49 protein-coding genes (2 of these 49 cut by a window edge) are annotated in these 57,671 nt (G+C 43.8%); 22 read left to right on the forward strand and 27 right to left on the reverse strand.

Annotated elements, in window-relative coordinates:
* From EGV92_RS08620 to EGV92_RS08630, 3 genes are all read left to right on the forward strand, one after another.
* Positions 1–34, forward strand: the final stretch of a protein-coding gene (locus EGV92_RS08620; RefSeq protein WP_242678684.1) for a phosphatase PAP2 family protein. It extends 536 nt beyond the left edge of the window; 34 of the gene's 570 nt are visible here — the last part of the coding sequence; the start codon falls outside the window, past its left edge; it ends in the stop codon at positions 32–34.
* 145 nt (positions 35–179) lie between these two features.
* Positions 180–3,098 carry a bifunctional [glutamate--ammonia ligase]-adenylyl-L-tyrosine phosphorylase/[glutamate--ammonia-ligase] adenylyltransferase gene (gene glnE, locus EGV92_RS08625; RefSeq protein ID WP_131668858.1) on the forward strand — a complete coding sequence of 973 codons (2,919 nt, stop codon included), beginning with the start codon at positions 180–182 and terminating at the stop codon, positions 3,096–3,098.
* 417 nt (positions 3,099–3,515) lie between these two features.
* Positions 3,516–4,448: a branched-chain amino acid transaminase gene (locus tag EGV92_RS08630; RefSeq protein WP_131668859.1), complete on the forward strand. Its 933-nt coding sequence runs from the start codon at positions 3,516–3,518 to the stop codon at positions 4,446–4,448.
* A gap of 334 nt (positions 4,449–4,782) precedes the next feature.
* Here the strand turns inward: EGV92_RS08630 and EGV92_RS08635 are convergent, their stop codons facing one another.
* The 4 genes from EGV92_RS08635 to EGV92_RS08650 form a co-directional block, all read right to left on the reverse strand.
* Positions 4,783–5,661, reverse strand: a complete 879-nt coding sequence (locus EGV92_RS08635; RefSeq protein ID WP_131668860.1) for a ChbG/HpnK family deacetylase — start codon at positions 5,659–5,661, stop codon at positions 4,783–4,785.
* An 88-nt stretch (positions 5,662–5,749) separates the two neighbouring features.
* A complete protein-coding gene (locus EGV92_RS08640) occupies positions 5,750–6,148 on the reverse strand; it encodes a GtrA family protein (protein WP_131668861.1) in 399 nt (132 codons plus the stop codon).
* Positions 6,149–6,237: 89 nt separating this feature from the next.
* The gene (locus tag EGV92_RS08645; RefSeq protein ID WP_131668862.1) at positions 6,238–7,317 is read right to left on the reverse strand and encodes a glycosyltransferase family 2 protein; all 1,080 of its coding nucleotides are present in this window, start codon (positions 7,315–7,317) and stop codon (positions 6,238–6,240) included.
* A 94-nt stretch (positions 7,318–7,411) separates the two neighbouring features.
* Positions 7,412–8,974, reverse strand: a complete 1,563-nt coding sequence (locus EGV92_RS08650) for a glycosyltransferase family 39 protein (protein WP_165525595.1) — start codon at positions 8,972–8,974, stop codon at positions 7,412–7,414.
* 136 nt (positions 8,975–9,110) lie between these two features.
* Between EGV92_RS08650 and EGV92_RS08655 the strand changes: the two genes are divergently transcribed.
* The gene (locus EGV92_RS08655) at positions 9,111–9,929 is read left to right on the forward strand and encodes a glycosyltransferase family 25 protein (protein WP_131668864.1); all 819 of its coding nucleotides are present in this window, start codon (positions 9,111–9,113) and stop codon (positions 9,927–9,929) included.
* A 29-nt stretch (positions 9,930–9,958) separates the two neighbouring features.
* On the opposite strand, the gene EGV92_RS08660 is transcribed toward EGV92_RS08655, so the two are convergent.
* The 7 genes from EGV92_RS08660 to aspS all read right to left on the reverse strand — a co-directional run bounded on the left by EGV92_RS08660 (position 9,959) and on the right by aspS (position 17,531).
* Positions 9,959–10,999 carry a glycosyltransferase family 8 protein gene (locus EGV92_RS08660; RefSeq protein ID WP_131668865.1) on the reverse strand — a complete coding sequence of 347 codons (1,041 nt, stop codon included), beginning with the start codon at positions 10,997–10,999 and terminating at the stop codon, positions 9,959–9,961.
* A gap of 36 nt (positions 11,000–11,035) precedes the next feature.
* Positions 11,036–11,752 (reverse strand): putative nucleotide-diphospho-sugar transferase, encoded by a 717-nt coding sequence (locus EGV92_RS08665; protein ID WP_131668866.1) that lies wholly within the window; start codon positions 11,750–11,752, stop codon positions 11,036–11,038.
* 65 nt (positions 11,753–11,817) lie between these two features.
* Positions 11,818–12,597 (reverse strand): hypothetical protein, encoded by a 780-nt coding sequence (locus EGV92_RS08670; RefSeq protein ID WP_131668867.1) that lies wholly within the window; start codon positions 12,595–12,597, stop codon positions 11,818–11,820.
* 268 nt (positions 12,598–12,865) lie between these two features.
* Positions 12,866–13,744, reverse strand: coding sequence for a hypothetical protein (locus EGV92_RS08675; RefSeq protein WP_131668868.1), 879 nt, complete (start codon positions 13,742–13,744; stop codon positions 12,866–12,868).
* Between the two features lie 60 nt (positions 13,745–13,804).
* Complete coding sequence (locus EGV92_RS08680; protein WP_131669076.1) at positions 13,805–14,524, reverse strand: glycosyltransferase; 720 nt, start codon at positions 14,522–14,524, stop codon at positions 13,805–13,807.
* A 196-nt stretch (positions 14,525–14,720) separates the two neighbouring features.
* Complete coding sequence (locus EGV92_RS08685; RefSeq protein WP_278248255.1) at positions 14,721–15,701, reverse strand: lysophospholipid acyltransferase family protein; 981 nt, start codon at positions 15,699–15,701, stop codon at positions 14,721–14,723.
* Positions 15,702–15,719: 18 nt separating this feature from the next.
* Positions 15,720–17,531 (reverse strand): aspartate--tRNA ligase, encoded by a 1,812-nt coding sequence (gene aspS / locus EGV92_RS08690; protein WP_207401771.1) that lies wholly within the window; start codon positions 17,529–17,531, stop codon positions 15,720–15,722.
* A gap of 221 nt (positions 17,532–17,752) precedes the next feature.
* Between aspS and sohB the strand changes: the two genes are divergently transcribed.
* The 3 genes from sohB to EGV92_RS13920 all read left to right on the forward strand — a co-directional run bounded on the left by sohB (position 17,753) and on the right by EGV92_RS13920 (position 19,212).
* Entirely contained in the window at positions 17,753–18,745 is a 993-nt protein-coding gene (gene sohB, locus EGV92_RS08695) for a protease SohB (RefSeq protein ID WP_131668870.1), read from the forward strand.
* Positions 18,723–18,953 (forward strand): IS630 transposase-related protein, encoded by a 231-nt coding sequence (locus EGV92_RS08700; protein WP_131668871.1) that lies wholly within the window; start codon positions 18,723–18,725, stop codon positions 18,951–18,953. Before sohB ends, EGV92_RS08700 begins: the two co-directional genes overlap by 23 nt.
* Before the next feature lie 85 nt (positions 18,954–19,038).
* Positions 19,039–19,212 (forward strand): hypothetical protein, encoded by a 174-nt coding sequence (locus tag EGV92_RS13920; protein WP_165525596.1) that lies wholly within the window; start codon positions 19,039–19,041, stop codon positions 19,210–19,212.
* A gap of 236 nt (positions 19,213–19,448) precedes the next feature.
* Here the strand turns inward: EGV92_RS13920 and EGV92_RS08705 are convergent, their stop codons facing one another.
* The 4 genes from EGV92_RS08705 to EGV92_RS13925 form a co-directional block, all read right to left on the reverse strand.
* Positions 19,449–20,375, reverse strand: coding sequence for a hypothetical protein (locus EGV92_RS08705; protein WP_131668872.1), 927 nt, complete (start codon positions 20,373–20,375; stop codon positions 19,449–19,451).
* A 950-nt stretch (positions 20,376–21,325) separates the two neighbouring features.
* On the reverse strand, positions 21,326–23,014 hold the full coding sequence (locus EGV92_RS08710) for an AMP-binding protein (protein ID WP_131668873.1): 1,689 nt from the start codon (positions 23,012–23,014) through the stop codon (positions 21,326–21,328).
* Between the two features lie 343 nt (positions 23,015–23,357).
* Complete coding sequence (locus EGV92_RS08715; protein WP_131668874.1) at positions 23,358–23,996, reverse strand: hotdog domain-containing protein; 639 nt, start codon at positions 23,994–23,996, stop codon at positions 23,358–23,360.
* A 132-nt stretch (positions 23,997–24,128) separates the two neighbouring features.
* Positions 24,129–24,284, reverse strand: coding sequence for a hypothetical protein (locus EGV92_RS13925; RefSeq protein WP_165525597.1), 156 nt, complete (start codon positions 24,282–24,284; stop codon positions 24,129–24,131).
* A 152-nt stretch (positions 24,285–24,436) separates the two neighbouring features.
* Between EGV92_RS13925 and xthA the strand changes: the two genes are divergently transcribed.
* The 3 genes from xthA to EGV92_RS08730 all read left to right on the forward strand — a co-directional run bounded on the left by xthA (position 24,437) and on the right by EGV92_RS08730 (position 27,413).
* Positions 24,437–25,258, forward strand: coding sequence for an exodeoxyribonuclease III (gene xthA / locus EGV92_RS08720; RefSeq protein ID WP_131668875.1), 822 nt, complete (start codon positions 24,437–24,439; stop codon positions 25,256–25,258).
* Between the two features lie 178 nt (positions 25,259–25,436).
* A complete protein-coding gene (gene argJ, locus EGV92_RS08725; RefSeq protein ID WP_131668876.1) occupies positions 25,437–26,663 on the forward strand; it encodes a bifunctional glutamate N-acetyltransferase/amino-acid acetyltransferase ArgJ in 1,227 nt (408 codons plus the stop codon).
* 336 nt (positions 26,664–26,999) lie between these two features.
* Positions 27,000–27,413, forward strand: coding sequence for a DUF4377 domain-containing protein (locus EGV92_RS08730; protein WP_131668877.1), 414 nt, complete (start codon positions 27,000–27,002; stop codon positions 27,411–27,413).
* A 309-nt stretch (positions 27,414–27,722) separates the two neighbouring features.
* Here the strand turns inward: EGV92_RS08730 and EGV92_RS08735 are convergent, their stop codons facing one another.
* A complete protein-coding gene (locus EGV92_RS08735; RefSeq protein ID WP_278248256.1) occupies positions 27,723–29,192 on the reverse strand; it encodes an L-serine ammonia-lyase in 1,470 nt (489 codons plus the stop codon).
* Positions 29,193–29,485: 293 nt separating this feature from the next.
* Positions 29,486–30,520 carry an alpha/beta fold hydrolase gene (locus EGV92_RS08740; protein ID WP_131668879.1) on the reverse strand — a complete coding sequence of 345 codons (1,035 nt, stop codon included), beginning with the start codon at positions 30,518–30,520 and terminating at the stop codon, positions 29,486–29,488.
* Positions 30,521–31,124: 604 nt separating this feature from the next.
* Here EGV92_RS08740 and EGV92_RS08745 point away from each other — a divergent pair.
* Positions 31,125–32,516, forward strand: coding sequence for a solute carrier family 23 protein (locus tag EGV92_RS08745; protein WP_131668880.1), 1,392 nt, complete (start codon positions 31,125–31,127; stop codon positions 32,514–32,516).
* Between the two features lie 157 nt (positions 32,517–32,673).
* Here EGV92_RS08745 and EGV92_RS08750 read toward each other — a convergent pair whose 3' ends face one another.
* The gene (locus EGV92_RS08750) at positions 32,674–33,612 is read right to left on the reverse strand and encodes a DMT family transporter (RefSeq protein ID WP_131668881.1); all 939 of its coding nucleotides are present in this window, start codon (positions 33,610–33,612) and stop codon (positions 32,674–32,676) included.
* A 441-nt stretch (positions 33,613–34,053) separates the two neighbouring features.
* Here EGV92_RS08750 and EGV92_RS08755 point away from each other — a divergent pair, with 441 nt between their 5' ends.
* Positions 34,054–35,082 carry a WG repeat-containing protein gene (locus EGV92_RS08755; protein WP_131668882.1) on the forward strand — a complete coding sequence of 343 codons (1,029 nt, stop codon included), beginning with the start codon at positions 34,054–34,056 and terminating at the stop codon, positions 35,080–35,082.
* 57 nt (positions 35,083–35,139) lie between these two features.
* Here EGV92_RS08755 and EGV92_RS08760 read toward each other — a convergent pair whose 3' ends face one another.
* Both EGV92_RS08760 and EGV92_RS08765 read right to left on the reverse strand, forming a co-directional pair.
* Positions 35,140–36,057 (reverse strand): alpha/beta fold hydrolase, encoded by a 918-nt coding sequence (locus EGV92_RS08760; protein ID WP_242678685.1) that lies wholly within the window; start codon positions 36,055–36,057, stop codon positions 35,140–35,142.
* Between the two features lie 149 nt (positions 36,058–36,206).
* Positions 36,207–36,371: a rubredoxin gene (locus tag EGV92_RS08765; RefSeq protein ID WP_131668884.1), complete on the reverse strand. Its 165-nt coding sequence runs from the start codon at positions 36,369–36,371 to the stop codon at positions 36,207–36,209.
* Positions 36,372–37,062: 691 nt separating this feature from the next.
* Between EGV92_RS08765 and EGV92_RS08770 the strand changes: the two genes are divergently transcribed.
* Positions 37,063–37,650 (forward strand): adenine phosphoribosyltransferase, encoded by a 588-nt coding sequence (locus EGV92_RS08770; RefSeq protein ID WP_131668885.1) that lies wholly within the window; start codon positions 37,063–37,065, stop codon positions 37,648–37,650.
* A gap of 156 nt (positions 37,651–37,806) precedes the next feature.
* On the opposite strand, the gene EGV92_RS08775 is transcribed toward EGV92_RS08770, so the two are convergent.
* Positions 37,807–38,742, reverse strand: coding sequence for a transaldolase (locus EGV92_RS08775; protein WP_131668886.1), 936 nt, complete (start codon positions 38,740–38,742; stop codon positions 37,807–37,809).
* Between the two features lie 719 nt (positions 38,743–39,461).
* Between EGV92_RS08775 and pheA the strand changes: the two genes are divergently transcribed.
* The 6 genes from pheA (at position 39,462) to EGV92_RS08805 (ending at position 47,018) form a co-directional block, all read left to right on the forward strand.
* The gene (gene pheA, locus EGV92_RS08780; protein WP_207401772.1) at positions 39,462–40,646 is read left to right on the forward strand and encodes a prephenate dehydratase; all 1,185 of its coding nucleotides are present in this window, start codon (positions 39,462–39,464) and stop codon (positions 40,644–40,646) included.
* 99 nt (positions 40,647–40,745) lie between these two features.
* Positions 40,746–41,843 (forward strand): histidinol-phosphate transaminase, encoded by a 1,098-nt coding sequence (gene hisC / locus EGV92_RS08785; protein ID WP_131669079.1) that lies wholly within the window; start codon positions 40,746–40,748, stop codon positions 41,841–41,843.
* A gap of 200 nt (positions 41,844–42,043) precedes the next feature.
* Positions 42,044–44,320 carry a bifunctional prephenate dehydrogenase/3-phosphoshikimate 1-carboxyvinyltransferase gene (locus EGV92_RS08790; RefSeq protein WP_207401779.1) on the forward strand — a complete coding sequence of 759 codons (2,277 nt, stop codon included), beginning with the start codon at positions 42,044–42,046 and terminating at the stop codon, positions 44,318–44,320.
* A gap of 196 nt (positions 44,321–44,516) precedes the next feature.
* Entirely contained in the window at positions 44,517–45,440 is a 924-nt protein-coding gene (gene rarD / locus EGV92_RS08795) for an EamA family transporter RarD (RefSeq protein ID WP_131668887.1), read from the forward strand.
* A 364-nt stretch (positions 45,441–45,804) separates the two neighbouring features.
* Complete coding sequence (folB, locus tag EGV92_RS08800) at positions 45,805–46,173, forward strand: dihydroneopterin aldolase (RefSeq protein WP_131668888.1); 369 nt, start codon at positions 45,805–45,807, stop codon at positions 46,171–46,173.
* A 233-nt stretch (positions 46,174–46,406) separates the two neighbouring features.
* Positions 46,407–47,018 carry a 2-amino-4-hydroxy-6-hydroxymethyldihydropteridine diphosphokinase gene (locus EGV92_RS08805; RefSeq protein ID WP_131668889.1) on the forward strand — a complete coding sequence of 204 codons (612 nt, stop codon included), beginning with the start codon at positions 46,407–46,409 and terminating at the stop codon, positions 47,016–47,018.
* Between the two features lie 146 nt (positions 47,019–47,164).
* On the opposite strand, the gene cysE is transcribed toward EGV92_RS08805, so the two are convergent.
* From cysE to EGV92_RS08830, 5 genes are all read right to left on the reverse strand, one after another.
* Entirely contained in the window at positions 47,165–48,109 is a 945-nt protein-coding gene (gene cysE, locus EGV92_RS08810; protein WP_131668890.1) for a serine O-acetyltransferase, read from the reverse strand.
* A 37-nt stretch (positions 48,110–48,146) separates the two neighbouring features.
* Entirely contained in the window at positions 48,147–49,040 is an 894-nt protein-coding gene (locus EGV92_RS08815) for an RNA methyltransferase (RefSeq protein WP_131669081.1), read from the reverse strand.
* Positions 49,041–49,254: 214 nt separating this feature from the next.
* On the reverse strand, positions 49,255–49,626 hold the full coding sequence (locus EGV92_RS08820; protein ID WP_131668891.1) for an Hpt domain-containing protein: 372 nt from the start codon (positions 49,624–49,626) through the stop codon (positions 49,255–49,257).
* Positions 49,627–49,814: 188 nt separating this feature from the next.
* A complete protein-coding gene (gene dnaE, locus EGV92_RS08825) occupies positions 49,815–53,480 on the reverse strand; it encodes a DNA polymerase III subunit alpha (RefSeq protein WP_131668892.1) in 3,666 nt (1,221 codons plus the stop codon).
* 289 nt (positions 53,481–53,769) lie between these two features.
* Positions 53,770–54,519 carry a M90 family metallopeptidase gene (locus EGV92_RS08830; protein ID WP_131668893.1) on the reverse strand — a complete coding sequence of 250 codons (750 nt, stop codon included), beginning with the start codon at positions 54,517–54,519 and terminating at the stop codon, positions 53,770–53,772.
* Between the two features lie 157 nt (positions 54,520–54,676).
* Between EGV92_RS08830 and EGV92_RS08835 the strand changes: the two genes are divergently transcribed.
* Positions 54,677–55,108 (forward strand): DUF1810 domain-containing protein, encoded by a 432-nt coding sequence (locus EGV92_RS08835; RefSeq protein ID WP_131668894.1) that lies wholly within the window; start codon positions 54,677–54,679, stop codon positions 55,106–55,108.
* 227 nt (positions 55,109–55,335) lie between these two features.
* Here EGV92_RS08835 and EGV92_RS08840 read toward each other — a convergent pair whose 3' ends face one another.
* Entirely contained in the window at positions 55,336–56,058 is a 723-nt protein-coding gene (locus tag EGV92_RS08840; protein ID WP_131668895.1) for a FadR/GntR family transcriptional regulator, read from the reverse strand.
* Positions 56,059–56,214: 156 nt separating this feature from the next.
* Between EGV92_RS08840 and EGV92_RS08845 the strand changes: the two genes are divergently transcribed.
* The gene (locus EGV92_RS08845; protein WP_131668896.1) at positions 56,215–56,967 is read left to right on the forward strand and encodes an SDR family oxidoreductase; all 753 of its coding nucleotides are present in this window, start codon (positions 56,215–56,217) and stop codon (positions 56,965–56,967) included.
* A gap of 103 nt (positions 56,968–57,070) precedes the next feature.
* Positions 57,071–57,671, forward strand: the 5' portion of a protein-coding gene (locus EGV92_RS08850) for a fumarylacetoacetate hydrolase family protein (RefSeq protein ID WP_131668897.1). Its footprint extends 242 nt past the window's final position; only the first 601 of its 843 coding nucleotides appear in the window; it begins with the start codon at positions 57,071–57,073; its stop codon lies beyond the right edge, outside the window.

Raw genomic sequence — 57,671 nt, forward strand, 5'->3', positions numbered from 1 at the left:
TCACCGTTTGTTGACGACGATATTGGTGGGATAGCGAATAAACCATTAGTTAACCAGCTGTCATCATGCTGCAGTTATTTTTAGTCAAGTTGGTCATATATATTGCGATGATCACTCCTATAAACGACGTAAAGTATGATAGTCTGTTAGGCTACTGCAGCTAGGAGCCTTTCGCTATTATGTCATCTGCTATCCATTCTGACCCATCTTCTAATAGACCTCACGTTCAACCTTCATTTTCTGGGGCTTCATCTTCCCATTCACCGACTCCTGAACAAATTAACAGTCTTGAGACTGCCAGCGAGTTCGCTTTTCAGATTTGGGAAAATAAGACCACTTCATGTCAGACTTTCTTGCGCAGTTATCCCCTTCAGACGACTCTCACGCATCAACAGATTGATGATCTGATTCAAGACTATACCCTAAACGATGATTATGAAGTCGCTGATGAAGCAGGCGTCATGAGCGGTCTGCGTCGCCTTAGAATGCTATTAATGATGCGCTGGATTTGGCAAGATGCGCTTGGCTTTACGACACTTGAGCAGCTGACTGATGAGCTGTCAGAGTTTGCAGATGGTTGTGTGACCTTTGCTAAAGACTATACTTATAAGCGCCTGGTCGCTCGATATGGACAACCGACTTTTATAGATGCCAAGGGCAATAAACAAGTGGATGACATGGCTATCATGGCCATGGGTAAGCTTGGTGCTAAAGAGCTTAATCTATCGAGTGACATAGATCTTATCTTTGTTCATCAAGCTAATGGTGAGACTGATGGTGATAGGGCCAAAGGCACAAAGTGTATTGATAATAAGCGCTTCATGACTCGTCTTGGTCAAGGGATTATCAAGTTGTTAGACGCCAGTACAGCTGATGGCTTTGTATTTCGTGTGGACATGCGCCTGCGCCCTTGGGGTGATGGTAGTGATCTGGCTATTCATCTCGCTGGACTCGAAAAATACTTTGCCAAGCATGGTCGAGCTTGGGAGAGGTTCGCTTGGTTAAAAGCCCGTGAGGTTAGCCGTATCGATTCAGGCTTTGCTGAGCAGCTCGAGGAGCTTATCAAGCCCTTTGTATTTCGCTATTATGTTGATTTTAGCGCCTTTGCAGCACTTCGAGAGATGAAGTCGCTTATCATGAATCAAGTGGCTCAACGTGAAGATTTAGATAATATTAAGCTTGGTGCAGGTGGTATTCGCGACATTGAATTTGTCGTTCAAGCCTTCCAGCTTATCTATGGTGGTCGCCAACCTCAACTACAGGTCAAATCATGTTTAAAGGCGATGAAGGTTCTACAGCAGCATGATTATCTAGAGCCGCAGACCTACCAAAATCTAGAGGCGGCTTATCGGTTTTTACGCCGCTTAGAGCATGGGATTCAGGCTATCTATGATCAGCAGACACAGCGATTACCCAGCGAAGATAAGTGGCGTCATAATCTAGCGATTACTTTAGGCTTTGAGGATTGGCCCGCTCTTATTGACACGCTAAATAGCCACCGGCATAATGTCTCAGTGCCCTTTGAGCGCATGGTGACTGAGCGGCAAACGCCTAGTATTCAGTCCTATGGAGAGGAGCAAGAAGATTCGTTTGATAAGCAGCTCGAGCAGTTAAACAGTCTACTGACTGAGGAAAATCGCGAACGACTTCAGAGCTTTTGGTCCTCAAAGATGGTGGCCAATCTAACCGAAGAGGCCAAAGACCGACTTAATAAAGCTTATCCTGTTATCGTCCATGCGCTGCTAATGCAAGAGTCGCAAAAGCAGCTGGCAAATGTCGCTGTTCCGCGGCTCATTACCCTACTTGAAGCCATATGTCGCCGCTCTATATATCTAGTGATGATCGCGGAGAATCCTAATGCGACAGTTAGTCTGATTCCGGTGTTGTCGGTGAGTCCTTGGATAGCTGGAGAGTTGGCTCAATATCCCGTCTTGTTAGATACCTTCTTGCAGCAGCGCTATCGCTATTTGCCAGATAAAGATGAACTAAGAGACATTTTGCGCCAACGGCTATTACGGGTCGAGCCTGACGATGAAGAAGAACTGCTCAGTGTGCTGCGCTTATTTAAAAAGAGCCAAGTGCTTGCTGTCGCTGCCAGCGATGTGATTGCAGAGCGGCCTATTATGCAAGTGTCAGACTCTCTGACCTATATCGCAGAAGTCGTGGTAGAAGCAGCACTGGAGCGGGCCTTCGCTAGCTTAGTGAAGCGTCATGGCTATCCGATCGCCCATAATGGTGATCCAGTGACTGAGGCCGACTGTGGCTTTGCCATTATCGGCTATGGCAAGCTTGGCGGTCTTGAGCTATCGTATTCTTCAGATTTAGATTTGGTATTTTTGCACCAAATCAAAGAGCAAGCCATGACGACTGGCAATAAGTCTGTCAGTGGTATGAAGTTCGCTGCGCGCTTGGCACAAAAGCTGATGACCTATCTCAATGCTCAGACACGCGATGGCCGTGTCTATGAGATCGATATGCGCCTTCGACCTTCTGGTAATGCGGGCATGATGGTCGTATCCAGTCACGCTTTTGAGATTTACCAGCGAAACAAAGCTTGGTCTTGGGAGCATCAAGCGCTCGTCCGCGCCCGCGCTATTTGCGGCGATAGAAGGACCATAGCACGCTTTAATGATATTCGCCGCGAGATACTGACCTTGCCGCGAACGATTGAACAAATCCGCGCCGATGTCACCAGCATGCGAATTAAGATGCAACGGCACTTAGGCAGTGATAAATGGGCACAGCAAGAGGGCAAGTTTCATCTAAAGCAAGATGCTGGCGGTATTATTGATATTGAGTTTATGGCGCAGTTTGCCGTACTTGCATACGCTCACGACTATCCGAGTCTGACACGATGGACAGATAATGTACGGATATTCGCTATGGTATCCAAGCTAGGTATCTGGCCACAAGAGACCTGTGATGCCCTTACCGATGCTTATCTACGGATTCGAACAGCGACGCATCAGATAGCTTTGTCTGAACAGAATCGACTGGTAGAGGAGTCTGTGTGGCATGAGACACGCAGATTGGTTCAGGATCAGTGGCAGCGCCTAATGGGCGTTTCAGAATCTAGTAAGTCTGATAATATGAACTAGATCATAGGGTTAACGAGTAAAGCGGCTAACCCAATAAAGTAGTGGTTTGGGTTACTAAAACCTCAAGTCAGTTCTAGCTAATGCTATAGCTAAGTACATAGCAGCGTGAATATGCGCATAACTGATGCAAAGCAGTACGCTAAAATGTATGGCGTAGCCAATAGTTTAGTAAGTTTAATCCAATTGTTTTAAAGCAATTTTATGACGAATTGGTAATAGTAAGCGGTAGGGATGATGGCCTTGGAGCTGTTTTAGTTCATAGCAAGATAACTAAATTTTTATAATATTTATGAGTGGCAATGCTATAATTAATCCCTTTAAAAATAATGTAGTTTCTCGGTACTTATCGTACCGAACAATAAGAAATCTACCCAAATAGCTGGTTAGCTATCAGTAGATAAAGATAAGGATACAATTATGAATATGGCAACCGCCGACGGCAAACTTTGGTTTAACGGTGATATTATCGATCAACCAGATGCCAAGATTCACGTATTAACCCATAGCTTGCACTATGGTATGGCAGTGTTTGAAGGTGTTCGTGCATATCAGACAGATGATGGCCGTACGGCGATATTTCGCCTAGCTGAACACACTGAGCGTCTGCTGGGTTCTGCTAAGATCTTTCAGATGAATGTAGCATATGATCAAGCGACGCTTGAACAAGCACAAAAAGATATTATCGCCCAAAATAAATTCGAATCCGCTTATATCCGTCCTCTTATCTGGGTCGGTGCGGAGAAGCTAGGCTTAGCCTCGCATGACAACAGTATTAACACTATGGTTGCAGCGTGGAAGTGGGGTGCGTATCTGGGTGAGGAAGGTATTCAAAAGGGTATCCGAGTTAAGACCTCTTCTTACACCCATCACTTGCCTAATGTGACTATGTGTAAGGCAAAAGCCTCTAGTAATTATCCTGTATCTATTATGGCCAATCATGAAGTCACTCGTCATGGTTATGACGAAGCTATCTTAATGGACCCACAGGGCTATGTATGCCAAGGTTCAGGTGAAAACTTATTCTTAGTGAAAAATGGCGAGTTACACACGCCAGACCTTGCTGGTGGTGCGCTTGATGGTATTACCCGTCGTACGATTATTGAGTTTGCCAATGACTTGGGAATCAAAGTTCATGAGCGCCGAATTACTCGTGATGAGTTCTATTTAGCCGATGAGATATTCATGACAGGTACCGCCGCTGAAGTGACGCCAATCCGTGAATACGATAACAGAACGATTGGTAACGGTGGTCGTGGTGAGCTTACTGAGCAGATTCAGAGCCTATACTTTGATGTCGTCCATGGCCGCAATGAGAAGTATATTGATTGGCTTAGCTTCATCGATGGCTAAGTAATCATAGTGATTCAAATCTGTTTAAAACCAAAAAAACCTGCTAATTAGAGCAGGTTTTTTTATAGGGCTGATAATTAATACACGGATTAATAAATATAGCTCATGCTACTTAAAACTGATACGTAAAAGGTAAAAGCGTAGTTGGTATAAATTTACTGACCAGAAGTCATGAAATAACTGAGGTGAGCATAAATTTATTCCAGCGACTTTGTGGTAGATCTAAAATGGACTGACTATAAACGAAAAGAAAGATATTTTAAAAATAGTCAGTTGCTTAAGAGTTAATTAAGATTTTTTTATGATATGAAGTCGTGAAGATGACAAAAGCAACCTACCAACCCACTGAGCGCACCGCGTACTTTTTACATAGGGCGGCGAAAGCATCACTTATTAACCATTGATATTCTTGCTCGCGGGCATCCTTAATCTCATCCTGCCAGTTGTTGTCCGGAATGGCAGGATGACACATAATTAAGGGCAGGCGGGTGCGGTGGGTTATTGTGGCATCATTATTTTTTACTTCAGTCGATTTAGGACAACGTGAGAGCCAGCCATCCCATAGTTTAGCCAACTTGTCTTGGCTTGCATCGAAATCATAAGCACCGCCAAAGCATAAATTAGTATGAATACCGCTGTGCTGGCACAGCTGTTTCCATGCATGACCCCCTAAGATATAGATAATCCATGATTTCATATCATTAACTAGTGGGGTAGTAATTCTGGCTGCCACATAAGGTTGGGCGCGGTTGCTGACAGCATATCTATCCTTTAACACCGTAGCCAAACAGTCTCGTACTACGGGGAACTGATGTACATGCTGATGGCCATCGATGAATACTGGATGCTGGTTAAATCGATCTTCAAAGCCGTCAAGTTGACGATGGATGATGTCTATTATTTCATGGCGCTTTAGCCGCCGCAGATAGCTAGCAATGATTATCGCGGATAGAGAGTTTTTGATAGAGGATGGATATATTGCTGTGAAGTCTAAATGGAGACCAATATCGATATCTAGCGCTGTTAACGAGCGGATTTGAGAGTCACTTATCTCTCCGCCAGCCATATAGCTGGTTGAGCGGATATGTCTCATGCCGCCCAATGCGATTACGGCCTCATTTACCGCATTGGATAAGCCCAAGTCGTCTACATTGATGATGACATGGCGCTGAGATGCTACTGGATTGGTCGGATATTTAGTCGATAGGGTCATTTTATAGCTATCATAATCTTTTGAATTTACGCGCTAACGCTCTTCAAGCACTATTATTGTAATGTTATATTCTATTACTAACTGCTTGTTATTTAAAAGCCCAAAGCTTACCCAATAGAAAACTTAAAACAGTCACAATGCCTGTCACTATAAACCAAATTAGCAAATAGTAGGCGTCGCCTAACCAGGAAAGACCGAGCACAAACAAGCCTTGATTCAGCGCAAATCCTGATATAGAGCTGGCTAACCACTTGATAAGCCTACGGGCGACTAGGGTAGGGTTATTAAGATTGCTATCGCGAAAGGTAACTGTTAAGTGCCCAGCGAAGCTCACTATAAAGGCGATGATAAAAGCCATAACATTGCCCCAAGCGGGCGCGATGTCAAAAACTGATACCGCTAGGTACAGCACGAGAAGATGAACCAACGCTGCAAGACTGCCCATAATGATGAACTTAAATAATTGGCGCGGCGCATACTCAGTCATAAAGTCGAACTCTTAAGAGGGGTAAATGTCATCAATGGCCAGCTTAGCTAAGGGCTTAAGTCTAAGGGGGTTTATTTATAAGCTCTAAGCTAGTCGATAGGCAGCTTAGGAGCTACTCTTGCAAGTGAATCGGTATTGCACTCGGCAAGTGACTGATCAGCCGCTACAGAAGATAAATTTGCCACACCAAAAGCTGAATGAGTATGGGCAATATCCACGTTACTTATAGTCTCATCAATCAGGTACAGAGGTCGCTGCTTGACCTCTTCATAAAGGCGACCAACATATTCACCAATAACGCCGATACACACCAGCTGGATACCGGTCGAAAACATTATACCAGCGGCTACCGTCGCCCAGCCAGCCACATCATTACCGAATAAAAGAGTCTCGATAACGATATAACAGCCGTATAAAAATGCCAATAGCGAGACGATAAAGCCCATTCGTGAGATAAGGCGTAAGGGTCTTTGAGAAAAAGAAGTAATACCAACTAACGCCAGCTCAAATAGACTACCGAAGTTAAATTTACTCACACCTGTATCACGGCTGGCTGCAGTAAACGGCAGATACACGGTCTGAAAGCCGACCCAAGCGTAGAGTCCCTTCATAAATCGTTGGCGCTCTGGTAGCGACATTAGCGCCCGAACCACTTTTTGTTTCATTACTCGAAAGTCGCCAGCATTAGGACGAATTTCATAGCGCCGCGTGTCTTGAATCAAGTGATAAAAGCTGCGTTTGAAGACTTTGGCGAGATGACTCTCGTGGGGGCGATTGGCTTGAATGCCAGCGATCATATCGATATCTGCTTGCTGCTGCATCATCGTGATCATCTGCTTCAATACTGATAGAGGGTGCTGGCCATCAGCATCTAACATAGCGACATAATCGCCCGTCGCATGAGCCAATCCAGCGCTTAAAGCCGACTCCTTGCCAAAATTACGCGAGAGCCGGATTAGCTGAAGTTGAATATTATCTGGGCACTTTGCTATTAAGTCCTTTATTACTTGCTTGGTATGATCCAGACTGCCATCGTCCACGACGATGATCTGCTGGTAACCGGGCTGCGCCTCTGCAAAGCTAAGCACTTTCGGTAAAAACTCGCGCAAAGCATCTGCATCGTTGTAGGCAGGCAAGATAATCGATAAATAGAATTGTGAGTGGTTCATTAACAAATCAAGCTACCATCAATAAGGTTTAAATGAATAAGGATAAGTCTTATACATAGATATGTGAATTATATAGCAACTGGTCGTTAGCTCGCTAATTAGAAGCAACAGAACCAGTATTAGCCGCACATGACTTCGGTACAAAAGCTTGCCAATTCACTACTAAAGGCTCGGCTTGAGGCTGATGTGGCCAGATAAGTGTCCACTGACCCTGATAGTAATCAAAAGATTGATCTTGGCTTGCAAAATCTTTTGAAGACTGAACCTGAGCGCCGTTGATAGTGTTCAGTAGTGGCAGACTGACCTCATCTTCCTCTTGTGCTAATACTAGCGTCCCATACTCATTCAATCTTGATGAGGTCATCCATGGAGAGTGGTTGGCCGGTCCTGAAATCATCTGTGAGGGCCATGGCTCACCCGAAGGAGTATTCATCGCCACCAAAGCACCGAGCCAGCGATCTCCTGAGACGCTATCTAGTGGACAGCTGCTAATATTGCTCCAAGTAGTGTACGCTTGCTTGCTCAGTGCTTGCTCAGGCCAGTCCATTCTTGATGGCTTATCACGTAGGCTCTGACCAAAGGCCAGATAGGTTATCATCAATAACGTCACGATACTTAGCCAAATGACGATATATTTTAACAATCGTGATTGCACCTCTCTGAATTTGCTTGGCGCGATTATACCTGCCAGCAGTAGGCCAGATAGTGACCACATGGGCATACCCCACATATCACGCAGCCCTATACCGAATATTAAGCTTAGCACGATTAGTAGCAGTAGCGGTGCGAACCAGAGGTAACTCATCAGCGATAAAGTTTGCGGTTTAGGTGCTGGTTTAGAGATGCCGAGAGCATCGTTAGCAGCAGACGTTTTGACGCTTGAGAAGTCAACTAATGACTTGAACAACAGCTGCTTGCGAGTAACTATTAGCATAACTAATAGTGGCACATGGGCGATGATTTGACTTAGCGTAAACCCCATCCAGCTAAAGTGTGCCGCCAGACTTCCCCCTTCATTGCTATCATGCGAGCGACCGTTGGCATAGGTGAAGGGCAGCCACTCATGTTGGTTAAGCCAATATAAATGTGGGGCGAATAGAGCAAGCATAATAAACGCTGCCAACCACGGCTTTGGCTGTTTTAATAATCGCCACTGATTGGGTAATAATAAATATAGCGCCATCGGAATTAATAAAAACGCCACGCTGTACTTGGTTAACATACCAAGACCGCCTAGTAAGCCGAGAAGCACCCAGTCGTGGTAGCGGTTATTGGTCACGCTCAGGTAAAATAGCAATGATAGTCCAGCCCAAATCGGAAACTGTGCCACATTGTGATTAAATTCAAGACTTGGGTAGCTATAATAGAGGACACCTAAGGTTAATACGCTTCCCAGTAGCGCTCTGTCAGCGCCCATGATTTTCTTACCCAGTATATAGATGGGGATTAAGGTCAAAATTACACAGAGCTGACTGAGTAGATAAGGCCCAAAATGGCCAAAGAGCTTATAAAAACTGAATAAAACCCATGAAGACAACGGCGGGTGCTTATAATAGCCCCACTGAAATTCGCTACCCCAGTTGATGCCTTCACTCACATCTAATGGCACACTACTGGCTAATAGTGCAGGTGCGATACTCCAGATGAGGAAGTACAATAGAAAAAAACTTATATAAATAATTTTTAGTTTTTTGCAATTTGGCTTAGAGTGCTGGGTATCAGTAGGAAACATTGTAAAATTACCTGATAAATATCAATATTATAACTTTTTAGCAATAAGGAATTGGCTTAATATGCGCCAAGTAGTAATTAGTTTAAAACAGTCATCAATCAGAAGACAGCATATAAAAAAACAATTTGAGATGCTCAATATAGATTACGAGTTTTTTGATGCTATTAACAAAGATAGAGCTTTAAGCACTTGTCATGATCTTGGTTTAGTTTTCAATAACACGCTGGCTTTAGGTGAACTAGGATGCTTGTTAAGTCATATTCTAGTCTGGAAACAAGCTATGGAGAATAATGAGCCTTATGTAGTAGTATTTGAAGATGATGCGATAGTTAGTCCAAATTACCCTTCATTTATAAAAGAAAAACTTGATGAGTTGATGGGAAAATATGACCTATTGAAATTAGAGACGATGAACTATAAGGTTCTATTAGACGAAGCTGTTGATGGATTTAAAGATTACAAGATTCAGCGGCTCGCAAGTCATCATGTGGGTACGGCAGGGTACGTCATAACTTCGAGTTTGGCTAAAACAATTATTGATGAAATTAGAAATAGTAGAATCACTAAACCTATCGATTTATATCTTTTTGATGCTGAAGCAGTAGGAAAAAGAGACGTGTTTCAGATAGTTCCTGCATTAGTTATTCAAGAAGACAAAATTAATACAGATAGTTTGCACTTAATGAGCGATCTGGAAAAAGAGCGTAGAGCATTTTATAACTTCAAAAACATAAACAGTAAAAATGTAAAGCCTAATCATATAGCAAAAATCAAGCGTGAGACAGCAAGATTAGCCGCACAGATAAATCCAAATAATTGGAAGAAAAATTATACTAATTGGCGATTCAAAAAGCTATCATCAATAATTGAATTTAAATAACAGACATATTTAATAAGATAGTATATTTGCTAAATAAAATCTTGGTTTAAAAGCTCTTTTATCTTGTTGTACTGTTTGGTTTTTAGTCCATTATTTTTGTGAAGTATATCTTTTTTCATTTTTTTTGCTTCTCTTGAAATCAACTCTTTTAATTTGTTTGAATATTTTGGCGATCTTAAGCGCCATTCATAATCTGTCAAGATATTAATCTTAGTGTCGGTATAATAATTTTCAAAAAAGCATACATAATCGTTGGTATATTTTTCGGTTAAATAATTCTTAAGTCGCCAAGGCTTATTCTCACCAATAAAATGTAAGATATAAGGTTGATATTCATCTATTAAATTAATGGTCAATTTATGCGTCTGCCAGTTAAACCTAAAAGGCAACAAAGCAATATCAGTCTTTAAGGCCCCATTTAAGGCAGACTGGTCATGGCATTGGAGTTTAGCTATATTATCAAACGCGTAGTCGAGGACCTTATCGCGAATCTCTTGATTGAGATAGTTTTTAACATTAAACACTAAGACGCCAGAGTTTCTATAGATGTGGTTATATTCATGATAATGTTTAATATAACCTTCAATTTTTTTGAGTTTACTGTCTTTTACAACTTTCAACTGTAACTCAGAAATATCTGGAGCAGCAGCTACTGCAAAGCTCTCGTTAAAGCCTTCTATGACCGTAAATATATCTTTACTAAATGGCTGTAGGACATAAATGTCAGCGTCAAGATAAATAAGGTATTGATAATCATCAGCCAATATCTCTGGTAAAAATAATCGATGATAAGCTGATAGGCTTAAACGGCCAACAGGCAGTGCCTCAAGTCCATTTACCTCAATCTCAATAAAGCGAATATTGGACGCTATAAAAGATTCTGGAACTATAGATAGGTCAGGAAGACAAATACAAATGTCCAAATCAAGGTTCGGTTCGAGATTGATAATCTGGTTAGCTACAAATACAGCATAGGGCAAGTAATTATTGTCTACACTAAATACGATGGCGTTTTTAAACTCAGCACTTCTAGATTCTTTAATAATCTTAGCGAATAAATCAACTTTCATTACCGTTACCCATGACTACAATCAATACATTAAAAACTAGCTAACTAAAAATAAAATTATCAATATTATCAAAGATAAAGTGCCAATAATGATAAATTTATTACGCCTGCGGATAAGTTGCCGCTTAAGCTTGGTCTGGCCACGACTGGCCTGAAACTGTTCAATAAAAACGTCGCCATCATACTCTCTATCGAATATTTTGATATAGCCAAGTGGTAGTGACTCAACCTGCAAGTCATCTCTACACAGCCGCATCGCTGCATCAAAGCTATCTTGATCAACCATAGTTCTATTGCAATTGAGCTGCTGCTGACACCACTGCTCGACAAAGCTTAAGGTAGCTGGGCAGTTTCTTAGAAATATCGTGCCGGTTAAGTAGTCATGAGACATCCCTTTTTGCCTATGAGTCTCATAAACACCAATGTCAGCCGAGAGTCTATCGAAGTAATCTAGTGGCTTCTTTACCGCAGCATCTGCATCTAGGTAAACTATATTGTACTTAGGGAAATGCTTTAAGCAGTGCAACAAAAAATGAGGTTTAGCCCGAGTATTAGCTTCCCAGTAGCCTTGGTCTGCAATAGGCTGCAAATAATAATTAATATCTAGAGCTTCTAATGAGGCCTGCAAACCTTGGACATTGATTTCATAACTGGGTGTAAAAAAGCAGCAGATGATAAAAGACTGGCTCTGATTATCCACAATCTTAGCAGGTTGCGAGAAGTCTGAATAGCTGGCCGGATTGCAATCAGTCATGAGTATAGGTTACTTATTTATTGGGACTTAGGAGATTAGAGGAGATGATTATTAATAATTAGAAATTAGGGGCTAATAGGAGTATCGTCATCCCACCAGCGATTGCGCGGTTTTTCATGACGCGCCCGAAATCTCGTATAAGCACTGCCGCGCGAGTTCACTCGCTCAAAGATATTTAATAGAATCTTGCCTGCTAGTGGCCGACTCTTACTAAGATCATCAATACGCCAGCGCATGTTCCGTAAAGTGTCATCGACACCGATTCTAAAGCTAGGCAGCTCATCGAACAAATCAAAGCAATTGTCTCTTGTCATGTTAAAGCGCTGCGCATCGTAATCCACTTCAGTAGTACTATCTATATCGAGCAAGAAGCGCTCTGTCTCGTACAGCTTAATAGTATTAATGAGGACGACAGCGTTCAGACATATGGCGCGAACGGTCTCATCAGGGTCATGATCAATAAAAGTATCTACTGCTGCGATAAGCCAACGCATATTTAAATGCTCTAGCAGGAAGTCGGACTCAGACTGCCAAAGGTGCTGAAAGCGAGCAAAATTCTCAGCAATATTAGCTTCGCGGCGCAGTAGAACGATTAAGGTCGCATGATAATAGCAAATTTCAGGTTTACCAATAAAATTATTTTTTAAATGCTCTAAATGTTGGGTTAAATCTTTAATCATATAAGATTGGAAGTTATCTGGCGGGGTGCCTGGTATGATCGTATTTTTTAGAGCAGTAAGGTCCACAGCTGAGAGCTGTTGTGTTATTTTTTTTGCGCCTTGACGCTTTTTATAGCGATTTAGGTTAAATAAATTTTCTAGAGTCGTTTTTTTACGGGCTGCCATGATGCTTCCAAATAACTGAACAATTACTGATAAGGAGGTGACTTACTGATGACCCTATCGCGAGTGAAGCGGCGCTGCCACTTGTTTGTTATGGGCTAAATATTGTAACTAATTATTATAATTAAGCCTTAGCAATATTATAAACGATTTTGCTAAAAATTTTTTTAGTTAAAGTACTTTGTCTTAAGTCTCTGAACTGAAGTATTTAAACGGTCTATTAAACGAGTTAGCTTTTATAAAGACTAAACAGGGTTGAGAAAAGCTCACTTCAAGAATCAGTCTCTACTTTAAGGCTACTAAATAAGTCTTTGGAGATGGGAGAGTGGTTAACGACTTTAACACCATGCTCGTCATAAACACGGCCTAGCAGGTCAAACGAGGGCACGATTCGATCAGTAATGGCTTTGTCTAACTTACAAGGGGCACTGTTGTCTTTACTCTCATAAAATCGCGGTTGATTACTGTTTAGCAAGTCAATACCGAATAGATGAATAGCAGAGGCTTGACGCGAAAAGGCCAACTGTGCAGCGACATAAGCGACAGTGCCAGCTTCAACGAAGCCGTGACTCATATCTAGTGAGACGCCGATAGGGTAGGGCTGCTGCTTACTATCGATAACGAAACTTGGATGCTGGCTAAAATGACTTAGAGGTGTCTTTTTGTTGAATAACTTGTCAATAAAGGCAAAGCGATTTAACCACGGTCGATGCCAAGGTCTGTTTACTTGTACGCCCCAAGGTCTATCAACTGGGAAGATGAGCCGAAAGACGGGGTGATAAGCCATTACCAATTCGGGAAGACAGATGGCAATAGCCTCAAATACTGCCAAGGTCGCGTAGAGCGGCTGCCCTGAATAGTGAGCAGATAGTATCTCAGGATGGTGATTAATAAAACGAGCGTCACTAATCACATAACCAGCAACATTGCTGAACGGATGCTCTGTAGTCAGACTGATACTACCATTAACGAACAGACTGGGCTGACGGAGTCTAGCGTCAGTAAACTTTAGCTCTGCAATAGAAGGACCAGAAGCAAATATATTGACAGGCTGCTGATGTAGACTTTCCTGCGCGTGCTGCGCATTAAAGGTGCTAATTTGAAAGATATCACCATTAGCAGTGATGTCCACAGAAGTCGGTAAACCCATAGGTAGTCCCAATGATAGTCAGCGTTAAGGTAAGCCAAATGTACAACCTAGCAATAGATACTATTGCCAGTAATCCTTTAGCCAAGGACTAGGCTTGACATGACGATACCACTTACCGCCGCCACCTTGAATGGCGTCTGGAGGGTTAATCTCGCCGTGAAAGATAACGATTTTGGCATTAGCAGGCAATTTAGGAGCTTTGATAAAGCTATATGGAAATGGCTGAATGCACTGATACTTAAAGCTCACACACCATGACTTGTCCCAGTATTCTAAATGATGGTGTTCACGCAGGTAGTTAGACAGATAAGCTTGCTCATGACGTACCTCACCGCTAATCTTTGCAAAATTCTGCTCAAAGTTATTTAGAAGGTTAGGGTAGGTGTTTTGACCAATCTTGAATCGATAAACCGAGCTATTGCCTACCATACGCCAAGGTTTTTTCCAGTCACGTATAATGACGACGCTGTCTTCATGAGCTGCTTCATAGTCAAAAAAACAATCGATATCATCGACAATGACAATATCAATATCCAAAAATAACGCCACGCCTTTTAAGTTGTATAACTGCGGTGCAAAAGTAGTAAGCTTCTTCCAACCGCGCTCAGGCAGTCCAGCTGGCAAGTTTAATTCTGGGATAGGATAGCATCGCACTTGGGGATCGATACCTTTGTCATCATCGGTTAAGCAAATCATCTCAAAGTCTAAACTAAGATGCCGCTTGACCATATTATAGAGACGGTTGACATATTCAGCGCCATACTTATCGCCCCATTTCATGCAGATAACGTAGCGATTCTCTTGTGTTGTTGAATCTTCCGATGTGGCTGCGGATTTTAGGGTGTGATTAGAGGGTGAGGATGACACTATCGACATAGAATATCCTTAATAGGAAGGGAGATGCGAAGGAGTTTAGAATGATGAGACAGTTATCTAGATAACCGTCACGCTGACTGTCCTTAAAAGAGACCAGATATTAGGACTGCTCCATATCAGGGTCGCTACTGGCCGTTGCACTCATCTTTAGCTGCTGACGATACGCTTCAAGATCGCTGCTACTACTCTTATAAGGGTTGCCCAAGTCTGGCAGGCGTTTAAAGCGTCGATAACCCCAAATATAATGGGTAAAGTTATCATTAATAATATGCTCAATAGCGCGGTTAAGCGCTGTCGTAGCTACCTCTACATTACGGTCATAGAGAGATTCATCGTTGAGATCATAGCAGTGAATATCGAAGCCTTCACCATCTTGTCTACGGACGCAGGCTAGCCCGACCAGCGAGCATTTGGTCTTAGCAGCCAGCTTTGGTGTTAGCGTACTGGTTAAGGTGTTGACGCCATAAAATGGCACAATAACCCCACCAGAAGGGTCAGGGACGTGATCGGGTAAGATAATACTAAAGCCACCTTGCTTTAGCGTCTTGAAGACAGCTTTGACGCCAGTCGCATCAGTAGGCACTAGCGTTGCATTTAGGCGTTGACGACCGCGCAAGACAAAATCATTACTAATCTGACCTTGGACTGGCTTATACATAATAGTAGGTGCACCAAATTGGTTGAGCCAAGCGTTCATCATCTCCCAAGTACCAAGATGAGGAACGATGGCCAGCATACCATTAGGATTATCAAAGGCGGCGGTTAGTAGCTCTTGATTGTGAATTTCACGAATTTGCTTTAGGCTCCACTCAGATGGCATAGCCCAACACTTTACCGACTCAACACTACTCAAGCATTGGTTGAAGACAATCTGACGCGTTAACTTGTCAATCTCGTCATCGGCCATCTCTGGATGTACCAGTTTTAAATTAATCCTGATGGTTCGCACCACGCTTAAGCTCGGACGATTTAAGATAGCCCGAGCGACAAAACGTGCCAGCATCTGTAAAACAGACAGTGGCACGAATTTGAAGATTGAAAATGGATTCATAAATAATCGTTGGCAGTAATAACGAAGTATGCCGATATCTACCGGATACTAAGCATTAGGCTTGCCTTCGGTAGTGGCTTTTTCACGGGTCCGAATCCCAAGCTCGCGAAGCTGCTTGCTATCAACTTCTGCTGGGGCTTGAGTCAATGGGCAATCAGCCGTTTTGGTTTTAGGGAAGGCGATAACATCGCGAATTGAGCCAGCACCCACCATGAGCATGATCAAGCGATCAAGACCAAAGGCGAGACCACCATGAGGCGGCGCACCAAATTTTAGCGCATCTAGTAAGAAGCTGAATTTCTCATTGGCTTCGGCATCGGAGATACCTAAGGCATCAAATACTGCTTTTTGCATCTCTACCGTATTGATACGTAGACTACCACCACCAATCTCAGTGCCGTTTAAGACCATGTCATAAGCGATTGACAATGCTGTCTCTGGGCTTTGTTTTAGCTCATCGACCGAGCCTTTAGGCTTAGTAAACGGATGGTGCATTGAGGTCCAGTTGCCATCGTCGGTCTCTTCAAACATTGGGAAGTCGGTGACCCAAAGTGGCGCCCATTCACAAGTGGTCAAGTCTAAATCAAGACCAATCTTTTGACGAAGAGCACCCATCGCATCATTAACAATCTTAGCTTTATCAGCACCAAAGAAGATAATGTCACCGTCTTGTGCAGCTGTACGCTCGATTAAACTAACCAAGACGTCATCGCTCATATTCTTGATAATAGGCGACTGAAGACCAGACTCTTTGTCCACGCCATTATTAATATTGCTAGCATCATTGACTTTGATATAGGCTAGACCACGAGCGCCGTAAATTCCTACAAATTTGGTGTATTCGTCAATTTGCTTTCGTGATAATGAACCACCATTCGGTACGCGCAGTGCGGCAACACGGCCTTTAGGATCATTAGCTGGGCCAGCAAATACTTTAAAGTCAACGCCTTGCATAAGGTCGGCGACATCAATCAGCTTTAGAGGAATACGTAGATCTGGCTTGTCAGAAGCATAGTCACGCATAGCATCAGCGTAGGTCATGCGGGGGAATTTGCCCAAGTCGACGTCAAGCATAGTCTTAAATAGGTTTTGGATAAGACCTTCATTAATGTCCATGATTTCTTCTTCAGACAAGAATGATGTCTCAATATCCACCTGAGTGAACTCAGGCTGACGATCGGCTCGAAGGTCTTCATCACGGAAGCATTTTGCGATTTGATAATAGCGATCAAAGCCGGAAACCATTAACAGCTGCTTAAATAGCTGTGGAGATTGTGGCAAGGCAAAGAAGTTACCTGGACGAGTCCGTGATGGCACAAGATAGTCACGAGCGCCTTCTGGCGTAGCGCGAGTTAAAATCGGCGTTTCAACATCCAAGAAACCATGATCATCAAGGTATCTGCGGATGGTTGAGGTGGCTTTAGCACGGAACATCATGCGCTCTTGCATCTCAGGGCGACGCATATCGAGATAACGATATTTAAGGCGCAGATCTTCTGAGACCGTTGTATTGTCGTCATTCAATGGGAATGGCGGTGTCTCAGATTTAGCCAAGACTTCAATCTCTTTACCCAATAACTCAATCTGACCGCTGGTCATATTTGGGTTTTCCGTGCCTTCATAACGGCGGCGAACGCGGCCAGTAATCTTTAGCACATACTCAGGTCGAACTGCATCTGCGGTAGCAAAAGCTTCAGGGGTGTCAGGATCAACAACAACCTGTAAAATGCCTTCGCGGTCGCGCATATCCAAGAATATAACGCCGCCATGATCTCGGCGGCGATGCACCCAGCCGGTTACCGTAATAGTCTGATCTAGCAGCTGTTCGGTGACTGCTCCGCAATACTCGTTACGCATCATAAATTTGTCGTCCACATTCAATTGAATACAAAATAAATAAACAAGAAGTAAAAATAGGAATTTTTATCAAACGACCATTATGCCCAATCTTATGCTTTGATACAACCGCGTGCCCTTGAAATTCATTCAAGCGAGTCGCATATTAGGACGATAACCTTGAATAAACGATGACTAAATAATAAGTCGTAATAACTGTAATACCTTTTAAAAGGACTCTCATTATGTTGTTCCATCCGCCAAAAAACCCTGTTGAACTCAAAGTTATCCACTTAAATAAAAATCAGGCGCAGCGCCGAAAAGACCTTTTGGAAGCCATGAGCGATAAGCACGGGCTGAAACAACTCAAAAAACGCTTGGCCAAAAAAGCAAAGAAAGCTCTAAAAGACAAAGCACGCAGCAAAGACAGTGATAAAGATAAGAGAGTATTCGTTCTGGATTTTGATGGTGATCTAAAAGCAAGTGGGGTCAAGCATCTGCGCGAAGAGATCAGTACCCTTATCAGCACTGCCAATAAAGGGGATGAAGTCGTCGTGCGCCTAGAGTCAGGTGGCGGGCTGGTCCACGGTTATGGACTAGCAGCAGCGCAGCTGGTTCGCCTAAAAGAGTCTGGACTGACACTTACCGTTTGTGTGGATAAGATAGCAGCAAGTGGCGGCTATATGATGGCCTGTGTAGCAGATAATATCCTAGCTGCCCCTTTTGCCGTCATCGGCTCTATTGGGGTGGTCTCACAACTACCAAACTTCCATAAATGGCTCAAAAACCATGACATCGACTATGAGATGTTTACCGCGGGCGATTATAAACGTACGGTTACGGTTTTTGGTGAAAATGATGATAAAGATCGTGCCAAATATAAAGAAGAGCTAGAGCAGACGCATACCTTATTCAAACACTTTGTTAACACTTATCGCCCCAAGCTTGAGTTGGATAAAGTCGCTAATGGCGATCACTGGTACGGTGAGGATGCCCTGCATTTAAACTTGGTAGACGAGCTTAAGACCTCGGATGCTTATTTATTAGAGCTTATGGAAGACCATGAGGTCTATGCCCTGCATTCCAGACAGAAGCCTACCCTGGCTGAGAAGCTAGGCTTTGCTGGAGCGGCGCAGACAGCAGTGAATACGCTAGTCAACTCTACGATAACTAGCGCTGCGCAAAAGCTGCCAGAGCTAATGGCTCAGCTAGACAGTGACAGCCGATTTAGTCGCTAGCTTATCTATAGTCAGTTGGAATAAAGATATTGGTATTAAGCTGCCTAACAGGTCGCCGCGTAAAATAGCGGATGAAGCGCTTAAACAGGACATTATTGATTATCCTGATGCTTACCATTACGAACGAGCGGCTCGACTTGGTTACAGTAAATCTGGCATAGCGTGTGCCATGAAACGGCTTGGCTATACCCGTAACAAAATGCCTTGAACATCCTAAGGCAAACGGGCTGAAACGATTAGGGTGTCAGCTAAAACTTAAGTATTATAAACGTCAAGGCTACTCCATCATTTATATGGATGAGAGTGGCTTTGAGACGGAAGTATTACGAACTTTTGGCTACAACCCACAAGGTCAACCATGCAGCGACAAGTACAACTGGCGACAAAGAAGTAAAACCAATATTACTGGCGCTCTATACCATAAGGCTTTGTTTGCCGTTGACTACTTCAAAACCAACATCAATTAGAAGACGGTTTACCATTGATTTAAAAAACTCACCTTGATTCTAACGCTCAATCGACAATGTGTCATCGTGATGGATATGAGCGAGGATGTAGCAAAGCACTGCTTTGCCCGAGTGCAAGGGGAGAGCGTTACTGGCTATACTTACTTATTTCCTACGAGACTTACTTATTTCCTACGAGTCTCTTTATTCGTTAACTTATAAGGTCAAATTTATAATCTTAATTATGAAGTGGTTCGTTAAGCTTCTTTAAAGAAAAAGTAATCTGCTATTTTAGAAAGTAAAGCTAAAAGTAGTATTGCAAATAACATCCTACCGAAAAGAATGACCCAGATATCAGCACCAAGCAAAAACATGATTAAAGTATCCTCAATCAAGGAGTGCAAAAGGGATAAAAAACTTAAGGACATAAATAAGTCTCTTCGACTAAATTTTACTTCACTGACCTTCTGCATAATTAGTCCACCACCGTATGAGAGGCCAAGAAGTAACCCTATGGTGGTCATGGGCGCTAACAGAGGATTCTGACCTGTAATTCTCATAAAAGGTTCTAGTTGCCGAGAGAGCCATTTAATAATACCCACCCGCTCAAGAAAATCTATTGCAAAATTTATTGCTGTTATAATAATGAACATTAGAATCATTATTTTAATGGTCCCTTTTATCCAGTGAAGCCAGCTGTCATCTACTGAAGCTTCTGGCATCCAACTAACACTCACTGGTTCTTGCATAATGCCAAAAAAATTAAATAAATAATTTGCGCAAATACCATAGGTCATTGCAGCAAATACCCTCAGTAGTCCTGTAAATATTGCACTAGCTCCAGCTGCTCTAACAACAGCCTGCTCTACTGGCAGAGCATGCGCAAAAAGCATAACTGAGCTAAGAATGCTTAGTTGTCCAATTGTTAGTTCATTAGTAGGAAGTAGTGTCACTAATACACCAATCCCACCATAGAGATTCGTCAATAAGGTGATTGCCCATATTATTCCTGCCTCACCTGGTAACCCCATAGCTGCTAAAGGGGGTGAGAGAAGTTCACTTAACCAACCTGCTACTCCAGCTAATTCTAGAATTCGTGAAAGAAGCATCATAGGTAACATGATTTTTAATAAAAACGATGTTGTCACTAGAGATTTCTTTATTACACCAAAAATATAAACCATTACCATTTCCTTCCTTACTAACTAGTACTGCCGAATTTGAGATGTGTGGTGTTATACCAACTTATTATTTAGGATACTTCAGTAGCTCTTTGAGTTATTAAGTTTTTACTAGAGCGTTTGTTTCGAACCGCCATGACGCATTGCAAGCTCAAGCTAGAGTTAATTTAATGGCAGAAAAATTTGCGTAAATAGGTCGAGATAGATTGTTTTATTATTTTTTTAGTTAGTAACTACTTTAAATTTCTATGATGATGACATTTGATATTATGCTTTTAACAATGTTCGGCCATATACTTGCTAATATTATTTCCTCAAATGATTATTTGGACTTCAGAAGTTCATAGCTAAAAAGTACTTTGTTATGGCTATATATAGGCTGGCAGCGTATGGTGTTTACGATAGGACTATCGGTTGCTAATGGTACATATTAGCCAGTCCTATTATCCTAAAAGCTCAATATTAATACTCAGTTTTTAGGATAATACTAAATTGGTTTTTATCGACTTATCTGACGTCGTACTTTGCCCAATAACTTGAGCTAAGTATATCGTTAGCTTTTTAATATCTATCTTATTGAGCTAACTTTAGTGCTTGCTCTTAATTCTGAGTATGAAAAATAGGCCATATTGCAACAACTATCTGCCCCCAGTAGAGAAAGAGAAACGCTACTTCAATTAAAACCTCTTAACCATTGTCTAAATTTATTTGACCACTACATATCGATAGCACCGCAATCAACTATTAATATCTTCTTGTCGATCAAACTAGGATGTACTATTCATTTTGATCTCTCTTATTATTTTTTGGGTAATTACTCCAGTAGTTTGAGATTATTACACGTATCAATAAAAAGCCCCGTTACCTTAAGTAACGGGGCTTTTTATTGATACAGGGCTAAAAACTAATTAATGACTTGAAATTATTAATGATAGTGAGAGGCACATATCCTGTTAAGAGCCGTTTTCTAACTGATGTTTTTCTCGTAACTTCTGCCGCAGCACCTTACCGACATTAGATTTCGGCAATTCATCGATAAACTCAATATAACGTGGGCACTTGTATCCGGTTAGATTGTCTAGCGCGAAGTCTCTGATTGCCGCTTTAGTTAGCTGTGGATCTTGACGTACCACATATAGTTTGACAGATTCGCCTTGACGCTCATTAGGAATACCGATGGCGGCAACATCACTAACGCCTGGGCAATCTAACATGACTTCTTCCACTTCATTAGGGAAGACATTGAAGCCAGATACCAAAATCATGTCTTTTTTGCGATCAAGGAGGGTGATATAGCCGCGCTCATCCATACTAACGATATCGCCCGTCTTAAAATAGCCATCAGCAGTAAAGTAGGGGGTATTGTCCTTTTTGTAGTAGCCTGAGGTGACATTCGGCCCTTTAATACAAAGCTCGCCTGGCTTATTAAAGCCCACATCTTGATCATTATCATCGCGTATCACAACATCCACATTGACACCTGGTAGGCCAATGGTGCCATTGAACTCTTTGTCAGTGATATTGTTGGCAGTACCGACGGCGACGCCCTCTGTCATACCCCAACCTTCCACCATCGGACAACCTGTCGTCTTAAGCCACTGTTGGGCGGTCTGTTCTGTAGCGGCCATACCGCCTGCCTGAGTCACTTTTAATGAAGAAAAGTCTAACTGGCTAAAGTTAGGCTGCTCGAGTAGCCCCTTAAATAGAGTATTTACTCCTGGGAAGATATGAAAGGGCTGTTTTGATAAAGTTTTGACAAACTCTGGCATATCGCGTGGATTGGGGACGAGTATGAATGTATAGCCCGCCCGCATTCCCAATAAGGCCATCATAAAAGCGAAGATATGATACAGCGGTAGCGCCATAACCATATTGATATATACCTGATTGATATCTCGTGTCGCCGGTCGATACCAGGTTTCGGACTGTAGCGCAGCAGAGATAATATTTTTATGGGATAAAATGGCGCCTTTTGATAATCCGGTCGTACCACCAGTATATTGTAATATCGCCGTTTTATCTTGATCCATACGTGGTTGATTTAGTGGTGTATTACGGCCTTTTTTTAATACTGATGAAAAACTATGTACAGTATGCTTATTGTTATTGAGCTTATATTTGGGCACTAAGCGCTTGACTTGACGAATGACTATATTGACGAGCATTCCTTTCATTCCCATCATATCGCCCATTTTAGACAATACGATGCGCTCGATATTGGTCTCATCAACCACCTGCTCTAAGGCTTGAGCAAAATTATCGATCAAAAAGATAGTCTGCGCTCCCGAATCATTAAGCTGGTGTCGCAGCTCTCGACCGGTGTATAAAGGATTGATAGGAGTACATATATAACCGGCGCGTAAGATGCCGATCATAGTGGGCAAGTACTGTGGCACATTGGGCATCATGAGTGCGACGACGCTACCTTTAGGTATTCCTTCGGCTTGTAGCCACGCGCCAATAGCAATAGAAGCCTTGTCAATATCGTCATAAGTGTGCGTCACCCCCATACAGGTGGTGATAGGGTGTAGGCGGTAACGGTTAAAACATTCTTCAAAAAACTCTGTGGCGTTTTGATAGATATCAGAATTAATCGTCGGTGAGACACCATCTAAATACTGTGCTGTCCAGAATTTTTCCATAAATAAAGTCCCCTGTGTTACTAAATACAGAACGGTCAATTTATGCACTATTATCGGGTACTAGTATTAATAACTTGCACAATAAAAGTGGCTACAATAGTCGTACTGAAGCAATATTATCTAATAAGATAAACGGCTGATATTTAATATTAAAAAGATTATCTATTGTAACTAAAGCGGTAATCAATGTAACGGATATTTTTCAAATATCAGTCATAAAAACGTCTGGTATGAAGCCATGAAAGCTTCTACTAGCATAATTCACAGTAAGTTGTGGCAGGTCAAGTAGTGACTTCGATGGGGTTGAATTGAATCTTAGGTTAAATAGCGATAAGGATAGAGGTTAATCATAGTTTAATACTTGCGCAATAGCGTCACGAAGCTGAGTAGGCAGCCGTGCGGGTCGAATATTGGTTGCTGTACGGCCACTAGAGGGCGTGTTATTTGACGGTATTCGCTCATTACAGACACAAGCAATAGTAATCTTAGCTTGACTAAGTAGTAGGGATTTTTGATATTGTAGGTCTTCTATGGGGCTTTCAGATGCGTCTAACGCTTTAGCAGTTGGTGTAATACTACTAGAGCTTGGGGCAGCGCTAATAGAAGCTATCTGACAGCTGTCAGGCTTGACTGATCGGTAGATGCTTTGCTCAAATATAAGACTAGCAGGTCGCACCTGGATATTGTCTATGGTGACGATAATGGTTTCATCCAAGACAATGGCCTGAAGATACTTAAGCTGCGCCTCAGTGACAACAAAGTGATGCGGGCGATGCTCATGCTCATTATTAGAGGTATCAGCGTCACTGATGGGGTTAAAAAAGTAAGCTGCTAGTCCTAGGCTGGCTAGCCAGTCGCGGCGGCAGTGCTCATAAAAGCTTAAATGATTGGCATGATAGACGATGCCGCCTGCATCAGTATGATTGATATATATTCGGTACGGGAAGCTAAAGATAGGTAAGCTTGGTGCTGTAAGTGACATAAAGAGTGGTGATCCGTTATGATTCAAAAATAAGGATTATCTTAGTTAGAATGACACACTGACAAGAGAGCTAGACTGAAAACATCATTAGCACATGAATAGCTAGGAAGGCTAAGATGGCGCAAAAACGAGTCAATAACCGCCATGTTTGCTATTACGAATCAGCTCTTCATCAATGCTTTGAGTCGATAAGATACCCTGATTAAGGGTAATAGGTAAAGTGTGAGTCATAATGCGAGCAAAAGCCGCTAGCGACTCTACCCGCTGTTGGCTACCGAAAACTAGCAAAAGCTTGTATCATAGCAGACGCTTATCTTGCTAGTCGCTACTGAGCTTTATCGGGCGATAAGCAAATGCTCTCTTTTAGTAACTTCCAATAAGTGAATAACCAGTAAGAATTACCAAATTAGCTTTATAAATTTAAATGAATAGGATGTGTAATGACGCGTTTCGTCAGTTTTAATATTAATGGCATTAGAGCTCGCCAACATCAGTTAGAGGCAGTCAAAGATATTATTGACCCTGATGTCATGGGCCTACAAGAGACCAAGGTTCACGATGAGCAGTTTCCTTTGGCAGCCGTAGAGGGGCTTGGCTATCACGTCGAATACTTCGGTCAAAAAGGACATTACGGTGTGGCCCTCCTGTCAAAAGTAGCGCCTATATTCGTCCAAAAAGGCTTTCCAGGTGAAGCAGATGACGCACAAAAGCGCTTTATTCATGCAAGGTATGAGATGGATGGCCGCAGTATCGACGTATTAAACGGCTATTTCCCGCAAGGAGAGAATCGCAGCCACGAGACCAAATTCCCAATGAAGCGCGACTATTATGCCAGCTTGACTGCCTATATCGCTGAGCTTCAAGCTGAAGGTCGAACCCTAATAGTAATGGGCGATATGAATATCGCGCCGCAAGATATTGATATCGGTATTGGTGAGGTCAATGCCAAGCGCTGGCTCAAAAAAGGCAGCTGCTCCTTCTTACCTGAGGAGCGTGAGTGGTACGAGACACTCATGACGCAAGAGCTATTTGACACCTATCGCTTACATTATCCAGAAGATGCCAGTCAGTTTAGCTGGTTTGATTATCGCAGTCGTGGCTTTAATGATGAGCCAAAACGTGGGCTACGTATTGACCATATTCTTTGTACGCCTGATATTAAGTCGCATTGTATCGATGCCGGTATCAGCTATGAGCTGCGCGCTATGGAAAAGCCGTCAGACCATGCACCTATCTGGTCGGCATTTGACTTTACGAAGTAGAGTAGTGGCTGATTTGTAATGGTTGACAGTAGCGAGTCAAGGGTTACCCTTCACAAACTAGCGCTATAACTTTAAGAGAGTTAGCTGACTACAAATATCTGAGGTAAAGATAAAGTCTTTAAACCGTCCTCATAAATACCTTAATAAATTATAAATTACCAATTAATAAGGATTGCTTATGCCAGTAGGAAATATTGCTCCGCCAGATACGATTTATGCCATTAATGGTGTCCGCCTTGGAGTGAGCGCTGCTGGCGTTCGCTATCAAGACCGAGATGATCTGGTACTGATCGAAATTACTGAGTCTGCTACAGTAGCAGCGGTGACGACGAGTAATGCTTTTTGTGCAGCGCCAGTGGTATTGCTGCGCGCGCACATTAAGCAGGCTAGCCCGCGTTATCTTATCATTAATACTGGTAACGCCAATGCAGGGACAGGAGAAGACGGGTTAAGACGAGCGAAGGCAGTATGCGCTGCTGTCGCTACTAAGCTGTCAGTTACCCCTGAGTCTGTATTGCCTTACTCGACTGGTGTCATTGGTGAGCCACTTAATGATAAGGCTATCGTAGAGGGTCTTGACGCTGCCAAAGACAATCTGAGTGCTGACAACTGGCCCAGAGTAGCAAAAGGAATCTGTACTACAGACACCATCGCCAAGCTCGATAGCATGCAGATAACGATGGATGATGGTCAAGTGTACCATGTTACTGGGATATCAAAAGGCGCAGGCATGATCCGCCCAAATATGGCGACCATGTTAGGTTTTGTGGCCACTGATGCCAATATTGAAGCTAAGCTGCTACAAGAGATGCTCACTAAATTGAGTAATGAGTCATTCAACCGCATTACCATAGACGGTGACACCTCGACCAATGACTGCTGCACCTTGATTGCTACTGGTAAAGCTGAAGGCGAGTGCATCGATAGTGAGCAGCACCCCCATTACAAAGCACTTTATCAAGGTTTAAAGTCAGTATTTGTACGTTTGGCTCAGCTCATCGTGCGCGATGGTGAAGGCGCGACAAAATTCATTACCGTCACCGTGACGGGTGGCGAGACTACTAAAGAGTGCTGTGATGTTGCTTATGCGGTAGCTCACTCACCTCTGGTTAAGACGGCATTCTTCGCCAGCGATCCAAATTGGGGCCGGATCTTAGCAGCAGTAGGTTATGCTGGAGTAAGAGACTTGGACACTAGCAAAATTAATGTAGCACTTGATGAGGTGACTATATGTGAGCGTGGTGGTCTGGCTCCAGATTATACAGAAGCTGCTGGTCAGTCAGTAATGAGCCGTCCCGAGATCAAAATCCATATAGACTTAGCGCGTGGTGACTCTCAAGATACAGTCTATACTTGTGATTTATCATATGATTATGTCAAGATTAATGCTGACTATCGTAGTTAACGCTGTGAGGATTATTTAACGTAAGTTTTAGTCAAAAGTTTTGATACACAATAGTAAAAATCTTTTTGCAAAATCTGACGTTACGTTACAAAGCAGTTATAGATGATACTTTCCATCCTGCTTATACTGGCGACTATGAAGCTTTTAGTAGACGTTATTTGACTTAATATCATAAAGCGTATTACTAAGTTTGAATTTACTATCGGTAAGGGTTAGCAGGTACTGTGTAAAGGTTTACTCAAGTCAGATTTATCTAAATGACAGTTTGGCTTATATAAAACCTAAAATAATAGTATCGTCCCTGCTGACTTTTATTTAATTATTGAGGATAAAATTATGAAAAAACTAGCTATTGCTGCCCTAATGACTACTTTTGCACTAACTGGCTGTGCCACTAATAATCTAGCTAACGAAAAAGTTATGGTTGTTGAAGGTCAGCCGATGAAAGTTAAAGTTGTACCAATTTCAAGCTTTAAAGTTGAAATCGCCCCTCGTAAAGCAATCTGTGAAGTAGTAAATAGCGCAGGTGACAAGGTTGAATCAGAGTGCATTCAATACCGTCAAGCGCATCAAAAGAACTTTAATGCGTTAAATGGCTCAATCCAAGGCTTCACTTATGAGCCAAACTACCGTTATATGCTTGACGTTCGTCAAGAAGCAGTTGCTGATGAAGCTTCTGGCGTAGTTCGTCCAGTTTGGATCTTGAATGACGTAATTTCTAAAGTATCTGAGCCTACTATTGTTCAATAGTTAGTGTCTAATAATTGTCTTTAAACATTGGTTATTTTTTAACTAATAAAAAGATAGGAAAAGGCTCTTAATGTCAATTAAGGGCCTTTTTTTTGCGTCTGCTATTAATCACAACCTCTCGTCAAATTAAGCTTACGTGGTAGCTAGGAGTGCCTATATATAGCACCAAATACTATAATCAATCCATTTTAGACTTGATCCAAAGTCGCTGGAATAAATTTAGGCTTGCCTCAATCAGCTGCGATCAGTCAATAGCAAACTTAAAATCTTATTCAAAGTAGCTTATTCAAGGCAGCTTAATTAAAAAAGCTAGCACTGACTATAATTCACCGTTACCCCAATACTGGCGGTTGGTATTCGGCTATCAGCATAAACGGCCAATCCACCACGAGCTGTTTCTTTATATTTGTCAGACATGTCTTCGCCTGTCTGCTTCATCGTCTGAATGGCTTTATCGAGTGAAACGCAGTGCTCACCATTACCGCGGTAGGCAAGCCTAGCCGCATTAATAGCTTTCACCGCTGCCATAGCATTACGCTCTATGCAAGGGACTTGAACCAGACCGGCAATAGGATCACAAGTTAAGCCAAGATTATGCTCAATGCCAATCTCAGCCGCATTGAGGCATTGAGCCACACTACCACCGAGGATATGTGCCAGTGCACCTGCTGCCATTGAGCAAGCGGAGCCGACCTCACCTTGGCAGCCCACTTCTGCCCCTGAGATAGAGGCATTTTGTTTGATAAGGCTACCGATAGCAGTTGCTACCAGTAGAAAGTCATGAGCACCACTGACGCTAAAGCTCTCGTCGAAGTCTCGGTAGTAATGAAGGACCGCAGGAATGATTCCTGCGGCGCCATTGGTGGGGGCAGTCACGACTTTACCACCATTGGCATTTTCTTCATTCACTGCTAGTGCATATAGATTGATCCACTCCATGGCTTGAAGGCGGTCATTTTTCGCTTCTGGCCGATCCAGCTCTAGTGTCAACTGCTGATACAATGCGCTGGCTCGTCGCTTGACATTTAGACCACCTGGCAAGACGCCAGCGGTTTGGCAGCCTTGACTTACACACGCCTGCATCACTGCCCAAATATCATCAAGATAAGCGACCACTTCCTCAGAGCTACGGTAATGGCATTCGTTGGCCATGACCAGCTCGCTAATACTGAGATTATGCGTTTGGCACTGCTTGAGAAGCTCTTCTGCATTATTGAAAGGATAGGGGATAGCGCCTATCGAAGGGTTGGCAGGATCAACCTCTGGGTTATCAGCGTCAGCTTCATTAATGACAAAGCCACCACCGATGGAATAATAAGTCTGCTGAAAAGTCGCTCGATGCTGCGTAGTATGATCACTATTCGCCGCGGGATCGGCAAATATTGCTCGTAGGGTCAAGGCATTGGGATGGTAGGGCAAGACAATATCACTATGCCAAAATATATCACGCTCAGCATCAAATTGAATATTATGTTGACCAGCTAATGACAGCAGCTGCTCATTATATATGGGTGCAAGATAGTCCTCAGAATAGCGAGTATCAATTGTATTAGGCTTATGACCTTGTAGTCCCAAAAGTATTGCTGTGTCGGTCGCATGACCTTTACCAGTCGCTGCTAATGAGCCAAATAATTCAACCTCAATCTGCTGGACAGAGGCCAGATCAACCTGCGATTGTAGAGCCGCTAGGAATGTATTGGCGGCTACCATCGGCCCGACAGTGTGGGAGCTTGAGGGACCAATGCCAATTTTAAAAAGATCGAAGACGCTAATCATAATTATATATCGATGCCTAAAAGTTGAGCATAGCATAACTGATGCGATGCATTTAAACCAAATGTTTCGTCGCCCCAAGGATGTTAACGCTTAAGGCAATAGTGAGTATCACTGCGGCTGAATTGGAATCAATAAATAATGGTTTATTTACAAGGGAGCGCTCATTGTGGGGACTAAGGACATGGATTTCAAAGGGTATGATGGGTTATACGTAGATTTGATGATTTAAATAAATGATGGTGAAGGTGAAGAGCGGCGCAGCTAATACATAGCCCTTTGGTCTGCCTGCTTTCACTTTAACCTCGATGCTCATGAGTAGCGTGATGGCTTAATCGATGAATACTGCTAAAGTGCTCAATGAAGAGGCCACTTAGCTGAGGAATAAAAACGTTAGGAATGTCATGACCTAAGCCTTCTATTAGCTCAAATCGTGCCTGCGGGATAGCTTTGGCAATAGCGCGGCCATGGGACGGTGACAGTAGACTATCGTCGCTACCATGGACGACTAAGGTCGGCTGATAGGTACGAGCATTGTGCTGGGTGAGTGAACCGGTAGCCATTACTGCCAGTAAATGTCTGGTCGTACCCTTCGGATAAAAGCGCCGCTCGTATAATAATAGCGCCTTTTGCCGTGCTCGTGACTCGTCAAAGTGCTGAGTGGAGCCAATCTCTTTTAACAGTGCCACTGTATGAGAGATCACGGCTTCGACATCCTTTTTGGGCGGCATGGGCCGGGTCAATTGCCGTAGGGAGGTCAGCTTGGGAACAGGTAGTAGAGCGCGATTGTTACTGGTGGCCAGTAGTCCTAAGCTCAGCACACGCTCCGGATAGTCTGCAGCTAAGATCTGGGCAATCATCCCGCCCATTGACATACCTAGGACGTGACAATGATCTATCTGAAGTGCATTAAGCAATTGATGCGTGTCTTCTGCCATATCAAAGAGGTTATAAGGGATGGGGATGGCATCTCCTCGCTTTGGTAGGTTGATACCAAGCTTAAATTTGGAGACGAGTCTGAGCTGCTGAATAAAGGTTTGGTGCTGCTTGGTGAGCTTGTTTTTGTGCTTAAGTTTACTCGACTTGCCGATATCTCTATTGTCGAATCGAATAACGTGGAAGCCTGCCTCTATAAGCTTGTGACAAAAGTCGTTAGGCCAGACTAGTGACTGCGCGCCGAGGCCCATAATTAGCAAAATGACTGGCGCTTGAGGATCACCGCCGCGTTCAACATAGAACTTATACTTAGGCGTTTTTACTTTATACGCTTTCATAAAATCAGCGTATTTAGAGGGACGTGCAGTGATCTTGTAGCGTGGAGACTGAGTTTTCATATATGAGGTAGCCGCTTAGCTGCGTTTAACGCGCAACGTAGGAGTAAATTACTAAAAGTGAGGGTTAAAGTAATAACTATTGGGTTAAAAACATCGCTAAAATTGTCGTTATTAGGTACAATCCTCTCGTTAATACTAGGGTCAATTTGTATCCAGCCCGAGAGCTACTAAAGCTGCTGTGTTTTAAGGGTCTTATGACTATCTTGATAGCGATATCAGTATCAAGGCGATTAGTTACAAGGTAAAGAATTGACAAGATAGCTGGTTACAAGCTGATGACTAAGTATCAAGCTAGCAAGGCAATATGTCACTTTGATGACGCGATTATGCTAGCCTGCTTATTGAAAACGTTGTTAATAGCTAAGATAGCCACGGCATCTATCTAGTACATTGATAGTTAACAGACTTTGGCTGGTATAGACTGACTGAGAATAAGTGATGCAGCTCAAGCCGCGTTATGGCAGTTATTATAGTCAGCTATAGGCCATCACTGCTCTAATCTAGATCTGCATACTTAATATCGCTGCATTAGTTTTAACTATTATTCAAAATAGCCCGCGATTTAGCATGGCACTCTGCCACCCTCTCTTCAAAGGAAACCTCTATGGCGCAAGATCGTCCCACTGCCGCACAAGACACAGTATCAGACCATTCGAGCCACTCATCGTTACAGTCCGCAAGACCACTAACCGAGTATAACCCTGATTTTGAGAATGGAGAGTGGTTTCCGACTTGGCGTCCCTTTCAAGGTGATCTTGATACGCACGCGGTAGCCATCAATGAATACCTGCCTGCTGGCAAGAGTGTGCTACTCGGTATTCAGCATACCTTTGCTATGTTTGGTGCTACGGTCCTAGCGCCATTGCTAATGGGTTTTGATGCGAATCTTGCCATTCTCATGTCGGGTCTGTGTACGGTGATGTTCTTTGTGATTACTGGCGGCCGGATGCCAAGTTATCTTGGATCAAGCTTTGCATTTATTGGTCCTGTGATTGCCGCTTCCGCTTACGCCGGTAGCGGAGTCAATACTAATTTGAATGTCGCGCTCGGCGGTATCATGGTCTGCGGTATCATTTATGCGTTAGTGGGATTGCTGGTTATGAAAGTCGGCACTGGTTGGATTGAGCGCCTTATGCCGCCAGTGGTGACAGGGGCGATCGTCATGATTATCGGTCTAAACTTAGCCCCAGTGACCGTCCAAGGGGTCTCGGCCAATCAGTTTGACGCTTGGATGGCGACGTTGACGGTACTGCTTATCAGTAGTGTCGCTATATTCACTCGTGGTATGCTGCGTCGGTTGCTACTCTTGGTCGGCTTGATATTGTCTTATATCATCTATTATGTCGTCACCAACGTGCTAGGATTTGGTACACCCATTGACTTCAGTGGTGTTCAGCAAGCTGCCTGGATCGGTCTACCTTCCCTCCATACGCCAACATTTGAATGGAGTGCTGTGGTACTGATTGTACCTGTGGCATTTATTTTGATCGCTGAGAATTTAGGTCATTTTAAAGCGGTTGAAGGAATGACCCGATCCCGAGTGACTCCCTATATCGGTCGAGCATTCTTCGCTGATGGTCTAGCGACGACATTTTCCGCGGGTTTTGGCGGTACTGGTGTGACCACTTATGCAGAGAACATCGGGGTCATGGCAGTGACTAAAGTATATAGTACAACTATCTTTGTGATGGCTGGATTTGTGGCGATCTTGCTCGGTTTATCCCCTAAGTTTGGTGCTATCATTCAGAGTATCCCGCCTGCACTACTTGGTGGCGCCTCTATTGTCGTTTTTGGACTTATCGCAGTCGCCGGGGTCAAGATTTGGATTGATAATCATATCGACTTTAGTAAAAACAGCAACCTAATCATAGCGGCAGTCACGGTGATTATGGGAGCAGGTAACTTTAGCCTGCATCTTGGTGGTTTTGACCTTGGTGGTATCGGTACGGCAACTTTGGCAGCCATTGTTCTAAATGCGCTATTTAACCGTCAGTAGCATGTGCAACTTATATTTGTAGCCGAGCTACAGCAATTAACTCAGCAGTAATTAACTCAGCAGTAATTAACTCAGCAGCAATTATAAGTAGTCATCAGCTAGGCGCTATTATTACCCTATCATTTTTAACGTCTCATGACGAGAAAGGTGGTGGGGTTTATTTTTGCCGATAAAACCTTGCAAAAAAGCGATAGCGTTTAAGCTTGGAGTTCTCTTGCAGGGACTTTGGCTTTAATGAGCCTAAATAGATGGCTAGCATGGTCAGCGCCGCCCCAAACCACTGTAGACTATCAATAGCTTTTTGCAGCCAAAAATAATCAATGATCAGGGCAGCGATAGGCTCGCTTAACAATAGCAGACCGGTTAGTGCTAGTGACAGCTTGGGGATGGAATAAGCGATAAGTCCCCACGCCAGACATTGCATCACCGTCCCATAGACAATAATCCAAGCAAAATCCCCTAAAGTACTGGGCAGTAAATGACCGTTATCGATAATTAGCATAGGCACTATCATCGCAAGACTACCGCCGATACTAATCCGCTGCATCAAAATAAAGATAGGCGTTGGCGCGGCATCATGGGTGAGCCGAATGAAGGTCATCGAAGCCGCTAGCATCGCTCCTGATATAATACCGGTGATGAAGCCTTGGGCCGCATCAGCATTGTAATCAAACTCAGGACTAGCGATAAAAGCAACTCCGATTAAGGCAATCAATAAGCTAATCAGCTGCAATATCGTCTGGCGCTCTTGAAATAGTATGAAGCCAAATGCCGCTAAGAAAAAAATCTGTAAGCTATTGAGCAGGGTCGATATCCCTGGTCCCACAGCGTAGATACTCTCGTGCCATAGTGCCAGATCAAATCCTAAAAATGCGCCAGAGAGTAGAGCAAATACTAAAGCTCTGCTAGAGGTAGGCTTGGCTTGCTTACTAATGGTCGCTAATATCGTGAAGACGATGCCTGAGATAGCCAGTCGCCAAAATGCCATAGCAAAGCCGCCGACATCGACATGAGCAACGATAAGACTACCAAGACCAAAGATGATACAGCCAATAATTAAACCAAGGGTAGCAGACTGTGAGCTACTGACCGCCATTATCACATCCTTATGATTGTCGATATTTATAATAGCCTGTTGGATGATAGAGCAGCACTCATTAAGGGCAACACTTAATAAATTAGACTGCGCTTAATGTAAATTGCCTTAGTAAGATTTTACCTCAAAGCTATATTTATAAAAGATATTTTTTAGTTAACCATTGCCTTGAGAGACTTCGCCCACTTAATAAACCTGCGACACGAAAACATGTAGTAGATTTATCGGAAAGGTCCAAACTCATTTGCTAAAATTTAATGACTCTAGTTTTAGAATTAACTATAGCTTATCACCTGTATTACAGAACCTATATTAGGGTGTAACATAAAATTTGTTAAATTATGGCAATGGTTGGGAGAGTGGTAGTTAATTTTTACTTAGCCCTACAAAAACAATAATATCTTTATCTACAAAATTAACCCTTAATAAATAGAGACCTTGATGGCAGTGATGATATTAAGACGATTCACCCGATCCCTAACGCCGCAGACATACTTTCTCATCGCTATGCTGGCTATTAGTACCGCTATGGTCAGTACTTCTGGGCAAGCTGCAAGCTGCACCCTCCCCAAAAGCTACTACAAACATGTCTCCTGTACCAATGACTCCCACTACTTTTTGGCGATTAGAGACTCTGGAACCCCAGTTGCTCTAATCAACAAAGCCGGAAAAAAGGTAGTGGACTTATCACGCTATCAAAAAGTTGCGGCAGATAAGATAAGTGGGGGATTAATGCCAGTGCAGCGGCAAAACAAAGTCGGCTACCTCAATATGCAAGGCCGAGAGACTGTACCGGCAATTTATGACATATTATTGAATGAAGCGGGAACCAAGGGCTGGGCGAGACCAGTATCAGAGGGGCGTATTGTCGTCAAAAAGAATGACAACTACGGGGCGATAACAACAGGCAATAAGGTGATCATTCCATTTTCGTCAGATATTATTAGTATAGCTGACTTTAAGGATGGTCGAGCGCAAGTGAATAAGCGTGGCAAAGGTGTGCAGTGGTTTGATAAGCAAGGCAACATTAGTCGCTCAGCACCAGCCGCTCAGCCGAGTCAGGCCGCAAGCAAGACTGCAAAGGCTAAGTCAGGCTCCACTGCTCAGTCTGCTGCTACCAGCGCGGCACAATCGACCTCAGCATTCACCACCCTGTATCCGCATCAGCAGGATGGCCGCTGGGGGTTTGTAGATGATAAAAAGGTCACTATGATTACTTATTCATTTGAAGAGGTAATGCCGTTCTCAGAGGGACTAGCTGGCGTGCGAATCGCTAATAACTGGGGTTTTGTTAATCTCGGTGGTGAGCTGGTCATACCATTTCGCTTTGACGATGCCGGGGTAGATAAAGATGGTCGCTATGAAGGCGTCAAGCCCTTTACCTTTAAAAACGGCAAAGCTTGGGTGGGTAGTCTCAAAAATGGCAATAAAATTTGTATTGATACTCAAGGGACTAATGTCAGTTGTTAACCATTATTAGCTGCTGATTAGCAAGGGCTTAACAATAGCCTTATTTGCCTTTTACCATTATTCACCTTTTAAATGGGCACAGATTTTATTCACCAAAAAAGGCTGATAGTAGCAGGCTAAATCATGCCCCATACCATTGACAAGCTGAAAGGTGGCATTGGGGATGCTGCGAGCGACATCCTTACCGTGCTGCGGCGGAATAAGACCGTCTTTGCTGCCATGTATGACCAGAGTAGGGGCCTTGATATTTCGACTATGATGACGGATACTGCCGGTCGCTAAAATAGCGTGCAATTGCTGAACAGTGCCAGTGGGGTAGTAGCTACGCTTAAAGTGCAGCTTTGACTTATTCTGAACCAGTTTTTCGTTGATGAATCCTGGTGAGCCGATGGTTTTGACAAACCAAGTACCATGATTGATGATATCTTGCTCTTCTTTACCCGCTGGACGCTTGATCAAGGTATTAAGCTGTTTGGGCTTAGGCGGTAGTAAAAAGCCGCGATTGGTGGTTGTGAACAGCAATACCAGCTTATTAACCAGCTCAGGATGATTGGCCGCCACCAGCTGAGCAATCATGCCGCCCATAGAGGCCCCAAGTAGGTGTAACGGCTGATTAAGCTTATCCAGTCTTAGAGCCTGCACAAGATTGATCGTATCTTCAGCCATTTCAGCTAAAGTATAAGGAACCGGTTGATCACTATTAGAGAGCCCAGCTTGTAGACGCAGCATCATTTTAAGCTGATTGACTTTCGCGGTCTTATCATGGGCAATCTTAGAGGACAGTCCTATGTCGCGATTATCAAAGCGAATGACAAAAAATCCGGCATCAATCAACCGCTTAATAAAGGTGTCGGGCCAAAATAGCATCTGCGAGCCTAGCCCCATAACGAGTAACAATATAGGGTGTTCAGGATTGCCACCGCCTTCCACACACAGCTCAATATCATTACCGATATCAACCATCGTTTGATACATGCCCTCAGACAAGTCGGAGGGATACCAAGTGCGCGCACCAAAGCAGCGCCACTGCGGCGTTGGTAGTGATGATAAACCATCGGTAACGGAGTCTGAGTCTGCTCGTTCGCTAACGTATGTCATCACTTCTCCATAGCCCCATTGGGCAATTAAACTTCTAACATCTCAAAATCGAGTTTGCCGACACCGCACTCAGGGCAGGTCCAATCATCTGGGATATCTTCCCATTTGGTCCCTGGAGCAATACCCTCTTCAGGGCAGCCAAGCTCTTCATCATAAATCCAGCCACATACGATACATTCATAACGCTTCATAGGGTTTCCTATTTAATAATTGCTAAAACAAATAACTTAACTATAAGTCCAATCACAATTGCCCAACTTGAGGCAGTCTCAATAGTCTTGATATGGTCGACTATATACTGCTAAATATCACGGACTCAATAGGTTCTATATAGGGATAGGTGATGGAGAATTAAAGTAGTAATATTTTACCATAAAGTCAGATCAAGCATGAATGATGGCTAAGCAGCTATTAATAAGCTAATCCCTTGAACTAAATAGTATTACAGGACTACAAGCCAGTAGATATTAGCTCGGCAGTCAAGCAATTGTAAAACCAATACTGCAAACAAGTAACTGGACTGAATGTGCTGGCTAAAATAATTAATAGATCAAGCCTAATGATTCAAGCTTAGTGCTTTTTGCTCAGTCATGCGAGCCAATCTGCTACCTCTCAATGACAAACATCGCTTCGCAACATACACCGATTAATCACGAGAAAAGCGCCATAATACTATAGCTTGTCTTATAGCTTAGTTACGCTAAGGGTGTGGAATTACTGCGGAGCTGTGGTAATATGCGCCTGCATTAGTGAAGCAGAGAAACGCCGATTATCTGCAAGTTTAGGTGGCTTTTAGTTATATTTATAAATAGTCATAGGGCTACTGATTTAATAGCCAGTTGGTAGTATCTAACTGGTCAGGACAAACAATCCAGAGGTAATATGAGTAAGACTGAGCAAGTGCAAGCGCTATCAAATGCCGATGACAATGACAATGGACAAAGTGAACAGTCAGGCTTGTCGGCCAATCATGAGTTTTGGGACGTCATCAGGACAGTTCCTGACTTTCCCAAGCCTGGTATCGATTTTTATGATATTACGCCGCTACTAAGGACACATATTGATCCGGTGATTGATGCCCTTCTTGCTGCGCTACCAGAAGGCTTGCTCGATGAGGTAGAGTGTCTGGCAGCTATTGAAGCTCGCGGATTTGTATTTGCCAGCTTACTGGCAGGTCGCCTTGGTAAGGGTATTATCTTGCTCAGAAAGCCTGGTAAGCTTCCTCCACCTGTGGCCAACAAATCTTATGCTCTCGAATATGGTAATGATACTCTAGAGATGCAAGATAATTTGCCGCCTGCCAAAGTATTACTAGTGGATGATATCTTAGCCACAGGTGGCACTTTGACTACTGCTTATGAGTTATGCCGTATAGCCAATCATGATGTCTGCGGTGCCTTAGTCTTGCTTGATTTAGTAAATTTACATGGTGAGTTTCCTGCCCCAGTGTATTCTGTATTGACCGCCTAAAGCATAACCTTCTTATACGATAAAGCCCTACTAACTCACTAGTAGGGCTTTTTTTGAGGGGAGATAATGAATTAATATTGGTTAAGATAAACAATATATAGACATGCAGGTACAGACGGTAATCGCATCAATTAGTGACGTAATCTGTATGTTGTATTATTTTTTCATTGCTTTTAGAGTATTGGCCAACTCGTCCCTAGCCGCAATAAACCCATCAATGCCTTTTGGCAATAAATTCTGTGTTACTTTATCTTGCTGATAAGCAGCGTCAAAATCGACTTGGTTTAGAGTGACCCTGTCCATATTTTTCATCGCCATGTCAGGAGATAACTGCCGTGATACCTCAACATCCATGTTTGCTAAGCTATCCAGTAGCTCAGGGGAGATGGTCAATAAATCGCAGCCTGCCAGCGCCAATACCTGCTCAGGGCTACGGAAGCTTGCGCCCATGACCTGAGTGTCGTAGCCGTGCTGCTTAAAGTATTGATAGATAAGCTTGACAGATTGCACACCCATATCATCCTCAACTGGTACGATCTGACGGTTTTGTTGGCGCTTTTGCCAGTCTAATATACGCCCAACAAACGGAGATATTAAGGTCACGCCAGCATCGGCACAAGCTACGGCTTGGTGCTGACCAAACAGTAGGGTAAGGTTACAATGGATGTTTTGTTTTTCTAGAATCTCAGCGGCTTTGATACCTTGCCAAGTAGCTGCAATCTTGACCAAGATTCGCTCAGGATCAACGCCGGCTTTAGCATAAGCTTCCATAAAGGCTAATGCTTTGTCCACAGTCGCTTCGGTATCATAAGACAGACGAGCATCAACCTCTGTGGAGACGCGACCGTCAATCAACTTGAGAATATCGCAGCCGATTTGAATGGTAAGCTCATCAATAACAGCATCAATATTACCGTTAAAACGGTTTAGATTGTCTGAAAGTAAGGCTTGTTTATCGGGATGAGTCAAGGCTTTGGTGATGAGGCTTGGGTTGGTGGTGGCGTCCACTGGCGCTAATCGCTCAATCGCAACCAAGTCACCCGTATCAGCGACGATAGTGGTCATGGTGCGAAGTTGTTCAAGTGCATTCATAAATCATCCTTATTAAACGTATTTTTAGCCTTTACTGTGTCAAATTTTTGCGTCATGCATTGGTTGAAAGTTGAGATTATTAACTAGTATAACGGATCAAGCGGTTGTTATAAGCGCGCTAATCGCTCATCTGCAAGCTATAGCAACCAGTTGCTGTCATGGTCTGGATGTATGGGTTAGTGCCATGAATGATGGGCACAAGCTTTGAGCAATAGCTCAGCTATAATCTCTAGCATTTAGCCTATACTTCCTAATTGAAAGCTTGATGTGCTCAGGGCTGAGCTTGATAATGAGCATAGTAACACCCTTTATCATCACAAACTACAATCATCAGGTAGCTCACTGAGAGTACTAACGAAGTAAGATGGCGATAACTTTGTCACTCTCAGCTGCTTGACCAGTCAAGCCTATAAAATACTATCAGGCTATCATGACTGAGTAATGAAACGATGAAAATATTATTTTGCTAATGGGCACACTGCAAGGTTTTTGGTATAGTAAGGGCGAATCTGACAATAGCGTTAGAGAAGGTAGCAAAAATACTGAGCAGTTAAGCCATAGCCATCTTTATGGCTCTTAGCAAAAGCAGATACACATCAATAAAGAGCGATACTAATAGCTAAGCTGGTGGCAATATACACAATCAGTCGAATTGGTAATTAAATTATACAGTTGAATGAGTTTTTGAATAAATAGTCGAACAATAAAGGATAGAGGTAATGAGCAATCAGTCTGAATCAGCAAACAAGCAAGACAATAACGCAGATCATAGTGACCGTGACGCTCAGGCAACGGCCAACAGTGATCAAGGTTTTTTGGATATATTACGGCAAAAGATAGATTCGGTAGATTGCGAAATCCATTCGCTAATTAATGAGCGTGCCAAACTGGCTCAGCAAGTCGCTACAGTAAAAAAAGACCATGCCAGTAGTAATGACAAATCTGCTCATCCTATCTTCTATCGCCCTGAGCGTGAAGCACAAGTCCTTAAGGCCGTTATGGCACGAAATACCGGGCCTATTAGCGATGAAAAAATGGCGCGATTGTTCCGAGAGATTATGTCAGTGTGTTTGGATTTAGAAGCACCGCAGCGTATTGCTTTTTTAGGGCCTGTAGGCACCTTTACCCATGCTGCCGCGCTAAAGCATTTTGGTAAAGCCGCTGATACTGTCCCGCTTACCACGATTACTGATGTGTTCCGTGAGGTCGAAGCTGGTACGGCGATGTACGGTGTCGTACCTGTTGAAAACTCTTCTGAAGGGGTAGTCAACCATACTCTAGATGGCTTTTTGTCATCGACCCTTAAGATTATCGGTGAGGTAGAGCTGCCTATTCATCAGAATTTTTTGGTGGCGGAACATACCAAAGTCGATGGCTTAAGCCGCATATACTCGCATCAGCAGTCACTAGCCCAGTGCCGTCACTGGCTTGATGTCAACTTCCCCAATGTAGAACGCGTCTCGGTATCCAGTAATGGGGAGGCTGCACGGCGTCTTAAAAATGAGTGGCATTCAGCGGCTATAGCAGGAGACGTTGCTGCTGCTGAATATGGTCTGCACAAATTACACGAAAACATTGAAGATAACCCTAGCAATACCACGCGATTCTTAATCGTCGGTCATGAAGCTATCGCCCCTTCAGGTCAGGACAAAACCTCTATTGTGGTCTCAGCGCACGACAAAGCTGGGGCATTAATTGAGATACTAAAGCCACTATCGGCGCATGGGGTATCCATGACCAGTATCGAGACGCGACCTGAGCGCCCGAACAAATGGGCTTATGTCTTCTTTATTGACATGAATGGTCATATTAATGACCCTAACGTTAGTGCTGCCATTGCTGATATTCGTCCCTTGGTCAAAGATCTACGCATATTGGGCTCATATCCTAAAGCCGTTTTATAGTTTAGCTGAGTTATCAATCGTCTGATTTTCATTGAAAGTTATCCCAAATTCGTGTGCCGGCAAAGCGTCGGCCATTTGCCGCGATCTAAAGTCTATCGCATGGAGAAAAATGTGCAATTAACCCCCGCTTATGACAGTATCTTATCCATTCAAGCTTATCAAACGGGCAAGCCAATCGAGGAGCTATCTCGTGAGTTTGGTATTCACGATGTCGTCAAGCTCGCCAGTAACGAAAATCCAATGGGCTGCTCCCCGTCAGTAACACTCGCTATTACTGAGCATTTGAGTCAGTTGGCTCGCTATCCAGACGGCAGTGGCTATTATTTAAAGCAGGCCATAGCGGACTTTACAGACGTTAATGTTGACCAAATTACGCTAGGTAATGGCTCAAATGATATCTTGGATATGATTGCCCGCAGCTTTGTGAGCAATAAAGATGCCATTGTTTATAGCCAATATGCCTTTATCGTCTACTCAATGGTAGCGAAGATGCAAGGGGCAAGAGGTATCGAAGTACCGGCCAAGCGCTTTGGCCATGACCTTGATGCTATGCGAGATGCCGTACTTAATAATGACAATGTCAAAGTGGTATTTATCGCTAATCCAAACAACCCAACGGGTACGCTGCTGACCACTGATGAGCTGCGTGAGTTTTTGCAGGCCATTCCTGAGCATGTATTGGTGGTAATCGATGAGGCTTATATTGAATACAGCCCAGAGAGTAATAATCGCGGTTTACTAGACGAGTTTGAGCAGCTAATACTGGTTCGAACTTTTTCAAAAGCATACGGTCTTGCAGGACTGCGGGTTGGCTATGCACTATGTAATGCTGAAGTTGCAGCAATAATAAACCGTATCCGTCAGCCTTTTAATGTTAGCCGTGTCGCTCAAGCAGCAGCCCAAGCAGCGCTGTCAGATCAAGCATTTATTCAGCGAGTGCAACAGACCAATCAAGAACAAATGCAGTGGCTAGCGAAGCAATTTGACGCCCTTGGGTTAGGCTTTATTCCTTCGTACGCTAACTTTTTGATGGTGGAGGTCGGTGATGCTAAGACCGTCAATCAGAAGCTAATGGAGCAAGGGGTTATCGTTCGTCCATTGGCAGGTTATGGCCTTGAAAATTGGCTACGAATCACCGTAGGCTTGCCAGAGGACAATATTAGACTGATTGATACCTTACATTCTGTCTTAGTCTAATAGCTTAAATAATGAGCGGCTAAACCGTTGCTAATTTAATTCGCCTGTATCATTATCCCAAAAGAAGTTTTAAATATTGTTCTAAACATAGTTTTTTTAAACACTGTCTTGAGTGAGCCTTAGTGAGTAATACATTGTCATTACCCAATCCATCTTTATCTGCTGATATCGAGGCAGATATTGAGCCCTATCATCGGTCATTGTCATCATCGAATCCACTGTTTAATAAAGTGATTATTATCGGTCTGGGCTTGATAGGTGCCAGCTTAGCGCAAGCAATAAAAAACAATGAGCTGAGTACAAAGATTGCAGCAGTCGATCGACATAAGCCAAGTATTAAGGCTGCTATTGCTGAGGGGGTTATCGATCAAGGTTCTGAGGTGCTATCAGAGGTAGCGAGTGGCGGTGACTTAATCGTTATCGCAGTACCAGTCAAGGCTGTACAAGGTGTATTTGTAGATATCCAACAAGCCATACAGACTGGGCAGCTAGCAGCGAGCTGTCTTATTAGTGATGTCTGTAGTACAAAGATGACAGTAATTGAAGCAGCAAAGGCAGTATTTGGCGATAATATCCCGGCTGGGTTGGTTCCGGCTCACCCAATAGCGGGGGCTGAGAACTCTGGCTATTATGCTCGGCGCGCCGATTTATTTGTTAATCATAATGTCATTGTCTGTCCGCCCAGTAGCGCAAGTTGTCATGCCATTGAAAGGATAAGTAGGCTGTGGCAAGCTGTGGGCGCAGCAGTTATGACAATGTCGCCTGAGCACCATGATAAGGTGCTAGCGCATACCAGCCATCTGCCACACTTATTGGCTTTTAATCTGGTCGGTCAGCTGGCAGATCATGACGATAATATGGACATCTTCCGCTATGCCGCTGGCGGCTTTCGAGACTTTACTCGAATAGCGGCCAGTGATCCGGTTATGTGGCATGATATCTTTTTGGCCAATCAGTCGGCTATCGTTAGTGCACTAGATGAGTTCAGCGATTATCTGGGACAGCTGCGTAAGCTTATCGTAACTGAAGACTCAGTCGCTATATTAGGGTTATTGGGCCGTGCACAGGCAGCCAGACGTCATTTTGGCCATATGCTGACCAGTACTCCTTATACTGCTACGGAGACGGCAGCGGCTTCGTATATTATTACGCCTAGTCGGTGTGTATCAGGGACGATTGCTATCCCTGGTGATAAGTCTATCTCACACCGTAGTATCATGTTGGGTAGCTTAGCGACCGGTACGACGCGGATTAAGGGTTTTTTAGAAGGGGAAGATGCGTTAGCAACGCTACAAGCGTTTCGGGATATGGGCGTAACCATTGAAGGTCCAGACAATGGTAATGTGACGATTCATGGCGTCGGTATGCACGGTCTTAAACCAAGCAAGACACCCCTGTATATGGGCAACTCAGGCACCAGTATGCGCCTGCTCTCAGGCATACTGGCCGCGCAAGACTTTGATAGCGTATTGACGGGTGATGTCAGCCTATCGCGGCGGCCAATGGAGCGCGTCGCGGCACCATTACGTGATATGGGTGCACAGATTCAGTCAACGGGTCAAAGAGGCACTGCGCCGCTGAGTATCACTGGTAGGGCGAAAGTTGGCAGACCGTTACAAGGAATAGAGTACTCTATGCCAGTAGCGTCAGCGCAAGTGAAGTCTTGTTTGCTGCTAGCCGGGCTTTGGGCCAAAGGTACGACTACGGTGCTACAGCCTGACGTTAGCCGCGATCATACTGAGCGTATGCTCAGCGCTTTTGGCTATCCTGTAAAAGTCGAGGGCCAACATATCAGCGTAACTGGCGGTGGCTCACTGAGCGCATGTGATATCGCTGTGCCAGCTGACATATCTTCTGCAGCCTTCTTTATGGTGGCTGCCGCAATTGCCAAGGACAGTGAGCTGACCTTAAGTCAAGTTGGTATCAATCCGACACGCACTGGAGTTATTGAAATATTGCGGCAGATGGGAGCAGATATTGCGTTAAGTAATCAGTCGCAAGTTGGCGGCGAACCTGTAGCTGATATTACTGTTCGCTCATCGAATCTACAAGGGATTAATATTCCGGCGTCTCTAGTACCTCTCGCTATTGATGAATTTCCAATATTATTCATAGCGGCAAGCTGCGCTCGGGGCAAGACTGTATTGACGGGTGCCAAAGAGCTGCGAGTTAAAGAGTCAGATCGCATAGCGGCTATGGCAGAAGGTCTAGAGACACTAGGGATAGACTGCTGCGTCACTGAGGATGGGATTATTATCGAAGGCCGCGGCAGCAAACACAGTCATGATGCTATATTTACTGGTGGTAGCGTTGCCTCATATCATGATCATCGTATCGCCATGAGTTTTGCTATTGCCAGCTTACGTGCTAGCGATACTATCATTATAGAAGGAACAGAGACGGTGAATACTAGCTTCCCTGGGTTTGCTGAGCTGGCTAATAGTATCGGACTATCTATAGCGACTAAATTAGCATAATTTAGAGTAGAATCAAGCATTGAAGTAGCAATTTAGTCGTCACTGATTGGAGCTATACCAAGGGTATGCTTAGCGTTTGAATTTCATTACTCCTAAGATATTTTATACTTCTAATCCCACCTTTGGTTATATTTATAGCCTTTGTTAATCTATTCCGCATCCAGTGATGGGTGCGTTATTTTTTTGGTAGTTAGCCATGACCACACGAACAGTGACTAAAAAGCGGACGACCCCTATCGTCACCAGTAAACAAGGGGTGCTTACCGCCCTGACAGCCTTTATTATTTGGGGTGGGTTTCCTTTATATTTTAAGAAGTTAGCTGCTTATAACGCTACTGAAATTATTGGTCATCGTATTGTTTGGACCTTCGTCTGCGTGACTATATTTATGCTAGTCAATCGGCGCTGGCAGTGGTTTAGTATTTTAAAATCCCAACCAAAGTGGCTGGGTGTGACCTTCATAGCAGGCCTTATTATTGCGACCAATTGGTTGACTTACGTTTGGGCAGTCAACCATGATCGGATATTAGAGGCGAGCCTTGGCTATTTTATTGGTCCACTGGTGGGGGTGGCTTTGTCTATGCTGCTATTTAGAGAGCGTCTGCGCCCCCTTCAGTGGATCGCTATTGGCTTTGCTTTATTGTCAGTGGCGATTCAGATTGTGATGATTGGCAGTCTGCCGTGGCTGTCATTGATATTAGCATTTAGCTTTAGTATTTATGGCACGATTCAACGCCAGACACCGTTGACGGCGATTGATGCGATGTTTGTCGAGACAGCCTTACTGGTGCCTTTTTGTATTGGTTGGTTTTGGCAGGCAGATGTGGCCAGTAGCCATCTGCAATTTTGGTTCAGTAGTAATATTTGGTTATTAATGTTGGCAGGCCCAGTCACACTGATACCACTGCTGCTCTTCAATAAGTCTACGAAGCAAGTCGCTTATAGTGTCTTAAGTTTTATGAATTATCTTACCCCAACGTTTATTTTCTTCTTGGCCATATTTTATTACCATGAACCATTTGACATGCATAGACTGGCCGTATTTGGACTAATTTGGTTAGGATTATTATTGTTTAGTATCGACCTTTGGCGCAATCGCCCTAGTAAGCGACTAAGCTAGGTCATATGCTAAGTTAAGTCCTCAATTGGCTTATGCGGTTTAAAATGAGATTGGTTTTGTTAGTCAGCGGCAGATCTTGTAGAAAATATACCCATATTATCTACAAGATTATAAAGATTGACCCTGTTAATTACCATTTTAAGCTCATTAAATGTCAGTGCTAATAAGTAAGGATTCGGCTTCATATAGTTAGTCCTATTTAAAACTGAGACGTAACAGAATCGCTGCTATAAATTTACTGGCTAGAAGTCATGAGGTAACTGAGGCGGGTGTTGATTTATTCTAGCGACTTTGTGTCAAATCTAAAATGGATTGACTATACTGTAGTTCAGTTAATAACCTTAATGTTTATTGGAGTATTTACATGCCATCTTCTCAGAGCGATATTGTCTTTATCGAAGGGCTCAAAGTTGATGCAGTTATTGGAGTTTATGAATGGGAGCGCAGTATCACCCAGCCTCTTATTATAGATATTCAAATGAGCACTGACATTTCTGCTGCTGCTGCCAGCGATGATGTGACAAAAGCTATCAACTATAAAGCAGTTTGTGATGATGTCACTAAATGGTGTCAACAGAGCCGCTCTGGATTGGTTGAGCATTTGGCAGAGTATCTAGCTACTCAAGTATTAGCAAATTACCCTTGCTCAGCCATCACTATTAAGGTCGCTAAGCCTACGGCAATTAGCGCTGCTGATGCTGTAGGAGTACAGATCACCCGCTACACAGCTTAGCTATTGAGATGTCATTAACGTCAATAACCTTGAGACTACCTATGTTAGGGACTTAAATGGTTGATGGTCATTCGTCTAGCGAGTAGATGAGTCGTCTGTCAGTCGTATAGTTAATTATTGATGAATAAACAGCTATTTAATAAACAACCATTGCGTCACTCTATCAATATTAGTGGTAAATCGCTAAACAGAGAGGTCAAATAAGACATGCTAACTTGCAGAATCAAAGCATTATGAGAATAGAAAGCTGCGATAATGCGGCTCAAAGCAATTTAGCTTCTAGCGAGAATTTATCAAAGTCTCTTATCGATGAGTTGCTCATTGCTATGGGCAGTAATGATAATGCCGCTTACTACCTTCCATTGGCGCAGGCTAAGCTTGAGCAGCTTGGTAGCATTGTATTAACTGACGCCCTAGTAAACCCTGACTTTACGGCGACCGCTCAGCATCCTAAACCTGATTACACCAATCAATGTGTTTATCTTAAGCTGCAAAAGCCGCTAGATTTAGCGGCATTAATTCAGCAGTTTAGACAAATTGAGAATGACTGCGACCGAGCAAGATCACTTGATGCTACCACAAATAGTTTATCTCATGTAGTCAGCCGCCGTGATAAGCAGCAATGTGCTTCGGACGCTCAAATATCAGAAAAGATAAAAAAAGTGAGTGTGGACATAGATATATTGGCATTAAAAGTAGTTGGAGAGCCATCGTGGCAGATATCAAAGCGGCGGCTGCCGTTTAAGACTCATGAGGTTATTGGTCTTACTCAATTGCTCCGCGAGCAAGCTGTGGACTTTACAGCGCTTATTCCTTATCTACGAGCTAACCATATCTATAGTTAGCTCATCATCTAACACTTAGCGATACTATTTATCCGGATAAATAAAAGACTGGCGGTCAAAACGACTCACCAGTCTTATTGATTAGCACGCTACCTTGCTACGCTGTCAGACTTACTGCGCCTCGGATGACAGCCGCGCAATAAAGGCTACTTTTCTTCTAGTACATCCAAGTCTTTGGCGGATAGCTTCTCATAATCCTTTTGGCAAAAATCTGGATCTAGGCGACAGATAGCAGCTTGAAGCTCATCGAGACGGGCTTCTGATTGCTGAATATGCTCTAGCATTTTGGCAAAGGCCTCTGCCACGGGGTCCTGCACCCCCGGCCCCAGACCATATGCTTTAAAGCCAAAGGCTTCTGCCAAGCGCATCTTTTGACACTCTGCCTCATTTAGAGGTTGTTTTGGAGTTTCATTCACAGCCAGCTCCTCTTGGTTAGAGGGCTTGTCCATCTTGACGCTCTCTTGACGCTCTGTGGCGGTATGTTTTTCGTCTTGAGGCTTGGTAGCTGGCTTACTGATAAGGTTACCTTTTTCGTCATGATGCTCTGATATCATTCTGGCGGCACTACCGACCATAGTAGCCCCTGCGGGCACCGGCTTTACCACCACCGCATTAGAGCCTATCTTGGCATTTTTACCTACCGTAAAAGGCCCCAATACTTTTGCGCCAGCCCCCACCACCACGCCATCTTCTAGAGTAGGGTGACGCTTGCCTTCATTCCACGATACGCCGCCTAAGGTCACACCGTGATAAAGGGTGACATCATCGCCAATTTTGGCAGTCTCACCAATGACCACCCCCATGCCATGGTCAATAAAAAAGCGCTTACCGATCTCAGCTGCAGGGTGAATCTCGATACCAGTGAGTGACCGCGCGCCGTATGAGATGGCCCGAGCGATAAACTTTTGATCATGTTGCCATAAATAGTGAGCACCGCGGTGTAGGATGAGCGCATGAATACCCGGGTAGGTCAATAGCACTTCAGCGGTATGCCGAGCGGCTGGATCGCGGTCAAAGACAGCAGCAATGTCTTCTTTCAGCTCATTTTTTATAGCAGTAAGTGATTTTAGTAAAGATTTTGGTGATCGCATGATGTGTCCTGTTGCGCCTAATGGCCGAGTGCTCTGGCTATTTGGGTAGCTTAGCAAGAATAGCACTTATGAGTTGAAATTCTTTTTGGTCCAGCTGAAGTCGAGAGGTCATCCTTGATAAGCGCTGGGGTAGGGCGCGCAAATCCTTAGGATTGGCCAATTGTAATTGTACCATCAACTGCGTCAAGCGCTCATTAAGTTGTTGCGCTTGCTGATGGGTAATCGCTGGTTCATCCCATTCTTGTCGCAGCATGACGGCAAGTTGGTGCTGGCTATCATTAGCCGTGCAGCCTTGCTCAAGCTGATGCGCTTGTCGTTGATTTGCCTTTGAAGGGATAGCTTGCTGCGCCATCCTAGCAGAAACGTGGGATTGAATCTCGGCATAGATAAAGCCAGCAATCACTTGGACCGCTGCTGCGACATTCAATACCGGATAGTCAGGATTGGCTTGAATCTGAATATGATAATCTGCGAAGGCCAGCTCTTCATTGGTTAAGCCGCGATCTTCACGCCCGAATAGAATGGCAATATTAACGGGTGGATACTCTATAGTAGATGAGTCTTGCTGGTCACTAGACTGATTATCCCTTTCCGCGTGCTCTTCAATAAAGCGGCGCATAATAGTAGCAGCTTGAGTGGGTGTTACTACTGGTCTTGGCAGATGCCGGCTGCGACTACTGGCTGCAAATACTAGCTGGCAGGACTGCAAGGCTTCGGTAAGAGAGCTTGTCACTTGAGCGTCGTTTAGGACCTTAAGACCACCAGCGGCATGTGAGACACTGCTGTCATCAATGGGCAGCTTAGGCTCAACCACCGTTAACTGTGACAACCCCATCGTATGCATAGCGCGTGCTGCCGAGCCAATATTCGCAGGTAAAGTGGTGTTAACCATAACCACTTGAATACAGCCTAGATAGTCAGGTACTGACATCACAGGTGAGTTGCTATCAATGCTGCTGCTAGTGTGTTTATCGATCGTATTGATATTGGCCTCGCTAGTTATTGATTTATTGATTGTCGAGTCAGTGGTCGTTGAGCTATGGGTTGTTTAGCTACTGGTTATCGAGTTGCTGACTAGTATGCTTTTTGTGCCACAGTATGGTTGTCAATCCCATGGTGGTCAATCTTAATACTAGCAGTTAGGATTATTGATGGCCCAAGCGTTGGTTTATCTCCTGCTGAACCAAGTATAGAGTATTCTCGATACTGTCCAGTAGCGCTGCTTGGGCACTGATTTGTTGCTCGCGGCAAGCCTCTTGAAGCTGATGACACAGCTGAGCTAATTGAGTAGCGCCTAAATTAGCGCTAGCGCCTTTAAGGGTATGGGCAGCATCATATCCAGTCGCATTATCATTGTTAAGTAAGGCGCTGCGTAAGGTAGTCAGCCGAGCTTGACTGTCTAAGATATACGCTTGAACCAGATCATCAAACTCATCATCGAGTAGATCGCGCATCTCTTCAAATTGTTCAGAATCGATTAGCGAGCGATCCGTGTTATCCGTAGAAGATTGCGACATAACAGCTCCTTAAATATATTTGCTTTATTATTGCCAAGGGTTAGCAATAAGTCTTGGTCGACAGTAGTTATTCTATGCAGAAATAGCTGACAGTATTATTATACACCTTAAGTCTGTGGCATAAAACGAGGGCACAACTGTCTACCCTGCTCATAACATTCTGTTAAGAGTGCTTTAAGAAAATCACTTTAAGAGAAATGAAAATGTAAGTTCTCTTCAGCGACGATAGTTTTTAGTCCTTGAATATTGTCATCGTTAGGGTAGAGCCGCCAGTGGTCTGATAGGCTAACATTGGCAATACCGAATTCTTCATAGATACTTAGCCCTAGCGGTAGGCAGCCATCTTGGGTATTTTTAGCTATACTCGATACAGGAGCGCTACTCAGCGAAGCGTTCTGCATTAGATCATTGCCCTGTTCGTCATACAGTCCGGGGGCATTCATGCTACTGGCATCAGCAAAATAGTCAGCCTCGCTATCATCGTCGCCGTGGTCTAAGAGTTTGGGCGTAATGTCAGGCTGAGCCGACTTGAGCAAGGGCTGAATACGATCGAGTAGAGCGACATCTGCTGAATGGACTTTGATACTGATTTTCTTAATCCAGCGCAGGCGAGCCTCTACCATACTCAGCACGTCTTCTAAGCGGGCGAATAGCCTGCCATCTCGCTCACGGATACTGCCTTTGACGACGACGACTTCATCAACTTTTAGATTGTCTTTGAGCCGATTAAAGCGCTCGGCATAGCAGCTAACCTCCAAGCGTGAAGTGCCATCATCCAAGGTAATGACGCTACGGTTACCAAAGTTGGCAATATCCATAATGAGACCGGAGAAATAACAAGCGCCATTATAGCCTGTGTCGGCTAGCTCATCTAAACGCGCACCGCCAGTGTAGCGCTTTAACTCTTCTCGATAGATATCAATGGGGTGTCCAGTCAGATATAGGCCCAAAGTGTCTTTTTCGGCCTTTAGTCGGTGCTTGTCCCCCCAAATTAGCTCAGCTGATGATGGTAGAGGCGGCGCTGCAATAACGTTATCATCGCCGCCAAACAGGTCCATCATGCCGATCTCTTGATTCTGCCGCGCTTGCTCTGCCGCTTGCACGGCATTAGGCAATTGTGCCATCAGTGCGCCGCGAATCTCAAAAGCTCGGTCTGCTGGTAAGTCTGGTCTCAGGGTGGCAGCGAAATCATCAAAGCAGCCAGCTCGCACTAAGGCTTCTAGCGTACGCTTATTGACCTTTTTGATATCGACGCGGCGACAGAAGTCATATAGGTCTTTGAAATCGCCTTCTCGTTTGCGCGCCTCAACGATAGATTCGACAGCACCTTCGCCCACACCTTTAATAGCGCCAAGGCCATAAATAATATTGCTGGCTGTGTCAGCAACAAAGTGCCACTCACTACGATTGACCGAGGGGTTGTCTACGGTCAGGCCGAAGTTCTCACGGCAGTCATTAATGAAGAAGACGACGTTGTCCGTGTTGTTCATATCTGAGGTCAGTACCGCCGCCATAAACTCAGCAGGGTAGTGGCGCTTTAGGTAAGCGGTTTGATAGGCCAAAACGCCGTAAGCAGCAGAGTGTGATTTGTTAAAACCGTAGCCCGCGAACTTCTCCATAAGATCAAAGACACCGCCTGAGGTCACCTCATCGATACCTTGAGCCGTAGCACCAGTGACGAAGATGTCACGCTGCTTAGCCATTTCTTCAGGTTTTTTCTTACCCATTGCTCGGCGCAGCATGTCTGCCCCGCCAAGACTATAACCTGCCATCACCTGTGATATCTGCATTACCTGCTCTTGATAGACGATAACGCCATTGGTGTTCTCAAGGATGGGCTCAAGATTTGGGTGATCGTACTCTACCGCTTCACGGCCATGTTTTCGATCGATATACATCTCTACCATGCCCGCATCAAGTGGGCCAGGACGATACAAGGCACACATGGCGATGACGTCCTCAATGTTAGTCGGCTTAAGCTTGGCAAGGTACTTTTTCATCCCCATACTTTCAAGCTGAAAGACCGCGGTAGTCTTGGCATCTTGCAATAGCGCATAGGATTGCTTGTCATCAAGTGGCAGGTCTTCTAGCACAAGTGCAGCCTTGCCTTCTTTTTGTCGGCGGCGGTTGATATTTTCTACAGCGGCGTTGATCACCGTCAAGTTGCGTAGTCCCAAAAAATCGAACTTGACCAGACCGACAGCTTCGACATCGTCTTTGTCAAATTGACTGACGCGGTGACCTTCTTCATCACAATAAATGGCACTAAAATCAGTAATTCGGTTGGGTGCTATAAGGACACCACCGGCGTGCTTACCGACATTTCGGGTGATGCCTTCAAGCTTGATGGCCATCTCCCAGATCTCGTTGGCATCTTCATAATCCATATTGTCTGGATTGGACAGCAGCTCCTTGAGCTGAGGCTCTTGCTCTAGAGCGTCTAAAAGAGAGATACCAGGTGTCTTCGGGATAAGCTTGGAGATTTTGTCAGCTAGTCCGTAAGATTTACCTTGTACTCGCGCCACATCACGTACGACAGCTTTGGCAGCCATTGTACCAAAGGTGATAATCTGCGATACGGCGTCACGACCATATTTACTGGCGACATAGTCAATCACTCGATCGCGGCCTTCGATACAAAAGTCAATATCAAAGTCGGGCATGGAGACCCTTTCTGGATTCAAAAAGCGCTCAAATAGTAGATCATAATGTAGCGGGTCAAGATCGGTAATATTTAGTGCATAAGCGACCAAAGACCCTGCCCCTGAGCCACGTCCTGGCCCTACTGGTACGCCATTGGCCTTGGCCCAGCGGATAAAGTCCATAACGATTAAGAAATAACCGGGAAAGCCCATCGAGAGAATAATACCCAGCTCATGCTCCAGGCGCTCATCGTAAGGTCGGCGGATCTCATCCCAGTCATCACCACGCTCAGCAGGAGGGTAGAGCTTGTCTAAGCGGGCATTAAGACCACGCTGCGACTCATTACGGAAGAAGGACTCAATGGTCTCACCCTCTGGAACCGGGAATTCAGGCAAGACGTTAATACCGAGGGTCAAGGTGACATTGCAGCGCATAGCAAGTTGCATGGTATTGTCTACAACTTGCGGCAAATCTTCAAATAAGCTCTGCATCTCAGCTTGCGTCTTTAGATACTGCGCGTCAGAGTACTCTCTTGGCCGATTGGGATCAGCAAGCACATAAGAGCCAGCGATACAGACGCGAGCCTCATGAGCGTCAAAATCCTCTTGATGCAAAAAGCGCACATCATTGTGGGCGATAATAGGAATATTATGCTGGCTGCCAGCGTTAATAGCGGCTTCGATAAAGGCGTCTTCATTGGCTCGATTAGTGCGCTTAATAGCGAAGTACAAGCGATCTGCAAAGCTGGCTTGCCATTCATTAATAAGCGCTGCTGCCTTTTCAGGTTTAGCGCCTAACAGCATTTGACCCACATCAGACTTTTCAGTCAATAACACCACAACACCCTCAGCAAGCTCAAGAATTGCGCTGCGTTTGACGATAGGGACCCCGTGATTGGCTGGATCGTTCCGCCCTTCAATATAGCCCGCGGAGACTAGCCGAGTAATATTCTGATAGCCATCATTATTTAGCGCCAACAAAGTCAATCGTGTTTGCTCATCATCCATAATGACTTCAGCGCCTATAATGGGCTTAATCCCTGCACCAAGACAGGCGCGGTAGAATTTGACAGTGGCATACAAATTCGACAGATCTGTCAGTGCTAGCGCTTTTTGCCCATCTGCGGCAGCTGCCTTCACTAGCGGCTTGATGCGCACAATAGAGTCGGTGATGGAGAATTCGCTGTGAATGCCAAGGTGTACAAATGCCATAAAAGACTCTTAAAGTTAAACGAAGATTGTTAATCAAGTGACTCAGGTAGAACAACACTACAGATAAGACAGTAATTATAAGAAATAATAAAAGTAATATTATAGCTTAAGATTCGACTACGAGGGCTACGATAGCGGCTGAAACTGAATATCAGAATGCAAGTTTTTAACGGTCGAAATGATAACAGATAACCACGGTAATATCAGCCTGAATACCAAGGAGCTAGACTAAGCCGCGCTGGTAGTACCACTAATTTGTCAAGTGGCTCTAAAGTAGATATGGCTTGGGTTAACTAGGTAAAGGAGACTGACGATAAAACTTAACCATAATCTCGTAAATCTCAGGATAAGCCTCTACTAGAGCAGCTGGAGTTTCAAAAAATACTTCACTAAGCACAGCAAAAAACTCAGCCGGATTGCTCGCGCCATATCGATCCAGTCCAGGTTTTGGATGCCTCTGAAAGTCTTCAAACCCTTGCGTCATCGTCTCAGTCCACCTGCTAGGGTCCATGCCTGGTTGTAGTGGAGGGAAGCCATTGGCACGGCCGTTGAGCATGTCGAGCTTGTGCACAAACTCATGGATGACGACGTTGTGACCATCTCGCACACCAGAGTGCTGGGCATCCTGCCAAGATAGGATCACTGGACCACGTTGCCAAGCTTCACCGCTACGACTGTGATGATTCTTATGCACCACCCCTAGCTCATCGGTGGTACTGCTGTCATTGATGAAGGCTTGTCGATAAACAATAATAGAAGACCAACCTGAATACCAGTCAAGCCCTAGATGTAAAATAGGCAGGCAGGCTTGCAGGGCAATAGATTGTCTTACCTTGTCAGTGATCACAAAGCCCTTAGCTCCGGTAAATGACTTGTCATGCAAGAATAAGGTGGCTATCTTGAATAAGTGGCTTAACTCAGCGTCTGTTAGTCGGTCGAGTATGGGGATTTGATTGGCGACTGCCTGCCAATCGGAGGTGGAAAATTGACTTTGTGCCAGTATCCGCTTTTCTCGCCAGTCTTTGAATATACCGAACATTATTTATCCCTTTTATTTTTTAACGGACTATAGCGCCTGTAAGTTTCATTAGTCTTAACTTTCAATACAGTTTTGGTGGCAGTTATGACCAGCACTCTGTCATGTTCGCCAGCAACAGATCAAGCAATCAACTCATTTGTCAAACTGGAGACTTAATATGAGCACTATGTATAAAGCTGTATTTGATGACTTTGTTCAAGCGCAGAACACAGTCTATCCACAGGTTGTAGCAGAGCTGACTCAAGGCCGCAAGCGCACACATTGGATGTGGTTTGTCTTTCCGCAGCTGATAGGGCTAGGCCATAGTGCAATGGCGCAGCGTTTTGCCTTAGATAGCCTAGATCAAGCAAAAGCTTATTTGCGCCATGAGGTGTTGGGCACACGGCTATTAGAATGTGCAGAGCTATTGTTGGTCCATACTGATAAAAGTGCTCTAGAAATTTTTGGCAGCCCTGATAATTTAAAGCTACACTCTTCACTCACTCTATTTGCATTGGCAGCGGATAACGGCTCAGTATTTGAGCAGCTGCTACAGCAGTTTTTCTTAGGGAGATATGATGCAAAAACTTTGGAGATTTTAGGGATGTGACGCTATGTCAAATATAGTAAAGTCCAGCGGCTGTAACGAACAGCTTTATTCAGTTAAATCATGATTTATTCAATAGACGCTTATAAATAAGTGCTGATGACTGTCTACGAGGGGACGTGCCAGATGACTAAAATACTGTAAACATAGCCACTCATCATCACCGTTCAAGCCCAGTAGTTGCTACTGCTTGACTGAAATAAATTAGTCTTCGATGGACTCGGTGTGGTTCATTGAGACTCTTCGAATATATGTATTACATTTTGTAGATGTTTCTTCATCGCATCGTGAGCTGCTTGAGCATCCTGATTTTGAATGGCGGTTATAATTTCTTGATGTTCCAGCTGGGAGCGTAAAGGCATGTCTTCGGGAGTGTATAGGCTGCGCAAACGGCTAAAAAAGTCCGTGTAATGTTTACTGAGTAAGAAGGTCAGAAAAAAAGCGTAGGCATTATTTTGGCTAGACTCGGCAATACGGATATGAAACAGACGGTCACCAATATGTTCAGTTGACTGCTCCAAATTATCCCGAACATTCATCAAAAAAGCTTCCTTGATATCTTCTAATTGTGCCTCTGTACGATTTTTAGCAGCCAACTCTGCCAAATAAGGCTCAATCAGTAGTCGCGCTTCCAATATTTCGAAGGGCGTAATCACCGCGTCTTCTTGTAAGTGTGGAGACAACAATGGATGCACTGTTGTGTTAAATCCTGTCTGTGGATTGGCAGTATCTTGATGATCGTTGATGACATATACACCACTACCTAATTTAACCTCAACAATGCCGTTGACTTCTAAAGCAATCATAGCTTCTCGTACAGAGGTGCGGCTGACACCTAGCTGCATGGCTAAGTCTCTTTCAGGGGGCAGTTTAGATCCTACCTTATAGACTCCGGCTTTGATATCTTCTTGAATTTTATTAAAAATATTTTGATAAATACGAGTTTGCTGCATAAATTTCAACTTAAATTAAAATTGGTCTTGCCAATAATAGGAAAATATTATAAATTGGCTGGACCTTATGAGAGTTTTTAGTTGTCTGGATCATAAATTGGTCCGTTCAATTTTGAGCTTAACTTCTTATTATAAAGTAAAAGTCAAGGATGAAAAATGAGATTGCTAAATAAAACTTGTGTCATCACAGCAGCTGCTCAAGGTATTGGTCAGGCCACCGCCATTGCATTTGCGCGTGAGGGAGCGCATGTTATTGCTACAGATATTAATCTAGAGCTGCTAAATGAGCTTAAAACACAGTTTGACAACATTACAGTGGAATACCTAGATGTCACTGATAAAGAGCAAATAGATGAGTTTGCAAAAAAATATCAAAATGTGGATGTATTGTTCAACTGTGCTGGCTGGGTACCTGCAGGTACAATCTTAGAATGTGACCAAGATCAGTGGGATCGAGCATTCAAGATCAATGTAGATTCGATGTACCACATGATTAAGGCCTTTTTACCAGCGATGCTAAAAAAAGGCAATGCTTCGATAATCAATATGTCTTCTGCCGCATCTAGTATAAAAGGTGTCCCAAATCGCTTTTCTTATAGCGTCACTAAGGCTGCCGTTATTGGCATGACTAAAGCTATTGCGGCAGACTATATTCTGCAAGGCATCCGCTGTAATGCGATTTGTCCAGGTACCGTCGATTCACCATCTTTGCATCAACGTATTGAAGCGCAAGCGAAAGAGCAAAATAAAACCGTGGATGAAGTATACCAACAGTTTGTGGCACGTCAACCGATGGGCCGAGTCGGTAAAGCAGAAGAGATTGCCGCTTTGGCACTGTTTTTGGCCAGTGATGAATCTGCGTTTACCACAGGTACAATCAATATGATTGACGGTGGTTGGTCGAATTAGTCAAATTAAAGGCATATTTGATTGATTAAAAAATGAAGGCAATAGCGAAGCAATAAGCTATTGAGGGTATTTAGTCAAAAATGAAGTGCTAAAGGAATAAGCAATGAAACTTTTAAGATTTGGTGCAAAAGGGCAAGAAAAGCCAGGTATTGTGGATCAAGATGGCAACATCCGTGATTTATCGGCTGTAGTCAGCGACATTCATGGTCCAGTGTTAGCAACTGAATTAGATAAAATCCGTGCTTTAGATTTAAACACATTGCCGAAAGTAGAAGAAGGCGTACGTATTGGTGCGTGCGTTGGCAATATAGGCAAGTTTATTTGCATAGGCCTAAATTATTCCGATCATGCCGCTGAGACAGGTGCAGAAGTGCCAGCAGAGCCTGTGGTATTTAATAAATGGACCAGCGCAGTGGTTGGACCAAATGATGATGTGGTTATCCCACGTAACTCCCATAAGACTGACTGGGAAGTTGAATTAGGTATCGTCATTGGTAAAGACGGTAGCTATATCGACAAAGAACAAGCCATGGACTACGTAGCGGGTTATTGCGTAATTAATGATGTGTCTGAGCGTGCCTTTCAACTTGAAGGTACAGGTACATGGGATAAGGGCAAAGGCTGTGAAACTTTTGGTCCAACCGGTCCTTGGTTGGTGACCAAAGACGAAGTGCCAAATCCGCATAATTTGAAAATATGGTTAG

The sequence above is a fragment of the Psychrobacter pygoscelis genome (assembly GCF_004335015.1).
GTDB lineage: Bacteria > Pseudomonadota > Gammaproteobacteria > Pseudomonadales > Moraxellaceae > Psychrobacter > Psychrobacter pygoscelis.

Excerpts from the sequence above, each read along its gene's own strand:
- glnE (WP_131668858.1), top strand. The coding sequence starts at position 180 with ATGTCATCTGCTATCCATTCTGACCCATCTTCTAATAGACCTCACGTT.
- EGV92_RS08630 (WP_131668859.1), top strand. The coding sequence starts at position 3,516 with ATGAATATGGCAACCGCCGACGGCAAACTTTGGTTTAACGGTGATATT.
- EGV92_RS08635 (WP_131668860.1), bottom strand. The coding sequence starts at position 5,661 with ATGACCCTATCGACTAAATATCCGACCAATCCAGTAGCATCTCAGCGC.
- EGV92_RS08640 (WP_131668861.1), bottom strand. The coding sequence starts at position 6,148 with ATGACTGAGTATGCGCCGCGCCAATTATTTAAGTTCATCATTATGGGC.
- EGV92_RS08645 (WP_131668862.1), bottom strand. The coding sequence starts at position 7,317 with ATGAACCACTCACAATTCTATTTATCGATTATCTTGCCTGCCTACAAC.
- EGV92_RS08655 (WP_131668864.1), top strand. The coding sequence starts at position 9,111 with ATGCGCCAAGTAGTAATTAGTTTAAAACAGTCATCAATCAGAAGACAG.
- EGV92_RS08660 (WP_131668865.1), bottom strand. The coding sequence starts at position 10,999 with ATGAAAGTTGATTTATTCGCTAAGATTATTAAAGAATCTAGAAGTGCT.
- EGV92_RS08665 (WP_131668866.1), bottom strand. The coding sequence starts at position 11,752 with ATGACTGATTGCAATCCGGCCAGCTATTCAGACTTCTCGCAACCTGCT.
- EGV92_RS08670 (WP_131668867.1), bottom strand. The coding sequence starts at position 12,597 with ATGGCAGCCCGTAAAAAAACGACTCTAGAAAATTTATTTAACCTAAAT.
- EGV92_RS08675 (WP_131668868.1), bottom strand. The coding sequence starts at position 13,744 with ATGGGTTTACCGACTTCTGTGGACATCACTGCTAATGGTGATATCTTT.
- EGV92_RS08680 (WP_131669076.1), bottom strand. The coding sequence starts at position 14,524 with ATGAAATGGGGCGATAAGTATGGCGCTGAATATGTCAACCGTCTCTAT.
- aspS (WP_207401771.1), bottom strand. The coding sequence starts at position 17,531 with ATGATGCGTAACGAGTATTGCGGAGCAGTCACCGAACAGCTGCTAGAT.
- sohB (WP_131668870.1), top strand. The coding sequence starts at position 17,753 with ATGTTGTTCCATCCGCCAAAAAACCCTGTTGAACTCAAAGTTATCCAC.
- EGV92_RS13920 (WP_165525596.1), top strand. The coding sequence starts at position 19,039 with ATGGATGAGAGTGGCTTTGAGACGGAAGTATTACGAACTTTTGGCTAC.
- EGV92_RS08705 (WP_131668872.1), bottom strand. The coding sequence starts at position 20,375 with ATGGTTTATATTTTTGGTGTAATAAAGAAATCTCTAGTGACAACATCG.
- EGV92_RS08710 (WP_131668873.1), bottom strand. The coding sequence starts at position 23,014 with ATGGAAAAATTCTGGACAGCACAGTATTTAGATGGTGTCTCACCGACG.
- EGV92_RS08715 (WP_131668874.1), bottom strand. The coding sequence starts at position 23,996 with ATGTCACTTACAGCACCAAGCTTACCTATCTTTAGCTTCCCGTACCGA.
- xthA (WP_131668875.1), top strand. The coding sequence starts at position 24,437 with ATGACGCGTTTCGTCAGTTTTAATATTAATGGCATTAGAGCTCGCCAA.
- argJ (WP_131668876.1), top strand. The coding sequence starts at position 25,437 with ATGCCAGTAGGAAATATTGCTCCGCCAGATACGATTTATGCCATTAAT.
- EGV92_RS08730 (WP_131668877.1), top strand. The coding sequence starts at position 27,000 with ATGAAAAAACTAGCTATTGCTGCCCTAATGACTACTTTTGCACTAACT.
- EGV92_RS08740 (WP_131668879.1), bottom strand. The coding sequence starts at position 30,520 with ATGAAAACTCAGTCTCCACGCTACAAGATCACTGCACGTCCCTCTAAA.
- EGV92_RS08745 (WP_131668880.1), top strand. The coding sequence starts at position 31,125 with ATGGCGCAAGATCGTCCCACTGCCGCACAAGACACAGTATCAGACCAT.
- EGV92_RS08750 (WP_131668881.1), bottom strand. The coding sequence starts at position 33,612 with ATGGCGGTCAGTAGCTCACAGTCTGCTACCCTTGGTTTAATTATTGGC.
- EGV92_RS08755 (WP_131668882.1), top strand. The coding sequence starts at position 34,054 with ATGGCAGTGATGATATTAAGACGATTCACCCGATCCCTAACGCCGCAG.
- EGV92_RS08760 (WP_242678685.1), bottom strand. The coding sequence starts at position 36,057 with ATGTATCAAACGATGGTTGATATCGGTAATGATATTGAGCTGTGTGTG.
- EGV92_RS08765 (WP_131668884.1), bottom strand. The coding sequence starts at position 36,371 with ATGAAGCGTTATGAATGTATCGTATGTGGCTGGATTTATGATGAAGAG.
- EGV92_RS08770 (WP_131668885.1), top strand. The coding sequence starts at position 37,063 with ATGAGTAAGACTGAGCAAGTGCAAGCGCTATCAAATGCCGATGACAAT.
- EGV92_RS08775 (WP_131668886.1), bottom strand. The coding sequence starts at position 38,742 with ATGAATGCACTTGAACAACTTCGCACCATGACCACTATCGTCGCTGAT.
- pheA (WP_207401772.1), top strand. The coding sequence starts at position 39,462 with ATGAGCAATCAGTCTGAATCAGCAAACAAGCAAGACAATAACGCAGAT.
- hisC (WP_131669079.1), top strand. The coding sequence starts at position 40,746 with ATGGAGAAAAATGTGCAATTAACCCCCGCTTATGACAGTATCTTATCC.
- rarD (WP_131668887.1), top strand. The coding sequence starts at position 44,517 with ATGACCACACGAACAGTGACTAAAAAGCGGACGACCCCTATCGTCACC.
- folB (WP_131668888.1), top strand. The coding sequence starts at position 45,805 with ATGCCATCTTCTCAGAGCGATATTGTCTTTATCGAAGGGCTCAAAGTT.
- EGV92_RS08805 (WP_131668889.1), top strand. The coding sequence starts at position 46,407 with ATGAGAATAGAAAGCTGCGATAATGCGGCTCAAAGCAATTTAGCTTCT.
- cysE (WP_131668890.1), bottom strand. The coding sequence starts at position 48,109 with ATGCGATCACCAAAATCTTTACTAAAATCACTTACTGCTATAAAAAAT.
- EGV92_RS08815 (WP_131669081.1), bottom strand. The coding sequence starts at position 49,040 with ATGTCAGTACCTGACTATCTAGGCTGTATTCAAGTGGTTATGGTTAAC.
- EGV92_RS08820 (WP_131668891.1), bottom strand. The coding sequence starts at position 49,626 with ATGTCGCAATCTTCTACGGATAACACGGATCGCTCGCTAATCGATTCT.
- dnaE (WP_131668892.1), bottom strand. The coding sequence starts at position 53,480 with ATGGCATTTGTACACCTTGGCATTCACAGCGAATTCTCCATCACCGAC.
- EGV92_RS08830 (WP_131668893.1), bottom strand. The coding sequence starts at position 54,519 with ATGTTCGGTATATTCAAAGACTGGCGAGAAAAGCGGATACTGGCACAA.
- EGV92_RS08835 (WP_131668894.1), top strand. The coding sequence starts at position 54,677 with ATGAGCACTATGTATAAAGCTGTATTTGATGACTTTGTTCAAGCGCAG.
- EGV92_RS08840 (WP_131668895.1), bottom strand. The coding sequence starts at position 56,058 with ATGCAGCAAACTCGTATTTATCAAAATATTTTTAATAAAATTCAAGAA.
- EGV92_RS08845 (WP_131668896.1), top strand. The coding sequence starts at position 56,215 with ATGAGATTGCTAAATAAAACTTGTGTCATCACAGCAGCTGCTCAAGGT.